Origin of the sequence: Kitasatospora sp. MAP5-34, from assembly GCF_029894335.1 — a bacterium.
Classification (GTDB): domain Bacteria; phylum Actinomycetota; class Actinomycetes; order Streptomycetales; family Streptomycetaceae; genus Kitasatospora.
Window position 1 is genome coordinate 227,946 of the sequence record NZ_JARXZC010000003.1, and the last position, 55,797, is coordinate 283,742.

General features: G+C 72.2%; 55 protein-coding genes (1 of these 55 cut by a window edge). 29 read left to right on the forward strand and 26 right to left on the reverse strand.

The genetic code is table 11. The features are described 5' to 3' along the window. Nucleotides 1-10 precede the first annotated feature (10 nt). A complete protein-coding gene (locus tag P3T29_RS04655) occupies nt 11-382 on the forward strand; it encodes a YbjQ family protein (RefSeq protein WP_280714967.1) in 372 nt (123 codons plus the stop codon). 39 nt (nt 383-421) lie between these two features. Beyond that, the gene (locus tag P3T29_RS04660; protein WP_280714968.1) at nt 422-1,522 is read left to right on the forward strand and encodes an FAD-dependent oxidoreductase; all 1,101 of its coding nucleotides are present in this window, start codon (nt 422-424) and stop codon (nt 1,520-1,522) included. A 14-nt stretch (nt 1,523-1,536) separates the two neighbouring features. On the opposite strand, the gene paaE is transcribed toward P3T29_RS04660, so the two are convergent. From paaE to P3T29_RS04690, 6 genes are all read right to left on the reverse strand, one after another. After that, on the reverse strand, nt 1,537-2,601 hold the full coding sequence (paaE, locus tag P3T29_RS04665) for a 1,2-phenylacetyl-CoA epoxidase subunit PaaE (RefSeq protein WP_280715088.1): 1,065 nt from the start codon (nt 2,599-2,601) through the stop codon (nt 1,537-1,539). A 10-nt stretch (nt 2,602-2,611) separates the two neighbouring features. Continuing rightward, complete coding sequence (paaD, locus tag P3T29_RS04670; RefSeq protein ID WP_280714969.1) at nt 2,612-3,076, reverse strand: 1,2-phenylacetyl-CoA epoxidase subunit PaaD; 465 nt, start codon at nt 3,074-3,076, stop codon at nt 2,612-2,614. A 5-nt stretch (nt 3,077-3,081) separates the two neighbouring features. Beyond that, the gene (gene paaC, locus P3T29_RS04675) at nt 3,082-3,972 is read right to left on the reverse strand and encodes a 1,2-phenylacetyl-CoA epoxidase subunit PaaC (RefSeq protein ID WP_280714970.1); all 891 of its coding nucleotides are present in this window, start codon (nt 3,970-3,972) and stop codon (nt 3,082-3,084) included. 34 nt (nt 3,973-4,006) lie between these two features. Further along, complete coding sequence (paaB, locus tag P3T29_RS04680) at nt 4,007-4,300, reverse strand: 1,2-phenylacetyl-CoA epoxidase subunit PaaB (protein ID WP_280714971.1); 294 nt, start codon at nt 4,298-4,300, stop codon at nt 4,007-4,009. Beyond that, the gene (gene paaA / locus P3T29_RS04685) at nt 4,297-5,307 is read right to left on the reverse strand and encodes a 1,2-phenylacetyl-CoA epoxidase subunit PaaA (protein WP_280714972.1); all 1,011 of its coding nucleotides are present in this window, start codon (nt 5,305-5,307) and stop codon (nt 4,297-4,299) included. The genes paaB and paaA overlap by 4 nt, the downstream gene beginning before the upstream one ends. Before the next feature lie 290 nt (nt 5,308-5,597). Beyond that, the gene (locus P3T29_RS04690) at nt 5,598-6,959 is read right to left on the reverse strand and encodes a M20/M25/M40 family metallo-hydrolase (protein ID WP_280714973.1); all 1,362 of its coding nucleotides are present in this window, start codon (nt 6,957-6,959) and stop codon (nt 5,598-5,600) included. An 819-nt stretch (nt 6,960-7,778) separates the two neighbouring features. On the opposite strand from P3T29_RS04690, the gene P3T29_RS04695 reads away from it, so the two are divergent. From P3T29_RS04695 to P3T29_RS04705, 3 genes are all read left to right on the forward strand, one after another. Next, nucleotides 7,779-8,171 carry a GNAT family N-acetyltransferase gene (locus tag P3T29_RS04695; RefSeq protein ID WP_348532790.1) on the forward strand — a complete coding sequence of 131 codons (393 nt, stop codon included), beginning with the start codon at nt 7,779-7,781 and terminating at the stop codon, nt 8,169-8,171. A 183-nt stretch (nt 8,172-8,354) separates the two neighbouring features. Continuing rightward, complete coding sequence (locus P3T29_RS04700) at nt 8,355-9,362, forward strand: aldo/keto reductase (protein WP_280714975.1); 1,008 nt, start codon at nt 8,355-8,357, stop codon at nt 9,360-9,362. A 54-nt stretch (nt 9,363-9,416) separates the two neighbouring features. Further along, on the forward strand, nt 9,417-10,004 hold the full coding sequence (locus P3T29_RS04705; protein WP_280714976.1) for a TetR family transcriptional regulator: 588 nt from the start codon (nt 9,417-9,419) through the stop codon (nt 10,002-10,004). Nucleotides 10,005-10,086: 82 nt separating this feature from the next. Here P3T29_RS04705 and P3T29_RS04710 read toward each other — a convergent pair whose 3' ends face one another. Beyond that, the gene (locus P3T29_RS04710; RefSeq protein ID WP_280714977.1) at nt 10,087-10,353 is read right to left on the reverse strand and encodes a GlsB/YeaQ/YmgE family stress response membrane protein; all 267 of its coding nucleotides are present in this window, start codon (nt 10,351-10,353) and stop codon (nt 10,087-10,089) included. Between the two features lie 186 nt (nt 10,354-10,539). Between P3T29_RS04710 and P3T29_RS04715 the strand changes: the two genes are divergently transcribed. From P3T29_RS04715 to P3T29_RS04760, 10 genes are all read left to right on the forward strand, one after another. Next, a complete protein-coding gene (locus P3T29_RS04715; RefSeq protein ID WP_280714978.1) occupies nt 10,540-11,301 on the forward strand; it encodes a response regulator transcription factor in 762 nt (253 codons plus the stop codon). Continuing rightward, nucleotides 11,298-12,770 carry a HAMP domain-containing sensor histidine kinase gene (locus P3T29_RS04720; RefSeq protein WP_280714979.1) on the forward strand — a complete coding sequence of 491 codons (1,473 nt, stop codon included), beginning with the start codon at nt 11,298-11,300 and terminating at the stop codon, nt 12,768-12,770. Before P3T29_RS04715 ends, P3T29_RS04720 begins: the two co-directional genes overlap by 4 nt. 136 nt (nt 12,771-12,906) lie before the next feature. Further along, a complete protein-coding gene (locus tag P3T29_RS04725) occupies nt 12,907-13,299 on the forward strand; it encodes a hypothetical protein (RefSeq protein ID WP_280714980.1) in 393 nt (130 codons plus the stop codon). Then, nucleotides 13,296-13,520 (forward strand): hypothetical protein, encoded by a 225-nt coding sequence (locus tag P3T29_RS04730; RefSeq protein WP_280714981.1) that lies wholly within the window; start codon nt 13,296-13,298, stop codon nt 13,518-13,520. The genes P3T29_RS04725 and P3T29_RS04730 overlap by 4 nt, the downstream gene beginning before the upstream one ends. Nucleotides 13,521-13,891: 371 nt before the next feature. After that, complete coding sequence (locus tag P3T29_RS04735; protein ID WP_280714982.1) at nt 13,892-14,413, forward strand: cysteine dioxygenase family protein; 522 nt, start codon at nt 13,892-13,894, stop codon at nt 14,411-14,413. After that, nucleotides 14,407-14,793, forward strand: coding sequence for a rhodanese-like domain-containing protein (locus P3T29_RS04740; RefSeq protein WP_280714983.1), 387 nt, complete (start codon nt 14,407-14,409; stop codon nt 14,791-14,793). Before P3T29_RS04735 ends, P3T29_RS04740 begins: the two co-directional genes overlap by 7 nt. Nucleotides 14,794-15,145: 352 nt before the next feature. Then, nucleotides 15,146-16,201: an ATP-binding cassette domain-containing protein gene (locus tag P3T29_RS04745; protein WP_280714984.1), complete on the forward strand. Its 1,056-nt coding sequence runs from the start codon at nt 15,146-15,148 to the stop codon at nt 16,199-16,201. After that, complete coding sequence (locus tag P3T29_RS04750) at nt 16,191-16,859, forward strand: ABC transporter permease (RefSeq protein ID WP_280714985.1); 669 nt, start codon at nt 16,191-16,193, stop codon at nt 16,857-16,859. Before P3T29_RS04745 ends, P3T29_RS04750 begins: the two co-directional genes overlap by 11 nt. Then, nucleotides 16,856-17,566, forward strand: coding sequence for an ABC transporter permease (locus P3T29_RS04755; RefSeq protein WP_280714986.1), 711 nt, complete (start codon nt 16,856-16,858; stop codon nt 17,564-17,566). The genes P3T29_RS04750 and P3T29_RS04755 overlap by 4 nt, the downstream gene beginning before the upstream one ends. 29 nt (nt 17,567-17,595) lie before the next feature. After that, nucleotides 17,596-18,504 carry an ABC transporter substrate-binding protein gene (locus tag P3T29_RS04760; RefSeq protein WP_280714987.1) on the forward strand — a complete coding sequence of 303 codons (909 nt, stop codon included), beginning with the start codon at nt 17,596-17,598 and terminating at the stop codon, nt 18,502-18,504. 73 nt (nt 18,505-18,577) lie between these two features. Here P3T29_RS04760 and P3T29_RS04765 read toward each other — a convergent pair whose 3' ends face one another. Then, entirely contained in the window at nt 18,578-19,219 is a 642-nt protein-coding gene (locus P3T29_RS04765) for a transglycosylase SLT domain-containing protein (RefSeq protein WP_280714988.1), read from the reverse strand. Nucleotides 19,220-20,201: 982 nt separating this feature from the next. Here P3T29_RS04765 and P3T29_RS04770 point away from each other — a divergent pair. After that, nucleotides 20,202-21,950, forward strand: a complete 1,749-nt coding sequence (locus P3T29_RS04770; protein ID WP_280714989.1) for a chitinase — start codon at nt 20,202-20,204, stop codon at nt 21,948-21,950. Nucleotides 21,951-22,165: 215 nt separating this feature from the next. Here P3T29_RS04770 and P3T29_RS04775 read toward each other — a convergent pair whose 3' ends face one another. Next, nucleotides 22,166-23,347 carry an acyl-CoA dehydrogenase family protein gene (locus tag P3T29_RS04775; protein ID WP_280714990.1) on the reverse strand — a complete coding sequence of 394 codons (1,182 nt, stop codon included), beginning with the start codon at nt 23,345-23,347 and terminating at the stop codon, nt 22,166-22,168. Nucleotides 23,348-23,605: 258 nt separating this feature from the next. On the opposite strand from P3T29_RS04775, the gene P3T29_RS04780 reads away from it, so the two are divergent. After that, nucleotides 23,606-24,619 (forward strand): chitinase, encoded by a 1,014-nt coding sequence (locus P3T29_RS04780; RefSeq protein ID WP_280714991.1) that lies wholly within the window; start codon nt 23,606-23,608, stop codon nt 24,617-24,619. Between the two features lie 117 nt (nt 24,620-24,736). Here the strand turns inward: P3T29_RS04780 and P3T29_RS04785 are convergent, their stop codons facing one another. Continuing rightward, the gene (locus tag P3T29_RS04785; RefSeq protein ID WP_280714992.1) at nt 24,737-25,060 is read right to left on the reverse strand and encodes a hypothetical protein; all 324 of its coding nucleotides are present in this window, start codon (nt 25,058-25,060) and stop codon (nt 24,737-24,739) included. A gap of 167 nt (nt 25,061-25,227) precedes the next feature. Here P3T29_RS04785 and P3T29_RS04790 point away from each other — a divergent pair, with 167 nt between their 5' ends. The 3 genes from P3T29_RS04790 to P3T29_RS04800 all read left to right on the forward strand — a co-directional run bounded on the left by P3T29_RS04790 (nt 25,228) and on the right by P3T29_RS04800 (nt 27,911). After that, nucleotides 25,228-25,977 carry a carbon-nitrogen hydrolase family protein gene (locus tag P3T29_RS04790; protein ID WP_280714993.1) on the forward strand — a complete coding sequence of 250 codons (750 nt, stop codon included), beginning with the start codon at nt 25,228-25,230 and terminating at the stop codon, nt 25,975-25,977. Nucleotides 25,978-26,015: 38 nt separating this feature from the next. Then, nucleotides 26,016-26,381, forward strand: coding sequence for a YrdB family protein (locus P3T29_RS04795; RefSeq protein ID WP_280714994.1), 366 nt, complete (start codon nt 26,016-26,018; stop codon nt 26,379-26,381). 99 nt (nt 26,382-26,480) lie between these two features. Beyond that, nucleotides 26,481-27,911, forward strand: coding sequence for a class II fumarate hydratase (locus P3T29_RS04800; protein ID WP_280714995.1), 1,431 nt, complete (start codon nt 26,481-26,483; stop codon nt 27,909-27,911). A 151-nt stretch (nt 27,912-28,062) separates the two neighbouring features. Here P3T29_RS04800 and P3T29_RS04805 read toward each other — a convergent pair whose 3' ends face one another. Beyond that, entirely contained in the window at nt 28,063-28,533 is a 471-nt protein-coding gene (locus tag P3T29_RS04805; protein ID WP_280714996.1) for an SPW repeat protein, read from the reverse strand. A 226-nt stretch (nt 28,534-28,759) separates the two neighbouring features. Between P3T29_RS04805 and P3T29_RS04810 the strand changes: the two genes are divergently transcribed. The 3 genes from P3T29_RS04810 (at nt 28,760) to P3T29_RS04820 (ending at nt 32,221) form a co-directional block, all read left to right on the forward strand. After that, a complete protein-coding gene (locus P3T29_RS04810) occupies nt 28,760-29,311 on the forward strand; it encodes a PadR family transcriptional regulator (RefSeq protein WP_280714997.1) in 552 nt (183 codons plus the stop codon). Between the two features lie 22 nt (nt 29,312-29,333). Continuing rightward, nucleotides 29,334-31,118, forward strand: coding sequence for an acyl-CoA dehydrogenase (locus tag P3T29_RS04815; RefSeq protein ID WP_280714998.1), 1,785 nt, complete (start codon nt 29,334-29,336; stop codon nt 31,116-31,118). A gap of 149 nt (nt 31,119-31,267) precedes the next feature. Further along, nucleotides 31,268-32,221, forward strand: a complete 954-nt coding sequence (locus P3T29_RS04820) for a multicopper oxidase domain-containing protein (RefSeq protein ID WP_280714999.1) — start codon at nt 31,268-31,270, stop codon at nt 32,219-32,221. A gap of 590 nt (nt 32,222-32,811) precedes the next feature. Here P3T29_RS04820 and P3T29_RS04825 read toward each other — a convergent pair. Continuing rightward, on the reverse strand, nt 32,812-34,878 hold the full coding sequence (locus P3T29_RS04825; RefSeq protein WP_280715000.1) for a GAF domain-containing protein: 2,067 nt from the start codon (nt 34,876-34,878) through the stop codon (nt 32,812-32,814). Nucleotides 34,879-34,989: 111 nt separating this feature from the next. After that, nucleotides 34,990-35,631: a response regulator transcription factor gene (locus P3T29_RS04830; RefSeq protein WP_280715001.1), complete on the reverse strand. Its 642-nt coding sequence runs from the start codon at nt 35,629-35,631 to the stop codon at nt 34,990-34,992. Between the two features lie 119 nt (nt 35,632-35,750). Here P3T29_RS04830 and P3T29_RS04835 point away from each other — a divergent pair, with 119 nt between their 5' ends. After that, on the forward strand, nt 35,751-36,677 hold the full coding sequence (locus tag P3T29_RS04835; RefSeq protein ID WP_280715002.1) for a hypothetical protein: 927 nt from the start codon (nt 35,751-35,753) through the stop codon (nt 36,675-36,677). 107 nt (nt 36,678-36,784) lie between these two features. Here P3T29_RS04835 and P3T29_RS04840 read toward each other — a convergent pair whose 3' ends face one another. From P3T29_RS04840 to P3T29_RS04890, 11 genes are all read right to left on the reverse strand, one after another. Next, nucleotides 36,785-37,945: an NAD(P)-dependent alcohol dehydrogenase gene (locus tag P3T29_RS04840; RefSeq protein WP_280715003.1), complete on the reverse strand. Its 1,161-nt coding sequence runs from the start codon at nt 37,943-37,945 to the stop codon at nt 36,785-36,787. A gap of 2 nt (nt 37,946-37,947) precedes the next feature. Then, nucleotides 37,948-38,514, reverse strand: a complete 567-nt coding sequence (locus P3T29_RS04845; RefSeq protein ID WP_280715004.1) for a VOC family protein — start codon at nt 38,512-38,514, stop codon at nt 37,948-37,950. Next, the gene (locus P3T29_RS04850; RefSeq protein WP_280715005.1) at nt 38,511-39,299 is read right to left on the reverse strand and encodes an SDR family oxidoreductase; all 789 of its coding nucleotides are present in this window, start codon (nt 39,297-39,299) and stop codon (nt 38,511-38,513) included. The genes P3T29_RS04845 and P3T29_RS04850 overlap by 4 nt, the downstream gene beginning before the upstream one ends. Then, complete coding sequence (locus tag P3T29_RS04855; protein WP_280715006.1) at nt 39,299-40,000, reverse strand: cupin domain-containing protein; 702 nt, start codon at nt 39,998-40,000, stop codon at nt 39,299-39,301. Before P3T29_RS04855 ends, P3T29_RS04850 begins: the two co-directional genes overlap by 1 nt. Next, a complete protein-coding gene (locus tag P3T29_RS04860) occupies nt 39,997-41,019 on the reverse strand; it encodes an alcohol dehydrogenase catalytic domain-containing protein (RefSeq protein WP_280715007.1) in 1,023 nt (340 codons plus the stop codon). Before P3T29_RS04860 ends, P3T29_RS04855 begins: the two co-directional genes overlap by 4 nt. Beyond that, nucleotides 41,016-41,414: a hypothetical protein gene (locus tag P3T29_RS04865; RefSeq protein WP_280715008.1), complete on the reverse strand. Its 399-nt coding sequence runs from the start codon at nt 41,412-41,414 to the stop codon at nt 41,016-41,018. The genes P3T29_RS04860 and P3T29_RS04865 overlap by 4 nt, the downstream gene beginning before the upstream one ends. After that, entirely contained in the window at nt 41,411-41,740 is a 330-nt protein-coding gene (locus tag P3T29_RS04870; protein WP_280715009.1) for a hypothetical protein, read from the reverse strand. Before P3T29_RS04870 ends, P3T29_RS04865 begins: the two co-directional genes overlap by 4 nt. A gap of 149 nt (nt 41,741-41,889) precedes the next feature. Beyond that, nucleotides 41,890-43,122 carry a hypothetical protein gene (locus P3T29_RS04875; protein WP_280715010.1) on the reverse strand — a complete coding sequence of 411 codons (1,233 nt, stop codon included), beginning with the start codon at nt 43,120-43,122 and terminating at the stop codon, nt 41,890-41,892. 145 nt (nt 43,123-43,267) lie between these two features. After that, nucleotides 43,268-43,663 carry a hypothetical protein gene (locus P3T29_RS04880; protein WP_280715011.1) on the reverse strand — a complete coding sequence of 132 codons (396 nt, stop codon included), beginning with the start codon at nt 43,661-43,663 and terminating at the stop codon, nt 43,268-43,270. Then, on the reverse strand, nt 43,660-44,421 hold the full coding sequence (locus P3T29_RS04885; RefSeq protein WP_280715012.1) for a cupin domain-containing protein: 762 nt from the start codon (nt 44,419-44,421) through the stop codon (nt 43,660-43,662). The genes P3T29_RS04880 and P3T29_RS04885 overlap by 4 nt, the downstream gene beginning before the upstream one ends. After that, a complete protein-coding gene (locus tag P3T29_RS04890) occupies nt 44,406-45,599 on the reverse strand; it encodes a sedoheptulose 7-phosphate cyclase (RefSeq protein WP_280715013.1) in 1,194 nt (397 codons plus the stop codon). The genes P3T29_RS04885 and P3T29_RS04890 overlap by 16 nt, the downstream gene beginning before the upstream one ends. A 182-nt stretch (nt 45,600-45,781) precedes the next feature. Here P3T29_RS04890 and P3T29_RS04895 point away from each other — a divergent pair, with 182 nt between their 5' ends. From P3T29_RS04895 to fahA, 5 genes are all read left to right on the forward strand, one after another. Continuing rightward, nucleotides 45,782-47,089 (forward strand): phosphoribosyltransferase family protein, encoded by a 1,308-nt coding sequence (locus P3T29_RS04895; RefSeq protein ID WP_280715014.1) that lies wholly within the window; start codon nt 45,782-45,784, stop codon nt 47,087-47,089. Nucleotides 47,090-47,242: 153 nt separating this feature from the next. After that, entirely contained in the window at nt 47,243-48,451 is a 1,209-nt protein-coding gene (hppD, locus tag P3T29_RS04900) for a 4-hydroxyphenylpyruvate dioxygenase (protein WP_280715015.1), read from the forward strand. Nucleotides 48,452-48,473: 22 nt separating this feature from the next. Further along, nucleotides 48,474-49,676 carry a cupin domain-containing protein gene (locus tag P3T29_RS04905; RefSeq protein ID WP_280715016.1) on the forward strand — a complete coding sequence of 401 codons (1,203 nt, stop codon included), beginning with the start codon at nt 48,474-48,476 and terminating at the stop codon, nt 49,674-49,676. Then, nucleotides 49,673-50,476 carry a hypothetical protein gene (locus tag P3T29_RS04910; protein WP_280715017.1) on the forward strand — a complete coding sequence of 268 codons (804 nt, stop codon included), beginning with the start codon at nt 49,673-49,675 and terminating at the stop codon, nt 50,474-50,476. The genes P3T29_RS04905 and P3T29_RS04910 overlap by 4 nt, the downstream gene beginning before the upstream one ends. Next, the gene (gene fahA, locus P3T29_RS04915; RefSeq protein WP_280715018.1) at nt 50,473-51,693 is read left to right on the forward strand and encodes a fumarylacetoacetase; all 1,221 of its coding nucleotides are present in this window, start codon (nt 50,473-50,475) and stop codon (nt 51,691-51,693) included. The genes P3T29_RS04910 and fahA overlap by 4 nt, the downstream gene beginning before the upstream one ends. Nucleotides 51,694-51,799: 106 nt before the next feature. Here fahA and P3T29_RS04920 read toward each other — a convergent pair whose 3' ends face one another. Continuing rightward, nucleotides 51,800-52,255, reverse strand: a complete 456-nt coding sequence (locus P3T29_RS04920; RefSeq protein WP_280715019.1) for a hypothetical protein — start codon at nt 52,253-52,255, stop codon at nt 51,800-51,802. 8 nt (nt 52,256-52,263) lie between these two features. Continuing rightward, nucleotides 52,264-55,797, reverse strand: the end of a protein-coding gene (locus P3T29_RS04925; RefSeq protein WP_280715020.1) for a polymorphic toxin-type HINT domain-containing protein. 5,313 nt of this gene lie beyond the right edge of the window; only the last 3,534 of its 8,847 coding nucleotides appear in the window; its start codon lies off the right edge, out of view; the stop codon is at nt 52,264-52,266.

Genomic DNA, 55,797 nt, shown 5'->3' on the forward strand with positions numbered 1-55,797 from the left:
CGATAGTCCGATGAGCAACCTGGACGAGTACGGCGGCGGGCAGAGCCCGAACGCGGATGTGCTGGTGGTCACCACCAACGATGCACCCGGCTACCGGGTGGAGCGGGTGATCGGGGAGGTCTTCGGCCTGACGGTACGCAGCCGTCACATCGGTACCCAGATCGGCGCCTCGTTCAAGTCGATGCTGGGCGGCGAGCTGCGTGGTCTGACGAAGACGCTGGTGGAGAGCCGGAACCAGGCGATGGCACGGCTGATCGAGCAGACCAAGGCACGGGGTGGCAATGCCGTGCTGACAATGCGATTTGACGTCACGGAGGCTGCCGATTTGGGGACGGAGATCTGCGCCTACGGCACGGCGGCGGTGATCGCTCCGCTGGGCTGAGCCTGGGAACACGCTGTCGATGTCGGATGTTCCATGGGCGTGACTGTTTACCGTGCAACAGAAGTGGAGGTCGTGGTGGTGGGCGCCGGGCAGGCCGGCCTGTCGGCCGCCTACCACCTGCGCAGGCGCGGCTTCGCCCCGTTCGACAGCTTCGTCGTACTGGACGCGGAGAACACGGCCGGCGGCGCCTGGGCCCACCGCTCGCCGTCGCTGCGGATGGCCACCGTGCACGGTTTCCACGACCTCCCCGACTTCGAACTGCCCGCCCCCGACCCGCTGGCCCCGGCCCGCGAGGTGGTCCCGGGGTACTTCGCGGCGTACGAGGCCAAGCACGCGCTGCCGGTGGTCCGGCCCGTCCACGTACGGGCGGTGCGCTCGCTGCCGGACCGGCGGCTGCTGGTCGAAACGGACGCCGGCGACTGGTCGGCCCGGGCCCTGATCAACGCGACCGGGACGTGGACCCGCCCGTTCCTCCCCCACTACCCCGGGCACTTCGGCGGGCGGCAGCTGCACTACGCGGACTACCGGGGGCCCGAGGAGTTCGCCGGGCAGCGGGTGGTCGTGGTGGGCGGCGGGGCGTCCGCGATCCAGGTGCTGTCGGAGGTCGCGGCGGTGGGCGACACGGTCTGGGTGACGCGGACCCCGCCGGTGTTCCGGGACGGCCCGTTCAGCCCGGAGGCCGGGCGGGAGGCGGTGGCGATGGTCGAGGAACGGGTGCGGCAGGGGTTGCCGGTGCGCAGCGTGGTGAGCGTGACCGGACTCGGGCCGTCGGTGGCTTTCCGGCGGGCCCAGGAGTTGGGGGCACTGGAGCGGAGGCCGATGTTCGACCGGCTGACCGAGCACGGCGTGGCCTGGGACTCGGCGGAGCTGGCGGTGGACGCGATCGTCTGGGCGACGGGTTTCCGCCCTGAGATCGGCCACCTCACCCCGCTCGGCCTGCGCGGGCCAGGCGGCGGCATCCGGATGGACGGCACCCGGGCCGCCGCCGACCCGCGCGTCCATCTGGTCGGCTACGGGCCGTCGGCGAGCACCATCGGTGCCAACCGGGCGGGCCGGGCGGCGGTCAACGGGATCGTGAAGCTGATCGGTGAGCCGGCGCACGTCCCGGTCGGCGCGCCTGACCGGGCCTACCGGTCGTAGTCGACCGACCGGGCCTACCGGTCGTAGTCGACCGTGACGCGGTCGGAGACCGGGCGGGCCTGGCAGGTGAGTACGTAGCCGGCCGCGAGTTCCTTCTCCTCCAGGGCGAAGTTGCGCCGCATCTCGACCTCGCCCTCGGTGACCAGTGCGCGGCAGGTGCCGCAGACCCCGCCCTTGCAGGCGAACGGCAGATCGGGCCGGGCCCGCTGGGCGCCGTCCAGGATCGAACGGTCCCGGGGCAGCGGCAGGGTGCCGGCCCGGCCGTCCAGGACGACGGTGACCTCGCTCAGCTCGCCGCTCGGCTCGTCCTCGGCCCGCTCGGCGACGGGCTCGTCCTCGGCGTGGAAGAGCTCCTGGTGCACCCGTTCGCCGGGAACCCCCAGGTCGGCGAGGAGGTCCTTGGTGCCCGTGACCATCCCGTACGGGCCGCAGAGCCACCAGTGGTCGACGGCCGGGACGTCCACCAGGGCCGCGAGCAGCGCCTTCACCCGCTCGGGGTCGAGCCGACCGCTGAGCAGCTCGGCGTCGCGGGTCTCCCGGGAGAGCACGTGCAGGAGCTGGAAACGGCCGAGGAAACGGTCCTTCAGATCGGCCAGCTCGTCGGCGAACATCACCGTGTCGCTGCGGCGGTTGCCGTAGAGCAGGGTGACCTGCGAGCCCTCGTCGGCGGCCAGCACGGAGGCCGCGATCGAGAGCATCGGGGTGATCCCGGACCCGGCGGCGAGCAGCACGTGCTCGGCGGGGAGGCCCAGCTCCGGGCTGAACAGACCGGTGGGCGGCAGCACCTCGACCGGGTCGCCGGCGCCCGCCTCGCGGACCAGCCAGCGGGAGAACAGTCCGCCGGGCACCTCGCGGACGGCGATCCGCAGCGCGCCGCCGACCGGCGCGCAGATCGAGTACGAGCGCCGTTCGTCCGTGCCGTCCACGATCCGGCGCAGGGTGAGGGTCTGGCCGGGACGGAAGGCGTAGTCGGCGGCGAGCGCGGGGGGCACCTCGAAGGTGACCGCGACCGCGTCCTCGCAGAGCGGCTCCACGGCTTCGATCCGCAACTCGTGGAAGGTCGGTCGGGCTGCGGCCATGGCGCTCAACTCAGATCTCCTTGATCCGTTCGAAAGGTTCCCGGCAGTCGCGGCAGCGCCAGAGCGCCTTGCACGCGGTGGAGCCGAACCGGGAGAGCTCCTCGGTGTCCGTGCTCGCGCACTGCGGGCAGCTGACCGTGCGGCGGGTGGGGCCGAGCTGCAGCAGCCCGTGCGAGGGCGGCGCGATGCCCGCCTCCGCCAGCTTGCGGCGGCCCGCTTCGGTGATGCTCTCGCTGCTCCACGGCGGGTCGAGGCGCAGCCGTACCCGGACGTCGTCGAAGCCCGCCGCGCGCAGCCGGGCGTCCACGTCGGCGGCCATCTCGGCGATCGCCGGGCAGCCGGAGTAGGTCGGGGTCAGCCAGGCGGTCACAGTGCCGCCGTCCTCCTCGACCCCGGCCAGCACGCCCAGATCGGCGAGGGTGAGCATCGGGAGTTCGGGGTCGGGGACGGCCGCCGCCACCTCCCACGCGGTCATGGTCGTCACCACGTCGCCCCCGGGTGGGCGCGGGCCACCACCTGGAGTTCGGCCAGCAGCGGGCCGAGCGCCTCGGTGTGCACGCCGTCGCGCCCGGCGCGCCCGCCGACCCGGGCCATCGGGGCGGCCACCGGCACGGTGAGCCCGGCCTCGGTGATCACCTCGGCGAGGCCCTGGAGGACGGATTCGCGCAGCTCGGCGGGGTCGGTGCCGAGCCGGAGCTCCACCGGGTGGGCGGTGAAGAGCTCGTCCAGCAGCGGCCAGACAGCGTCCAGCCCGGCCTGCATCCGCAGCGCGGAGTACGGCGTGCCGTCGCCCAGGCGGAGCGTCCAGGCGATGGCGTACTCACGGTGGTACGCCAGCTCCTTAACTCCGCGCGCGGCGACGGCGGCGAGCACCGGGTCGGCGAACGAGGCGAGCCGCTCGTAGAGGGCGTGGCGGGCGGTGGAGAAGAGCAGCAGGCGGGCGATCGAGTACGCGAAGTCACCGTTCGGCGCCTCGACCAGCCGGACGTTGCGGAACTCGTGGTCCTCACGCCAGTAAGCGAACTCGTCCTCGCCGCGCCCGGTGCCGTCCGCCTGGCCGGCCCGGGAGAGCAGCTGCCGGGACTGGCCGAGCAGGTCGAGCGCGAGGTTGGCGAGCGCGACCTCCTCCTCCAGCTCGGGGGCGCGGGTGCACCACTCGATCAGCCGCTGGGCCAGGATCAGCGCGTCGTCGCCGAGCATCAGGCAGTACGCGGCCAGGTCGGCGCCGTCGATCCCGGGCGGGAGCGCGGTGTCGACGCCGAGCAGCGGGTCGGCGAAGCCGGTGCCATAGGCCCAGCGGGCCTCGCCCTCGGGCTCGCCGGGTGCCTCGGAGAGGCTCAGGTAGACGTGGTCGTCGGTGTGATCGGTCATGGCGCGGTGCTCGTTCATAGCGCGGTGGCCCCCGTCAGATGTGCGGGACATCCTCGGGGATGTCGTAGAAGGTCGGGTGGCGGTAGACCTTGTCCCCGCTGGGGGCGAAGAACGGGTCCTGCTCGTCGGGCGCGGAGGCGGTGATGGCGCTGGAGCGGACCACCCAGAGGCTGACGCCCTCGTTGCGGCGGGTGTAGAGATCCCGCGCGGCGAGCAGCGCCATCCGGTCGTCGGCGGCGTGCAGGGAGCCGACGTGGACGTGGTTCAGCCCGCGCCGGGGGCGCACGAACACCTCGTACAGCGGCCAGTCGGCCTTGGTCGCGCTCACTTTCGGTTCTCCTGCTTCTGCTGCTGCTGCATTTGTTGCTGTTGTGCCTGCTGGGCCTGCTGGTGCTTCTGTTGCTGCTTGTGCGCGTAGGCCAGGGCGGCTTCGCGCACCCAGGCACCGTCCTCGTGGGCGGCCCGGCGGCGGTCGACGCGCTCGGTGTTGCACGGGCCCTGGCCCTTGATCACCTGCTTCAGCTCCGACCAGTCGGGCTCGCCGAAGTCCCAGCCGCCGCGCTCCTCGTTCCAGCTCAGCGCCGGGTCGGGGAGGGTGACGCCGAGATGCTCCGCCTGCGGCACGGACATGTCGACAAATCGCTGACGCAGCTCGTCGTTGGTGTGCCGCTTGATCCGCCAGGCCATCGACTGGGCGGTGTTCGGCGAGTCGCCGTCCGGCGGGCCGAACATCATCAGCGACGGCCACCACCAGCGGTCCACCGCGTCCTGCACCATCCGGCGCTGGCCCTCGGTGCCGCGCATCAGCGTCATCAGCAGCTCGTAGCCCTGGCGCTGGTGGAACGACTCCTCCTTGCAGATCCGCACCATCGCGCGGGCGTACGGCCCGTACGAGCAGCGGCAGAGCGGGACCTGGTTGCAGATCGCCGCACCGTCCACCAGCCACCCGATCACGCCGACGTCGGCGTAGGTGAGGGTGGGGTAGTTGAAGATCGAGGAGTACTTCTGGCGCCCGGAGATCAGCTTCTCGGTGAGCTCGGCGCGATCGACGCCGAGCGTCTCGGCGGCGGCGTAGAGGTAGAGGCCGTGGCCCGCCTCGTCCTGCGACTTGGCCAGCAGGATCGCCTTGCGGCGCAGCGAGGGCGCCCGGGTGAGCCAGTTGCCCTCCGGCTGCATGCCGATGATCTCCGAGTGGGCGTGCTGGGCGATCTGCCGGACCAGCGTGGCCCGGTAGGCGTCGGGCATCCAGTCACGCGGCTCGATCCGCTGCTCGGCGCCGACGACCGCGTCGAAGTGCGCCTCCAGGTCGCCCAGGTCTCTGTCTCCCTGCGCCACCGACCCCGCACCTGCCGCGTTCACTGCATTCGCTGCATCCACTGCGCCCGCCTCCCGACTGACCGTTCGGTCGGGTCCATTGTGTCTGGTGTGGGGCTCGAATGACAAGGGACCTGGCCGGAAGGCCGGGCGTGGAGGCTCCACTTTGGGCAACCGAGCCAGCACACGAGGGGCGCGTGGGGGCACCTCCCGGCCGAAGGTTGGGGGAGAACTGCGCGAAACCGGAGGTACAGCGCCGCACCTACCGCCTCGCGCAGTTCTCCGCGCCCCGTTCATCGCTGAGGTCCGGCCTACGGGCGGTCTCGCAGGCGGGGCAGCGGGACGGCCAGCAGGGCGGCCAGCAGGGCGATCCGGGGGGCCAGCTGGGCGATTTCGATGCGCTCGCCCCGCGCGTGCGAGCCCGCACCGACCGCGCCGAGCCCGTCGAGGGTGGGCAGACCACGGGCGCCGGCCAGGTTGGTGTCCCCCGCGCCGCCCGCCGGAGCGCCGTCCAGCTGCTGTCCGAGCACCGCCGCGAGCGAACGTACGTGCCGCAGCAGCGGATCACCCGTCCGCTCGGGCCAGGCCGGACGGCTGGACAGCACCTCGGTCCGGACCCGGGCTCCCGGACGCAACGCGGTCAGCTGGGCGAGGGTGTCGAGCGTGCGGCTCTGCGCCTCCGCCGTGGCGAACCGCAGGCCGAGTTCGGCCTCCGCCCGTCCGGCCACCACGTTCGCCCGGCTTCCGCCGCTGATCCGCCCGGCGTTGAGTTCCGTCCCCGGCTGGCCCACCAGCCCGCGCACCGCGACCAGCTGGTCCACCAGCTCGTCCACCGCCGAGGTGCCCTGACCTGCGTCGTTGCCGGCGTGCGCCTCCCGGCCGGTGACGGTCAGCAGGACCCGCGTACTGCCCCGGCGGGCGGTCTTCACCCGCCCGTCCGGATGCGGCGGCTCCAGCCCCAGAACGGCGGCAGCGCCCGGGAGTTGACGCTCCACCAGGCGACGCCCGTCCGGGCTGCCGACCTCCTCGTCGGCGACCACCACCAGCCGCACCGGCCGGTGCGGACGCTGGCCCAGGTCGGCCAGCAGGGCGAACGCCCCTTCGAGCAGGGCGAGCCCGGCCTTCATGTCCAGGATGCCCGGACCACTCAGCAACCCGTCGGCCTCCTGCACCGGCCAGTCGGCCAGCGTACCGACGGGCCAGACGGTGTCGTGATGGCCGACCACCAGGACGTGCGGCAGGTTCTCCTCCTGCCCGGCCCACTCCAGCACCAGGTGGTCCCCGGCCACGCCGGACTCGCGCCGGACCTGCGCGCCGGTCGCGCGGAAGCCCGCGGTGAGCTCCTCCGCCAGCAGGTTCAGGCGGGGCACGTCCCCCGTCGGCGACTCCATCGCGACCAGCTCGGCGCAGCGGCGCTGGACCGCGCCGGCGAGCGTACGAGCGCGCGAGTTCAGCGTCGAGGGCAGACCGGGCAGTGCGGCCGGGCTGTTCTGCCCACCGCTCTCCGCCGTACCGGCCTCGGCGGCCCTGCCGGGCCCGGCGGTGCCAGCCGGCCCGGTGGTGCCCGTGGGTCCGGCGGTGAGTGTGGGTCCGGCGGTGGCAGCGGGCTGCGTTCCCGTCTCCGCCGGGCCGCCGGGCTTCACGCCGGACGGCTTCGCGGCGACGGCTTTCACGCCGGACAGCTTCGGAGCCAGTGCTTTCGGCCCGGACGGCATGGGTGCGACCGGTTTCGGAGCGGGCTGCTTCGAACCTGGCTGCTTCGAACCGGGCGCGGGCTCTGCGGCAGCGGGCGGCACCACGCCCGAGGACGGAGTCGACGACGGTCGGGCGACCGCAGGGCCCGAGACTGTATGAGGGCTCAACGGACACCTCCCCGCACGCCGCCGGTACTCAGCGGATCACCGAAGGACGTACCTGGGAACGCCTCGGGCGTCCTGGTCACCGGCAGGCCGGACCGGACGGCGGCGTGGCCGACGGCTTCGACGCGGCGACGCCGCACTCCGTCGGGCAACGTCAGGTGGTGCGACCTCGGGCTGGGCAACACTGGGTCCTCCTCGCTCGGTCCGGCGACCCCGGCTCGGCCCGGGGCCTGTGGACGACGGCCTCCGTACGGCGTCGCCGAGGGCAACGATGCAGAGAGGCCGAGGCGAGCCTAGAAGATTCGTTCGTTCTCCTGCGAGGTGGCCTGGGTACTACGTCGCGTTCACGACCTCCCGGGTCGGCCGCCCACCGGGGCCCGGCCCGTACGCCCTCAGCCTTCCGGCCTGCTGCGGAACGTGGGCGCGACCGCTGCGGCAGGGCCTGACTCCACGATGAACCTCGGCCGGTTCTCCGGCCTCCCGAATCGTCTCGGCGACGCCGATCCACGCCCGACGGGTGACGGGTGACGGCCGATCAGCCTTCGGCGCGGGCGTGGCGTGAGCGCGGCGTCGGGGACTCCGCTCGATGATGGGATCGCGGCCTCCGATCCGGTGCGGACGGACACGGGAGGCGTGACGACGCAGTGCGCGCGGCCCGCGCGCGACCGGCACGACGGTTTCGCGAGTGCGCGGGACCGGACCTCACGGAGCTGGGGACCAGACGTGGACATCACGATTCAGGACGCGACCACGGCCAACCGCTTCGAGGCGTGGATCGGCGGGGAAGTGGCCGGCTTCGCCGAGTACCTGCGCGGCGAGGAGCTGGTGGTCTACCCGCACACCGCGGTCGAGCCGGCCTTCGAGGGCCGGGGGATCGGTGGCGCGCTGGCGCGAGCCGCGCTGGACGACGCCCGGGCGCGCGACCTGCCGGTGCTGGTGACCTGTCCGTTCATCAAGGCCTGGATGCTCCGGCATCCCGAGTACACCGAGCTCGCCTACGAAAACCGCAGCGAGGTCGGCGACTGATCCGGTCGGGGTGAGGGGCGGGGCGGAGGCGACGGTCGGGTGACGGTCTGGACGCGAGGTCGGATGACGAAATCGCGATGACGGATGACAGATATTGAAATCTGTCATCCCACATGTCATAGTCGATATGCGTCAGCCCGGCAGCACCCACCCGCACCCGCCCGCCCGCCCAGGAGCAGCACCATGACCACTCGCCCCGCCCGCACCAAGCTCGGCACCATCGGCCCCACCACGTCCGCCCTCGGCCTAGGCTGCATGGGCATGTCAGACCTCTACGGCCCGGCCGACGAGACCGAGAGCATCGCCACCCTCCGCGCCGCCCTCGACGCAGGGGTCACCCTGCTCGACACCGGCGACTTCTACGGCATGGGCCACAACGAGCTGCTGATCCACGACGCACTGCGCGGCCGCGACCGCGCGGACGTCCAGATCAGCGTCAAGTTCGGCGCCCAGCGCGGCCCGGACAGCAGCTGGCTCGGCTACGACGCGAGCCCCGCCGCCACCAAGACCGCCCTCGCCTACACCCTGCGCCGCCTGCGCACCGACTACATCGACATCTACCGCCCGGCCCGCCTCGACCCGAACGTCCCGATCGAGGAGACCGTCGGCGCCATCGCGGACCTGGTCAAGGCCGGCTACGTCCGCCACATCGGCCTCTCCGAGGTCGGCGCCGACACCCTGCGCCGCGCCGCCGCCGCCCACCCGATCAGCGACCTGCAGATCGAGTACTCGCTGATCTCCCGCAGCCTGGAGCACGAGGTCCTGCCCACCGCCCGCGAGCTGGGCATCGGCATCACCGCGTACGGCGTACTCTCGCGCGGCCTGCTCAGCGGCCACTGGACCAACGACCGCGCGATCGGCGCGACGGACTTCCGCGGCTTCAGCCCGCGCTTCCAGGGCGACAACCTCACCCACAACCTGAACCTCGTGGAGGCGCTGCGGACGATCGCCGAGGCCAAGGGCGTCAGCGTCGCCCAGGTCGCCATCGCGTGGGTCGCCTCGCGCGGCGAGGACATCGTGCCGCTGGTCGGCGCGCGCCGCCGGGACCGCCTCGCCGAGGCGCTCGGCGCCCTCGACGTCACCCTCACCCAGGCCGACCTGGACGCCATCGAAGCCGCCGTCCCCGCAGGCGCGGCCGCCGGCGACAGGTACGCTGCCGCACAGATGGCCCACCTCGACAGCGAGCACTGAGCCGCTACGAACCCACCCGGCCGGCCCGCCGCTCAGTTAAGGACGTACCTCCCCGTGACCACGGACAGCACCCTCACCCCCGAGCAGATCCTGAGCGCGGCGGAGGACGTCCTGCGGCGGTTCGGCCCGGCCAAAGCCACCGTCGTGGACATCGCCCGCAGCCTCGGCGTCAGCCACGGCAGCGTCTACCGGCACTTCCCGAGCAAGGCCGCGCTCCGCGAGGCCGTGACCCAGCGCTGGCTCGACCAGGCGCACCACACGCTCGCCCCGATCACCATGGAGCGCGGCCCCGCGCCCGAGCGGCTGCACCGCTGGCTGGCGACGCTGTTCGCCGCCAAGCGCCGGAAGGCGCTGGACGACCCCGAGATGTTCGCCACTTACCTGGCGCTGGTGAACGAGACCAGCAACACCGTGGAGGCGCACCTCGAAACCCTCACCGCCCAGATCGGCACGATCATCCAGGACGGCATCCACCAGGGCGAGTTCCGGCCGACCCACGTGGGCACCGCCGCCCGCGCGGTCTTCCAGGCGACGGCGCACTTCCACGACCCGGCGCACTCGGCCGAGTGGTCCTCGCCGCGCGCGGAGAGCGACTTCGAGGCCCTCTGGACCCTGCTGCTGACCGGTCTGCGCGCGTCCTGAGCAGGCCCTGACGACAGCAGGCCCCGGCGCCAAGCAGACCCTGACGACAAGCGATGACAAGCAGGGTCCGGGCTCCGCGGCGTCAGCGGCGCGAGTTGCCGAAGAAGATGCGGTAGATGATCAGCAGCACCAGCGCTCCGGCGATCGCCGACCCCCAGGTCGCCAGGTCGAAGAAGTGCTTGGCGACCGGCCGGTGCAGGAAGTGCGAGGAGAGCCAGCCCCCGACGAACGAGCCGGCTATGCCGATCAGCGTGGTGACGACCAGGCCGCCCGGATCCCGTCCGGGCAGCAGGATCTTGGCGATGCCCCCCGCGAGGAGGCCGAGAATGATCCAGCTGACAATGCCCATACCGTCGCTCCTGCCCTCCACCGGGCCGTCCGTCACGGGCAGCCGTACCGGTAGGGACGTCGGCGCGGCCCACCCGGTTGCGCCGGCCTCCGTGTGACGACCCGGCCGCCCGGAACCCCGCCTGCCGTCGGGTCCGGGAATCGTGAGATGGTCGGGCCGCACCGAGGGGGCAGGAGAGAGGGCACTATGACCGGCAGCACGACGACCGGCACTCCGACCGCCACCGGACGAGTCCTGGTGGCGGACGACGACGACGCCATCCGCCGGTCGCTCGAGCGCGGCCTGCGGCTGAGCGGCTTCACCGTGCTGCTCGCCGAGGACGGGCCCGGCACGCTGGAGCTGGCCACCCGGGAGGCGCCCGACGTCCTGGTGCTGGACGTGTCAATGCCGGGTCTCACCGGGACGGAGGTCTGCCGCAGCCTGCGCGCCAGGGGGGACGAGACTCCGGTGCTGATGCTGTCGGCGCTGGACGAGCTCGCCGACCGGGTCGCCGGGCTGCAGGCCGGCGCGGACGACTACCTGGTCAAGCCGTTCGCCCTGGAGGAGCTGGTACTCCGCTTGCAGGCGCTGCTCCGCCGCCGCCCGGCCCCCGACCAGACCAATACCCGGCAGGCCGACGTGCTGCGGGCCGGACCGCTGGTGATCGACCCGGCGACCCGGCAGGCGCACCAGGACGGCATCGAACTCCACCTCACCCGGCGGGAGTTCGAGCTGCTCGTGCAACTCGTCCGGAACGCCGGGATCGTCCTCACCCGGGACCAGCTGCTGGACCGCGTCTGGGGCTACGACTTCGAGGTCCGCACCGATGCCGTCGACACCTTCATCAGCTACCTCCGCCGCAAGCTGGAGGAGCGCGGGCAGCCGCGTCTGATCCACACCGTGCGCGGCGTCGGCTTCGTGCTGCGCCTGCCCGAGACGCCACGGTTCCACCCCCGGAGCGGCTCATGAAACTCGCGACCCGCATCGCCCTGTCGGTGACCGTGGTGGTGCCGCTGCTGGTACTCGCCGCCGGGCTGCTGCTGCTCGGGCTGGTCAACCGCGATCTGCACAACCAGCAGGACACCCGGCTGCAGGACCAGGCCTCGGCGACCCTCCCGGACGTGCGGACGCTGCTGGCGGCCACCCGCAACGACCGGCTGAAGGTCGAGCAGAACCAGCACCGCCTGATCGTCGGCGAGTTGCTCGACGCGGGCATCCGGGTCCAGGCGGCGGACGGCACGATCGTCCTGGAGGGCGGCCCCCAGCCCGCCGACACCGCGCAATTGCCGAAGGCGACGCCGGGCGGGCCCGTCACCCTGCGGGCCAAGGGCCGCGCCTGGCGGGTGCTGACCGTCCCGGTGAACGGGCCCGCGCCGGGCGCGCTCTGGCTGTTCGCCCCCGCCTCCGCCACCGAGCCGCAGATCGCCGCCGTGCGCGGCCGGGTGGTGCTGGTCGCGCTGCTGGCGGCGCCGGTGGCCGGCCTGCTCGGGTACGCGCTCGCGGGGCGGGCCACCGCCTCGGTCCGCCGACTGAGCCGCCGGGCGGCCGAACTCGACCCGGGAGCGGGTGCGGCCGCCTTCCCCACCGCGCCGGTGCACATCACCGAGGTGGACGAACTCTCCTCCGCCATCGGCCAGTTGCTGGCCCGGTACGACCAACAGGCGCACCGGACGGCACAGGCGCTGGACACCGCGAGGTCGTTCTCCTCCGCCGCCTCGCACGAGCTGCGTACGCCGCTGATGAGCATGCGCACCGACCTGGACGTCCTCGCCGCCCACCCCGACCTCCCGGCCGAGGAACGGGCCGAGGTGGTTGGGGACTTGCAGCGCGACCACGCCCGCTTGCTGGAACTGCTCACCGCGCTGCGGATGTTGGCCCAGGGCGACCTGGTGGAGGTCTCCGCGTTCGGTCCGCTCGACCTGTCCGAGCTGGTGGACACCGTCGTCGGCGAGACCCTACGCCGCCACCCCGAGGTGCAGTTGAGTGCCGAACTGCCTTCGGAGCTGCGGGTCTTCGGTTGGGACGCCGGGCTGCGGATCCTGCTCGCCAACCTGCTCGGCAACGCCGTGGTGCACGGCCATCTGCCGGACCGACCTGCCCGGATCACCGTACGGCTGCGCGCCGAGAATGGGGTGCAGCCGTCCGGTGATCCGGGCGGGCAGGCGGTGCTGACCGTGGACGACGCGGGCCCCGGCATCCCACCCGGCGAGCGGGAGGCGGTCTTCCGCCGGTTCCACCACCGACCCGGCAGCCCCGGGTCCGGGCTCGGGCTGACGCTGGTCGCCCAGCAGGCGGCGCTGCACCGGGGCACGGTCACCGTCGGCACGCCGCCGACCGGCACCGGCACGCGGTTCGAACTGCGGCTGCCACTACTGGCCGTGGACGCCCCGACCCTCGAACTGCCCACCCGCCGCGACTGGATCTCCCGGGGCAACTGACGGATCCCGCCGACGCGCGTCCGCGCGAGCCGGCTCGGTGGGAAACCCACAAGGAATCCACAAGAACCCTCACTACCGTCGTGCTCGGCCGGTCCGCCAGTGGACCGTCCCACCCGGCATCGAAGGGGATTCACCCATGCTCGCGAACCGTAAGTCCGCCGCCGTGCTCGGCGCCCTCGCCCTGGCCGGCGCCCTGTTCGCCGCCGCCCCCGCGCAGGCCGCGACGACGACCGCCAAGGCCGCCCCGAAGGGCGACGGCGCCAAGGTCATCTGCAACCGCCTGCCGAAGACCGAGGCCCGGGTCGACGCCGCGATCACCCGGCTGAACGGCGCCGTGACCGTGCCCGGCTCGATCGCCCGGCTGGAGCAGCGCGTCGCCGACGCCAAGACCGCCGGCCACACCGAGATCTACAACTACCTCAACGACCGGCTGACCTTCCGCAAGAGCCTGCTGCCCACCCTGGAGACCCGGCAGGCCGACCTGAAGGCCGTCAACACCTGGTGCACCGCCCAGGACAACGCCAAGTGACCGTGACGCGCCGCATCGCCACGGGGTTCGCGGCCCTGGCCGGGGCCGCACTGCTGCTCACCGGCTGCGGGCACGGCTCCACGGCGACCGCCGGCCCACCGAGCAGTAGCAGCAGTTCCGGCAGCACCGACGACGCGAAGCTCAAGGACATGCAGCAGAAGGTGGACTCCGCCGAGAGCGCCGCCGCCCAGGCCGACTCGGACGCCACCCGGAACAACTGATCAACAAACGGAAACACCGTACGGCCTGCCCCGTCTCCCCCGGGGCAGGCCGTACTCGTCCGTGGGGAGCGCCCAGCGAGCCCCAGCCGCACCACGAGGGTGACACCGCTCCTCTCGCCTGCTGGACCGCGCTTGACGCGCCGCCATCCCTCCGTCACGATCAGCGCATGAACACCGGCACCACTCTGGTCTGCCGCCTGCACGTCGATCTGCGACGCCAGGCGAGCGACATGTGTGCCTGCTGACGGATCACTCCGCCCTGTGACCTCTTCCAGGGTCTGATCCGCACTCCCCCGAGCTCTCTCCTCCCTGCCGCCGTGCGCGCCCCGACCGCGCCCGGCCGCCCCCTTCGGCCTCCCCGAGGACTCCCCATGAGCCTGGACCTGGCACCTGCCCACACCCGGACGAACCCCGGCACCCGCTCACGGACCGGGCCCATCGCGCTCTCACCCAACGCGCTGCGCAAGATCGTCCAGGACGTCGCCGACCAGCCCGACGAGTGGCTGCCCCGGGTCCGGCTCGCGTCCGGCGAACGCTGGTACGAGCGGCTCAGGCTCGCCGACGACCACGAGGTGTGGCTGATCAGCTGGCTGCCCGGGCAGTCCACCGGGTTCCACGACCACGGCGGGTCGCGCGGCGCGTTCCTGGTGGCGCTGGGAGAACTGGAGGAGCTCTCGCTCGCCGGCCCCGCGCAGGGGCTGCTGATGCGCCGGGTCGGCTCCGGCACGGCGCGCGCCTTCGGGCCGGACTACCTGCACGACGTGCGCAACACGACCGCCGGAGCGGCGGTCACCATCCACGCGTACTCGCCGCCGTTGAGCGAGATGTCACGCTACGAACTGCGGGCCGGCGGCCTGGTCCGCACCGCGACGGAAGGACCGGAACAGTGGTGACCACGATCGACGAGCTGGTGGCGCGAGCGCGGGACGGGGTGCACCGGCCGGGCCCGGCGCAGGCGTACCGGGAGGCTGCGGCGGGCGCGCTGCTGGTCGACATCCGGCCGGTGGCGCAGCGGGCGCGCGAGGGTTCGATCCCGGGTGCGCTGGTCATCGAGCGCAACGTGCTGGAGTGGCGGCTCGATCCGACCGGGAGTCACCGGATCCCCGAGGCGACCGGCCACGAGCTGCGGGTGATCGTGGTCTGCTCGGAGGGTTACGCGTCGAGTCTCGCCGCCGCGAGCCTGCGCGAACTGGGCCTGGACCGGGCCACCGACCTGGACGGCGGGTTCGTCGCCTGGGCCGCGGCCGGGCTGCCGACCCTTACGGAGGGCTGACGACCGACCCGTCAGGCCCTCGAACACCGTCAACCTCTGACAGAGTCAGACTTGCTTACTGTCAGACTGCAAGCCACGACCGGCACCGGGCGCCAAAGAGCGACCGGCAAATGGTGGGCGGATGAAGGAGCGCCCGCCGCGCCAGCGGCAGGTGTCTGGGTCGGGCCGAGTCTGGGCGGTGCCGACGATGGGGGCACCTCCCGGCCGAAGGCTGGGGGAGAGTCCATGCGGAGCATCGGCGACTGAGGAGAAGCCGTCCGTGGGGGTCCCCCCGGCCGAAGGCTGGGGGAGAGAGTCCGGGCGTCGCGACGCCGCCCACCATTTGCCGGTCGCTCAAAGCTAGGATCGTTCAGTGATCAGATTCGACGGTGCCGCCAAGCGCCACCCAGACGGCACGGTCGCCGTGGCGGGACTCGACCTGGAAGTACCGGCCGGCCGAATAACGGTGCTGGTCGGTCCGTCAGGATGCGGGAAGACCACCATTCTGCGGATGGTCAACCGGATGGTCGAGCCGACCTCGGGCCGGGTCCTGCTGGACGACACCGATGTCACCCGGTTGCCGGCCGCCAAGCTCCGCCGGGGTATCGGCTACGTGATCCAGCAGGCCGGGCTCTTCCCGCACCGGCGGGTGATCGACAACATCGCCACCGTGCCCTACCTGCTCGGCTGGGAGCGGAAGAAGGCCCGGGCCCGCGCCGCCGAACTGCTCGAACTCGTCGGTCTGGCACCGGAGACCGCGAAGCGGTACCCCTTCCAGCTGTCCGGCGGGCAGCAGCAGCGGGTCGGCGTGGCCCGCGCGCTCGCCGCCGATCCGCCGGTGCTGCTGATGGACGAGCCGTTCAGCGCGGTCGACCCAGTCGTCCGGGCCGGGTTGCAGGAAGAACTGCTGCGACTCCAGGGTGAGTTGAACAAGACCGTGCTGTTCGTCACGCACGACATCGAGGAGGCCGTCCGGCTCGGCGACCAGGTCGTCGTGCTGCGCGAACACGGCCTGATCGCCCAACTGGCCGATCCGCACACGCTGCTGACGGCTCCGGCCGACGAGAGCGTGGCCGCCTTCCTCGGCCGGGACCGGGGGCTGCGCGGCCTCGGCCTGCGCTCCGCCGCCGGAGTGGCCGTGCGGCCACTCACCGACACTTCGCAGTACGGCAGTTGGGACCTGACCCGGGAAGCCGAGGGCCGCCCGGCCAACTGGCTTGCCCCGGACGGCTCCACGCACCCCGCTCCCGCGTTCCACCCCGGCACCGACACCCTGCGCACCGCGCTCGACGCCGCCGTACTCTCCGTCGCCGGCCTCGCGGTCGCCGTCGGCCCGGACGGCCGGGCGGTCGGTACCGCCGACCGGGCGGCCGTACTGGCGGCCCTCGCCGACGATCGGGACCGGCCGGTGAGCACCCATGGACGGTGAACCGCTGGTCCGCTGGTACTGGATCGGCGACCACCTGGCGTACCTGCGCGACCTCGCGCTCGACCACGCGGTGATCGCCCTCGTCCCGGTACTGATCGGCCTCCTGATCGCGGTGCCGCTCGGCCTGACCTGCGCCCGCTTCCCCCGGCTGTACCAACCGCTGTCGGCCGTCTTCAACGTGGTGTACGCGCTGCCGTCGCTCGCGGTCTTCGTCGTGCTGATCCCGTACACCGGCCTCGCCACCCGCGCGACCGTGATGGTGCCGCTCACCTGCTACGCGGTCGCGGTACTGCTGCCGACCACGGTGGACGGGCTGCGCGCGGTACCCGAGTCGGTGCGGCAGGCGGCCACCGCGATGGGCTACGGCCCGTGGCACCGGCTGACGGCCGTCGAGCTCCCGGCTTCCGTCCCGTACCTGGTCTCCGGCCTGCGGGTCGCGGCGGTGTCCAGCATCTCGCTGGCGGCCGTCGGCGCGCTGGTCGGGCGGGGCGGGCTGGGCTATCTGTTCATCGACGGCTTCCAGCGCAGCTTCCCGACCCCGATCGTGGCCGGGATCGTGCTGGTGGCGGCGCTCGCGCTGGTCACCGACCTGTTGCTGGTGCTGGCCCGGCGGCTGCTCGCGCCGTGGGCCGTCCGGGAGAAGGGTGCCGCCCGGTGAACTGGACCAACTGGACCGGCTGGATCAGCACCTTCTTCACCGACCCCGCCCGGCGCAGCGGCCCGGACTCGATCGCCAACCGCGTCGGCGAACACCTCACCCTCTGCGGCGAGGCGCTGTTCTGGTCCGCGTTGCTGGCGATCCCGCTCGGCCTGTTGATCGGCTACACCGGGCGCGGCGCCGTCGCCGTCACGGCCCTGACCGGCGTCGCCCGTGCGCTGCCCACCCTCGGGCTGGTCACGCTGGCGGTGCTGCTGGCGGGCGTCGGCGACACCGCCGTCCTGGTACCGCTGATCGCGCTGGCCGCGCCACCCCTGCTGGTGGCCACCGTGGAGGGCATCCGGGGCACCGATCCGGACCTGCGCGACGCGGCCCGGGGAATCGGTCTGACGCACCGTCAGGTACTGTGCCAGGTCTGCCTGCCGGCCGCGCTGCCCACCCTGATCGCGGGGCTCCGCACCGCGACCGTCCAGGTGATCGCGACCGCCACGGTCGCCGCCTACGTGGGCCTCGGCGGACTCGGCCGGTACGTCATCGACGGGCTGGCCACCCGCAACTTCCCGTCGACGGTCGGCGGCGCGCTGCTCGTGGTGCTGCTCGCCGTCGCCGCCCAGCTGTTCTTCTCCCTGCTGCTCCGGTACGGGCTGCCGCCGGGCCTGCGCGCCCAGCGGGCGGCGAGCCGCCGGAGCGGCGGCACCCGACGATGAACCCCCTTTCCACCTCCCGAAGGAGACCCATGTCCTCCCGCGTGATCCGGTCCGTCACCGCCGCCGCAGTACTGCTCGGCGCGGCGGCCTGCAGCTCGTCCGGCAGCGGCGGCGACCCGCTCGCCGGGCCCTCGGCCTCGGGCGGCTCGGGCAAGACCGTGGTGGTCGGTTCGGCCAACTTCCCCGAGAACGTGCTGCTGGCCTCGATCTACTCGCAGGCGCTGAAGGCCAAGGGCGTCAAGGTCCAGGAGAAGTTCAACATCGGCAGCCGCGAGGTGCTCTACGGGCAGCTGGAGAGCGGCAGCCTCACCGTGCTGCCCGAGTACAACGGCGCGCTGCTCGGCTACCTGGACGCCAAGAACACGGCGTCCGGCACGGCGGCGGTCAACGCCGCGCTGCAGGCGAAGCTGCCCGCCTCGCTGGAGATCCTCGACTCGGCCGCCGCCGAGGACAAGGACTCGCTCACCGTCAGCCAGGACAGCGCGACCAAGTTCAATCTGAAGAGCATCGGCGACCTGTCCGCCAAGGCGGCGGACTTCACCATCGGCGGGATGCCGGAGTTCAAGAGCCGCCGTGAGCAGCAGTTCAAGGACGCCTACGGCCTCACCTTCAAGGAGTGGAAGCCGACCGGGGACGCCACCGCCGACGCGCTGAAGGGCGGCACGGTCCAGGTGGGCGACGTGTTCACCACCGACCCGAAGATCCTGCTGCTGAAGCTCGTCACGCTCACCGATCCGAAGAACGTGTTCAGCTCGCAGAACGTCACCCCGCTGGCCAACAAGGCCGGCCTGGACGCGACGGCGACCGGCGCGCTGAACGCGGTCTCCGCCAAGCTGGACACCGCCGGGCTGACGGCCCTGATGAAGCGCGTCAGCGTCGACAAGGAGGACCCGTCGGCGGTGGCTGCGGACTGGCTCAAGACCAACGGCCTCGGCTGAGCCCCTGAACTGCCGCAGCCCCGCACCCGTTCGACGGGTGCGGGGCTGCGCTGCGTACTGTGCCGGGTTCGGCTCAGTACCAGTGGTGGTTCTGCCAGAAGGACCAGGCGGCGTTCGGGCTGCCGTAGCGGTCGTTCATGTAGCCGAGCGTCCACTTGATCTGGGTCTCGGGGTTGGTGCGCCAGTCGGAGCCGGCCGAGGCCATCTTGGAGGCGGGCAGCGCCTGGCCCAGGCCGTAGGAGCCGGACGACGGGTTGGTCGCCGTGATGTTCCAGCTGCTCTCGTGGCTGATGATGTTGGCGAACGAGGCGTACTGGTCGGCCGGGACGATGCTCCTGGCCAGCGCCTGGACGCCGCTCGGGCTGGTGTCGGTGACGACCAGCGCCGGGCGCTCCTCCGAGCGGGAGGCGGCCTGCGGCTGCGCGGGGGCGGGCGCGGCCGGAGCTGCGGGGGCCGCAGGCGCGGCGGCGTGGGTGGCCGGAGCGGCGGGGGCCGCAGGCGCGGCGGCGTGGGTGGCCGGAGCGGCGGGGGCCGCAGGCGCGGCGGCGTGGGTGGCCGGAGCGGCGGGGGCGACCGCCGTCACGACTGCGGCGGAAGCGTTGTCCTCAGGAAGTGCCACCGCGACGACGGAGGCGGCACAGGCAGTCGCCAGACCGGCGGCGGCCACCACGAGGGTGGAGCGTCGGCGCATGGCGGCAAGGAGGGAACTACGCATGAAGTGTGGCCTTCCTGGATCGAGTGAGCCTCGATCGGTTGGACCGGCCTCGGGCGTGCGGCAGCGTGGCGGCATCGAACCGCCCGTTGCGTGTAGTGCGCCGTTGGCCGTGTGGGCACCCCGGTGTCGGGAACCCTCCGGCCCGTGACGGGCGGAGGATGCGTGCCGGAACGAATGGCGCTCCCCTGGACCGGCCCGGGCCGCTGGGGGCGGCCGGTGCGACAGGGCGGAGCGCCTTGCGACTCGTCCAGTTCTAGCCCGGCCGGGCCCGGGGGTTCAAGCACGCCTGCTACGACGCGGCGTAGTAGCGAGCGGGCCGCCTTCGGTTTCACGGACGCCCGCCGAACGCGCCTCCGGCCCGCCCGACCAGCCGGATCGCACCCCATGGCGGCGTCTACGATCGGGCGTCGTTGATTGGAAAGCCTTGTGGCTGGTGTCACGAGCCGGGGCGCCAGATGTCACCCACCGCGACCGCGCGGACACCGGATTCCGCCCGCGCTCCTCCGGCCGGCCCGACTCTGCTCCGGCCCACTCGCCGACAGACCGCGCCAGGCTCTCGCGAGGCCCTCGGGAGCCCCCCGGGGGGCTCGAGCTCGACCGAACCCCGGGCGGGACGCCCCCCGGCGCCCCGCCCGGGACTCTGGGCGGCCGCCTTCCCCGTCGCAGTCGCACGTGTGGTCGATCATGTCCGATCACCTCGCACGGCGGCAACTGATAAACCGTCACCGAAATCACGTCTCAGCAGGCGGACGGCACCGTTGACGAACTGTCAGGGCACTTGACAGACGAGTGGTCCAGACCAACCATAGGCGTTGTCCTTCCGACCGGGCTGCACTGTGGGGGTGTGAACACCGGCCGGCTGTGCTGTCGTGCACTGCCGTACCACCCCAGCAGTACCTGCGTCAGGCGCCGTCATGCCCAAATCCGGGCCAACGGCTTTCACATTCACATCTCTTTCACATTCACATCTGTTGGAGCACCGATGCGCCTTCACAGATCCATCCAGGCCCTGCTGACCAGCGGCGTCACACTGGCCGCCACCGTGGGCCTGGCCGTTGTCGGCGGGAGTGCCGCCCACGCCGCCACCCCGCTGCCGTCGCACGTCTTCGCCCCGTACTTCGAGGCGTGGACCGGCACCGGCCCAGCCGCACTGGCCGCCCAGTCCGGCGACAAGTACCTGACCATGGCGTTCATCCAGACCGCGACCAAGGGCACCTGCACCCCGTACTGGAACGGTGACACCGGCCTGCCGATCGCCGGGTCCAGCTTCGGCTCCGACATCGCCAAGATCCGGGCGGGCGGCGGCGACGTCATACCGTCCTTCGGCGGCTACACGGCCGACAACACCGGCACCGAGGTCGCCGACGGCTGTACCGACGTCAACGCGGTCGCCGCCGCCTACGAGTCCGTCATCACCACGTACGACGCCAGTCGGATCGACCTCGACGTCGAGGACAACTCGCTGACCGACACCGCCGGTATCGACCGCCGCAACAAGGCGATCAAGCTGGTCGAGGACTGGGCCGCCGCCAACGGCCGTTCCGTCCAGTTCTCCTACACGCTGCCGACCACCACCAGCGGGCTGGCGGCCAGTGGGCTCGACGTGCTGAAGAACGCGGTGTCGAACAACGCGCGGATCGACGTCGTGAACCAGATGACGTTCGACTACTACGACGGCGCCACGCACAACATGGCGACGGACGCCGAGAGCGCCTCCACCGGCCTCTACGGCCAGTTGGCCAAGCTGTACCCGGCCAAGAGCGCCGCCCAGCTGTGGGGCTCGATCGGTATCACCGAGATGGTCGGCATCGACGACTACGGCGCCGCCGAGACCTTCAGTACCGCCGACGCCACCGCGATCACCAACTGGGCCACCGGCAAGGGCGTCAACACGCTCTCGTTCTGGGCGCTCCAGCGTGACAACGGCGGCTGTGTCGGCACGGCGGGTTCGGACAGCTGCTCCGGCATCAGCCAGGGCGCCTGGGACTTCAGCCACATCATGGCACCGTTCAGCAACGGCGGCGGGCCGGTCGGCAACGACTTCTCGCTGAGCGACTCCCCGGCCGCCGGCTCGGTGAGCCCGGGTGCCGGGGCCACCGCGACCGTCGGTACGGCCGTCACGGCGGGCACCGCGCAGAACGTGAGCCTGACCGTCAGCGGAGCGCCCGCAGGCGTCACCGCCACCGTCAGCCCCGCCTCGGTCACGGCCGGTGGCAGCGCCACCCTCAGCATCAGCACCACCGCCGCGACAGCGCCCGGCAGTTACCCGCTCACCGTCACCGGCAGCGCCGCCTCCGGCACCCACTCGGCCACCTACACCCTGACCGTCACCGGCAGTGGCGGCGGCGGTTCGGGCCTGGTCAACGGCGGCCTGGAGACGGGCAGCCTCAGCCCGTGGACCTGCCAGAGCGGCGGCGCCGTGGTCAGCACCCCGGTCCACTCGGGCGCGTACGCGATGCAGGCCGCCGCGACCGCCGCGCAGACCGGCGAGTGCGACCAGACCGTCACCCTGAAGCCCAACACCGCCTACACGCTGACCGGTTGGGTGCAGGGCAGCTACGCCTTCCTGGGCGTCAGCGGCGGCGCCAGCGCCTCCACCTGGACCTCGGCGAGCAGTTGGACCAAGCTGAGCGTGCCGTTCACCACCGACGCCACCGGCTCCGTCAGCGTCTACCTGCACGGCTGGTACAGCCAGGGCAACGTCTACGGCGACGACTTCTCGATCGCCTGACGCGGGCATCCGCCCAGGGGCGCGGGTGCGCGGAGAACTGCGCGAGATCGGAAGGCAACGGTCCAGACCCTTCCGATCTCGCGCACGCGGTGAATCACACGCAGTGAATCGCACGCAGTGAATCGCACGCAGTGAATCGCACGCGGTGAATCGCACGCAGTGAATCCAGCAGGGCCTCGCGCCTCCGCTGCTACCGGCTCTCCGGGCGGAACCCGTCAGCGGTAGGCCGACTCGCCGGTGATCGCCTCGCCGAGGACGAGGGTGTGGATCTCGGCGGTGCCTTCGTAAGTGAGCACCGACTCCAGGTTGTTGGCGTGCCGCAGGACCGGGTACTCGGTGGTGATGCCGTTGGCGCCGAGGATGGTCCGGGCACTGCGGGCGATCTCCAGTGCGGCGCGGACGTTGTTGAGCTTGCCGAAGCTGATGTGAGCCGGACGGCACCGGCCCTCGTCCTTGAGGCGGCCGATCCGGACGGCCACCAGATACGCCTTCTCGACCTCGAGCATCATCTCGACCAGCTTCTGCTGGGTCAGTTGGAAGCCGGCGATCGGGCGGTCGAACTGGATCCGGCTCTTCGCGTAGTCCAGCGCCGTGGTGTAGCAGTCGCGGGCGGCGCCGACCGTGCCCCACAGGATGCCGTACCGGGCCTCGCCCAGCGAGGAGAGCGGTCCGCGCAGCCCCTCGACCCCGGGCAGCACCGCGTCGGCGGGCAGTACGACCTCGTCGAAGGCCAACTCGCTGGTCACCGAGGCGCGCAGGGAGAGCTTGCCGTGCACATCGGTGGCGGTCAGGCCCGGCGTTCCGTGCGGCACCAGGAAGCCCCGGACGCCGGTCTCGGTCTGCGCCCAGACCACCGCGACATCGGAGATGCTGCCGTTGGTGATCCACATCTTGCTGCCGGAGAGCACCCAGTCACTGCCCTTGCGCCGCGCCCTGGTCCGCATGTTGGCCGGGTCGGAGCCGAAGTCCGGCTCGGTCAGGGCGAAACAGCCGATCGCCCGGCCGGCCGCCAGGTCCGGCAGCCACTGCTGCTTCTGCTCCTCGGAGCCGTACGCGTGGATGGACCGCATCGCGAGCGAGCCCTGGACGGAGACGAAGCTGCGCAACCCCGAGTCCGCGGCCTCCAGTTCCATACAGGCGACGCCGTACGCGACCGCCGACGAACCGGTGCAGCCGTACCCGTCGAGGTGCATCCCCAGCACCCCGAGCTTGCCCAGTTCGGGCGCGAGTTCGCGGGCCGGGAAGACCCCCTGCTCGAACCACTCGCCGACGTACGGCCGGATCCGCTCGTCGGCGAACTTCCGTACGGTGTCGCGGATCAACCGTTCCTCGTCGGTGAGCAGCTCACCGACGGCGAGCAGGTCGGCGGGGTCGAGGCGGGCAGGGGTGGTTGCCATGTCGGAACTCCTCGGAGCGGATGGGCGGCGCGGCAGGGTGAGCCACGGCGACGAGTATCGCGTACGGGGAGCGCGGCAGGGTACGAGACGCTGCCCACACGGATCATGCCGATCCTCTTGACGCGGTCACGGCGGGCTGGTTCGCTTCCGACAGTGCATTGCATGTTAGGAAACTTTCCTAACATGCAATCAGCCTTTGCCGACCTTGCCCCGCGCTGTCCCCCTCCGTCCTCCCAATGCCCAACGGAACGGTGACCCATGCACCCGCGTACCCTGCTCCGCCCGATCCTCACCCTCGCCACCACCGCCGCCCTCGCGGCCGGCTCCCTGGCACTCGCCCCGGCCGCACCGGCTGTCGCGGCCCCGCCCGCCGTCCACGCCGATCCGGTCGGCCTCAACGCCCCGTACGAGTACCTGGGTTGGGGCAGCCCGCAGAAGCCGACCGACGTGATGGCGGCGACCGGGATCAAGCAGTTCACACTCGCCTTCATGCTCAGCGACGGCGGCTGCAACCCCGCATGGGACGGCAGCCGGGCACTCGCCGGCGGCGGCGACCAGTCCGCGATCAACAGCATCCGGGCGGCCGGCGGGGACGTGGTGGTCTCGTTCGGCGGCTGGAGCGGCGCCAAGCTCGGCGAGAACTGCAGCTCGGCGGGCGCGCTCGCCGGCGCCTACCAGAAGGTGATCAACGCCTACAAGCTCAAGGCGATCGACATCGACATCGAGAACACCGAGGTCTCCAACGCGACTGTCCGGCAGCGGGTGATCAGCGCACTCAAGACCGTGAAGACCACCAACCCCGGCATCAAGGAGTACGTCACCTTCGGCACCACGACCACCGGGCCGGACTCCGACGGGACCGATCTGATCAGGAAGGGCGCGGCGGCCGGCCTCGCCGTCGACGGCTGGACCATCATGCCGTTCGACTTCGGCGGCCACAGCGGCTCGATGGGCTCCGCCACCACCAAGGCAGCCGACGGGCTGAAGAACGCCGTCGCGAGCGCGTACGGCTACGACGCGGCGACCGCGTACCGCCACATCGGCATATCCTCGATGAACGGCGTGACCGACGAGAGCGACGAGTCCGTCTCCACCGCCGACTTCACCACCGTCCTGAACTACGCCACCACCCACCACCTCGCCCGCTTCACCTTCTGGGCCGTCAACCGCGACCGCGCCTGCTCGGGCGGCGCGTCCGCCGGGGACTCGTGCAGCGGCATCGGCCAGTCCTCGTACGCCTTCACCAAGCTCATCGCCAAGTACCACGGCTGAGTGCCACACCCATGGTCACCCCTGGCCGCCCCGGAGAGATCCGGGGCGGCCAGGTTCGCACCACGCCGACTCGCGCGCACAGCGCCCTGGTGCCCCCTGGCGGGTACCGGATCCGGCTCAGCGCTTCGCGGTCAGTGCGGCTTCGGCGAGGTTGTCCCAGTGGGCGGCCGAGGTCGGCGGGACGCAGACCCAGTCCTTCATCGGGCGGCCGTCCGCCGGGTCGAAGAGGTGGGCCCCCGGGAGCTGGAGGGCCTCGGCGTGGGCCGGGGTGTCGCGGCCGAGCCGGCAGACCAACTCGCCACTGTGGAGGCCCGCGAAAGCCTTGCCGTTGACGTCCTTGAGGCAGGGCATGCCGAACATCTGGGAGCGCTTCGCCCCACGCGGCGCCAGCTCGTCGGCGATCTGCTCGTACCGGGCCGCAGGATCGGTGTTCTCTGGCACAGGGGGCATAGGGGTCATAGGGCCATGTTCCCCCCGCGACCGGGCCGCCGCCGCCTGCCATACCCGCTTGCCGCGTCCGGGAGGCCGCCGATAGGTTGTCGATCAAGCCCGTACGCACCGCCGGAGGCGCCACCCGCGCCCCGGCACCGAACCATGGAGTCGTACCCGTGCCCGTGCCCGTACCTGGACCTGGACCTGGACCTGGACAGCTGACCGTCGCCGTCGCCCAGCCCGCCTGCGCCGGTCTCGACGTGGCCGCGAACTCCGCCGTCCACGCCGAGGTCGTCCGGGCCGCCGGGGCCCGCCTGGTGGTGTTCCCCGAACTCTCGCTCACCGGCTACGACCTGACCGCCCCCGCGATCGCCCCGGACGACGCCCGGCTCGCGCCGATCACCGCCGCCTGCCGCGAGACCGGCAGCACCGCCCTGATCTGCGCCGCCGTCACCGAGCCGGGCGGCAGCGAGCCGGGCGGGACCGAATCGATCGCCCTGCTCGCCCTCACCGGCGAGGGCACAACGGTGGTGCACCGGAAGATGTACCTGCACGGCCAGGAGATCGAGCGCTTCACCCCCGGTGCGGAGCACAGCGTGCTGGAGCTGGACGGCGTCCGGATCGGCCTGGCGATCTGCGCCGACGTCTCGGTGCCGCAACACGCCGCCGACACCGCCGCGCTGGGCATCGACGCCTACCTCGGCAGCACCCTCTACGGCGACAGCCCGACCGCGCTCGCCCGCCGCGACAGCCACCTGCGCGACGCCGCCGCGACCCACGGCGTCTGGGCCGTCCTCGCCACCAGCGCGGGCCCCAGCGGCGACTACCCGGCGACCTCCGGCGGCTCGGGCTTCTGGGCCCCCGGCGGCGCACTGTTCACCCAGGCCGGCCCGGAGACCGGCGCGGTGATCAGCGCGACGATCTGACGAACCGTCAAATCCATGCACGGGAAGGCGGGTCCACGGTGATCCCACAGCCGCTGCACGTCGTCAACGAGGGGCTGGCCTTCCTCATCGAGGTCGCCGCGCTCGCCGCACTCTGCTGGTGGGGCTTCAGCACCGGCAGCGGCGTCGTCACCCACCTGGTGCTGGGCCTCGGGGCTCCGCTGCTCGCCGCCGTGCTCTGGGGGATGTTCGCCGCGCCCAAGGCACGGTTCCAGGTCTCGCTGCCCGGTGTGCTGCTGGTCAAGTTCCTGGTGTTCGCCGCCGCCATCGTCGCCCTGTGGGCCATCGGCTGGCACGCCCTCGCCACCGTCCTCGGCGTGGTCGCGGCGGTCAACACGGTCGTCGCGACGGTCGACCGGCACGCCCTGATGCACCGGCGACGGTAGGGGCCGCGCGGGCGGGGCAGCCGAACGGGGGAAGAAGGGGAGCGGCGGAAATACCTGGGGCTCGGGCGCGGCTCTGCTCACCAGGAGGTGTATCTCGCCATGGGTGACGAGCAGGCCAGGACGAACGATCAGAGCAGGTCAAGCGATCAGAGCCACCGCGTCGAGCACGACTCGATGGGTGAGGTGCGGGTGCCGGCGGCGGCCAAGTGGCAGGCGCAGACACAGCGGGCGGTGGAGAACTTCCCGGTGTCGGGCCAGCGGCTGGAGCGGGCGCACATCGCGGCGCTGGCCCGGATCAAGGCGGCGGCCGCCAAGGTGAACGCCGAGCTCGGGGTGCTGGACGGGGAGACGGCGGCGGCCGTCCGGGCGGCGGCCGAGGAGGTCGCGGCGGGCCGCTGGGACGACGAGTTCCCGGTGGACGTGTTCCAGACCGGGTCGGGGACGTCCTCGAACATGAACGCCAACGAGGTGATCGCCACGCTGGCGGGCGAGCGGCTGGGCCGTCCGGTGCACCCGAACGACCAGGTCAACGCCAGCCAGTCGTCCAACGACGTCTTCCCGTCCTCGATCCACATCGCGGCGACGGCGGCGGTCACGAACGACCTGGTCCCGGCGCTGGACCAGCTCGCGGTGGCGCTGGAGGGCAAGGCCTCCGAGTTCGCCGAGGTGGTGAAGTCGGGGCGGACCCACCTGATGGACGCCACCCCCGTCACGCTGGGCCAGGAGTTCGGCGGGTACGCGGCGCAGGTCCGCTACGGCATCGAGCGGCTGCGCGCGGTGCTCCCCCGGGTCGCCGAGCTGCCGCTCGGCGGCACCGCCGTGGGCACCGGCATCAACACCCCGCCGGGGTTCGCGGCCGCCGTGATCGCCGAGGTCGCGCGCTCGACCGGGCTGCCGCTCACCGAGGCGCGGAACCACTTCGAGGCACAGGGCGCGCGGGACGCCCTGGTGGAGCTGAGCGGCCAGCTGCGTACGGTCGCCGTCGGCTTCACGAAGATCGCCAACGATCTGCGCTGGATGGGCTCGGGGCCGCGCACCGGGCTCGGTGAGATCAACCTGCCGGATCTCCAGCCGGGCTCGTCGATCATGCCCGGCAAGGTCAACCCGGTGCTGCCCGAGGTCGTCCTGATGGTCGCGGCGCAGGTGATCGGCAACGACACGACCGTCGCGGTCGCGGGCGCGAGCGGCAACTTCGAGCTCAACGTGATGCTGCCGGTGATCGCCCGCAACGTACTGGAGTCCGTGCGCCTGCTGGCGAACAGCGCCCGGCTGCTGGCCGACCGCACGGTCGACGGCATCACGGCCAACGTCGAACGGGCCCGCGAGTACGCCGAGTCGTCCCCCTCGGTGGTGACGCCGCTGAACAAGTACATCGGGTACGAGGAGGCCGCGAAGACCGCGAAGCAGGCGCTGGCCGAGCGCAAGACCATCCGGCAGGTGGTGCTGGAGCGCGGTTACCTGGAGCAGGGCAAGCTGACGGAGGCGCAGCTCGACGCGGCGCTGGACGTCCTGCGGATGACGCACCCCTGAGGCACCGGCTGAGGCACCAGCCACAGCCAGGTGGCGCGGGGAACTGGGCCGGTCGGGAGGCTGCGGACCGTCGCCTTCCGAACTTGCGCAGTTCCCCGCGCCCCTTTCCGTGGCTGATTGAGCTGTGGTTTATCGAGTGCCTACGCAGTTGTCATCCGCCGCTCGGGGCGGAGCCACGCCGCCGCAGCATGCCGCTGCCCAGCGTGACGGTCATGGCGACTGCTGCCATACCCAGGCAGAGCATCACGCCGCCGGTGATCGTGTTGGTGAGGATCGTACGGCGCACATGCGCGCCACCGTTGATCGCCCAGGGCGCGACCACGGTCCAGATACCCAGCAGGGACGCGGCCCAGGCCCGCGCGTGCGTGCGCTCGTAGGCGGAGCCGAAGCCCGCCATCAGCACTGTGTAGGCCAGTCCGACGATCAGGTTGGTGATGGCCAGGGTGGAGAACGCCGTGTTGTAGCCGACAACCCATGGAGAAGCTGCCAGGAACAGACCGGCAAGGATCGCCAGAGCCTCGACGGCTTGCGCCCGGGGGGTTGCCACCACCCGTTCGGCACGGTCACGCAATTCCAGGATGTCCGGATGGGTCTCCATGCTCATCGGAAGCTGGGTCGACACCTGGACCACCTCCTCAATTAGGGACATGACAGCCGCATAGCCACTACCCATTCTGTGCCATAAATAACGGTTCGTCCCGATTTACCCACTGCAACTACCCGCCTACTTGTTCGCCCTGTGCGGCGCCAGCCACGGCGCCGACGGCAACGCCCTTCTCGCGTGATCCGCGTCTCAACCCACGCGGGTCGCATTGCCTATGCAACTCGTTGCATAGCAGGATGCTGGCATGGCCCTTGAGCACGCGATCCTCGTCTCCCTGCTGGAACAGCCCGGCTCCGGGTACGAGCTGGCGCGCCGCTTCGACCGGTCCATCGGCCGCTTCTGGACCGCCACCCACCAGCAGATCTACCGGGTGCTGCGCCGGATGGAGACGGACGGCTGGATCGTCGCCGAGGAGGTCGCCCAGGACGGCCGCCCCGACAAGAAGGTCTACGCGCCGGCCGCGCCGGGCCGCGCGGCCCTGGCCGCCTGGCTCCGCGAGCCGGTCGAACCGGAGACCGTCCGGCACGAACTCGCCGTCAAGATCCGCGCCGCCGCCTTCGACGACTCCGCCGCCCTGACCTCGCTGATCTCCGAGGTCGAACGGCACCGGGAGAGCCACTCGGCACTGCTGGCCCGCTATCTCACCGGCGAGCAGCGCGACTTCCCCGACCTGACGGCACTCGATACCCGCCAGGAGTTGCAGCACGTGGTGCTGCGCGGCGGGATCGAGTACGAGCGGATGACCCTCGCCTGGCTGGACGACGTGCTCGCCACCCTTCACCGACTCGCCAACTGACCCTCACTACCTGGGAGTTATCATGCTCTTCAACCCGCGCACCTACGACCCCGTGCAGTTCGACGAGCCGACCCGCCGCCTGCTGCGCGCCACCGTCGACTGGTTCGAGTCACGCGGCAAGAAGGCCCTGATCGACACCTACGTCGACCGCGCCTGGTACGGCGACTTCCTCGAATTCGCCGCCAAGGAGGGCCTGTTCGCGGAGTTCCTGACCCCGGCCTCGGCCGCCGACACCGCGCCCCGAGGCGAAGCGAGTGCCGGAGCGAGGAGTGTCGGCGCCGGGTCAGAGCGCCCGGAGGCGAGCGGGCGAGTCACAGCCAAGCGCTGGGACACCGCGCGGATCGCCGAGCTGAACGAGATCCTCGGCTTCTACGGTCTGGGCTACTGGTACACCTGGCAGGTCACCATCCTGGGCCTCGGCCCGGTCTGGCAGAGCGAGAACGAGGCCGTCCGGGCCCGCGCCGCCAAGCTTCTGACGGAGGGTCACGTGATGGCCTTCGGTCTCTCCGAGCGCTCCCACGGCGCGGACATCTACTCGACCGACATGATCCTCACCCCGGACGGCGAGGGCGGCTTCACCGCGTCCGGCTCCAAGTACTACATCGGCAACGGCAACGTCGCCGGCCTGGTCTCGGTCTTCGGCCGCCGCTCGGACGTCGACGGCCCGGAGGGCTACGTCTTCTTCGCCGCCGACAGCCGGCACGAGGCGTACCACCTGGTGAAGAACGTGGTGAACTCGCAGATGTACGTCAGCGAGTTCCGCCTCGACGAGTACCCCGTCCGGGCCGAGGACGTGCTGCACACCGGCAAGCCCGCCTTCGACGCCGCGCTGAACACCGTCAACGTCGGCAAGTTCAACCTCTGCACGGCCTCCGTCGGCATCTGCGAGCACGCGATGTACGAGGCCGTCACGCACGCCCACAACCGGGTGCTGTACGGCAAGAAGGTCACCGACTTCCCGCACGTGCGCCGCGAGTTGACCGACGCGTACACCCGCCTGAACGCGATGAAGCTGTTCAGCGACCGGGCCGTCGACTACTTCCGCTCCGCCTCGCCGGACGACCGTCGTTACCTGCTCTTCAACCCGATGACCAAGATGAAGGTCACCACCGAGGGCGAGAAGGTCATCGACCTGATGTGGGACGTCATCGCGGCCAAGGGCTTCGAGGCGGACACCTACTTCGACAAGGCCGCCCGCGACATCCGCGGCCTGCCGAAGCTCGAGGGCACGGTGCACGTCAACCTCGCGCTGATCCTCAAGTTCATGGCGAACTACCTGTTCAACCCGGCCGAGTACCCGGCCGTGCCGAGCCGCCTGGACCCGGCCGACGACGCCTTCCTGTTCCAGCAGGGCCCGGCGCGCGGCCTCGGCGCGATCCGCTTCCACGACTGGCGGACCGCGTACGACACGCACGCCCACCTGCCGAACGTGGCCCGGTTCCGCGAGCAGGCCGACGGCCTCTGCGCGCTGCTGCTCGCCCACGCGCCGAGCGCCGAGCAGCAGCAGGACCTGGACTTCCTGCTGGAGATCGGCCAGCTCTTCGCCCTCGTGGTCTACGGCCAGCTGGTGCTGGAGCAGGCCGAGTTGACCGGCGTGGACGCCGACCTGCTGGACAGCGTCTTCGACGTCCTGGTGCGCGACTTCTCCGCCCACGCCACCGAGCTGCACGGCAAGAGCTCGACCACCGACGAGCAGGCCGCCTGGGCGCTGGCGCACGTCCGCCGCCCGGTCTCGGACACCGAGCGCGCGGCCCGGGTCTGGGCACAGGTCGAGGCCCTCTCGGGCGCGTACGAGATGCAGCCGTAACAAGCCCGTCGAAGGGGGTGCCACGCGGCGGCGTGGCACCCCCTTCGACGTACCCGTGTCCCGGGCCCGGCCGGGACCACTGCCTCATGCACTCGGGACAACCGGCCGATGACCCTGGGGGAGCCAGTAGCGACCCCTGGGAGCCCCTTATGACTCAGTCCGTGCAGTCCTTGCCTGCTGTCCAGACCGCCCAACCCACCGACCTCACCAAGTTCGCGGACCCGCTCCGCATCCCGCCGACCATCAGCCCCGGCCCCGAACTCACCGTCCAGCTCACCTCCGCCGATGTCCAGCTGCACTCCGAGCTGCCCCCCACCCCGATGTGGACGTACGAGGGCGGCTTCCCCGGTCCGGTGATCGAGGTGCGGCGCGGGCAACGGCTCCGGGTCGCCTGGGAGAACCGGATCTCCACCCCCTACCCGGCGCAGGTCGGCAACCTCCCGGCCATCACCATGCCGCCCGCCGAGAACGTGCCGGGCATCGACCCCGCCCTGCTGAACCAGCCGGCGGCGGCGGTCCCGCCCTGGGCGGTCGTCCACCTGCACGGCGCGGTGACCGGCGGGGGGCACGACGGCTGGACGGACAACGCCATGCTGCCGGGCGGGTCCCAGCTCTCCGAGTACCCGAACGACCAGCAGGCGACGGCTCTCTGGTACCACGACCACGCGATGGGCATCACCCGGCTCAACGTCAACGCCGGCTTGGCCGGACTCTACCTGGTCCGGGACGACGAGGAGGACGGACTCGGGCTGCCGGACGGCGAGTTCGAGGTCCCGCTGGTGCTCTGCGACCGTAACCTGGTCACCGCGCCGGACGGTTCGCTGACCGGGCAGCTGCTGTACAAGACCGTCGGCCCGCTGCCGTTCTCAGGCCGCTACACCCTCGTCAACGGCGGGATCTGGCCGCACTTCGACGTCCGCCCGCGCTGGTATCGCCGGTCACCTGGGACGCCGCGTCGCCGATCGAACCGTCCGACCAGGGCTGGAAGGACGTCGTCAAGATCGCGCCGGGCCAACTCGTCCGGATCGCCGGTCAGTTCACCGGAGCGACGGGCAAGTTCATGTACCACTGCCACCTGCTGGACCACGAGGACGACGGCATGATGCGCCCGTTCACCGTGACGCCGGGCGCGGTCATGGACCTCGACCCCGGGATGTCCATGGACATGGGCGGCGCTCCCGACCACACCTCCTGAGCCTCAGCTGGATCCGGCCCCACCGCTTGTGCGGTGGGGCCGGATCCAGCTGGGTCGGGATGATCACTAGCACCGGGGCTGACCGGGGCCTCCGCAGTCGGAGCCGCCGTCCTGCCGGGCCGGGCCCGCGTAACCGAGTCCGGCCAGTCGGGTCAGGAGCCTGGTCCGCACCCCAGGGGGGCAGGCGCTCTGGCCGGGACCTCCACAGTCGCCGCCGGTGTCAGCCGACGTCACCGACCGAATTGCCTTCGGAAGTGCCAGGGTGACTCCGGCCACGGCCGCTGCGGCGAGCACTTTGGCCGCCGTGCTTCCGGGTATGCATGTCATCTTGTGTACTCCTTGGCTCAGTGCCGTCCCGTCGTCTGATGCGGGCGACCGGACCCGATCGGGTCTCCGGTTAAGACTGTCCGCCCGGTGGCGTCCCGGATGCATGAGCCCGTGGTCCCCATTCAGTGTGGGACCACGGGCTCGGGACGCACGACCTGGGACGGACTGGTCTCAGCCGGCCTGTTCGGCGGCGCCGGCTCTGGGGAAGACGGCCCGGACCACCGCGCCACGGGCGTCGTTGGCGGCGGAGAAGCGGCCGCCCAGCTCCTCCGCGCGCTCGGCCATCGAGCGCAGCCCGACCCCGGCGCCGTTGGCGTGTGCGGGGAAGCCGGCGCCGTCGTCATGGGCTTCGACGGTGATCTCGTCCGACCCGACGCGCAGGGCGAGCCGGACGCTGGTGGCACCGGAGTGGCGGACCACGTTGTTGAGCGCCTCACCGCTGATCCGGTAGACGGCGACCTCGACGGCCGCCGGGAGCCTGGGCAGCGGATCGGGGTCGAGATCGAGGGTGACCTGCAGCGCCCGGCCACCGAAGCCGTCCGCGAGCCGGCGCAACGCGACGGCCAGCCCGTCGCTCCCCAGGGCCGCCGGGGCCAGGCCGTCGGTGATCCGGCGCAGCTCGGTGATCGCCTGGCCGATGCCGCGCGAAGCGGTGGCGAGCGAGCGGGCCGCCTCGCAGTCCTCCGCGATACCGCTGCGCGCCGCGTCCACCTGGAGGCGCAGCCCGGACAGCGCCGGACCGAGCCCGTCGTGCAGGTCGTGCCGCAGGCGCCGGCGTTCCTCCTCGCGGGCCAGCACGATCTGCTTCCGGCTCGCCTGCAGCTCCTCGTACAGCCGCAGCGAGGCGATGGCGGGAGAGGCCTGGCCGGCGAGCATCCTGAGCACCTCGCGGTCCTGCCGGTCGAGCGTCCGCTGCCCGGAGCGCGGCGGTACGGCGAGGTCTCCGATCACCGCGCCCTCGTACGTCAGCGGGAAGGTCTCGCCGGGCAGCTCGTGCTCGCCCAGGGCCGCCAGCTCGCGCGGCCCGCTGCGGGTGTGCACCCGGACCACGGCGCCGGGGAGCCCGAGAGCCTGCACCGCCGTCGCGCAGAGCAGGGGCGGCACCCCGGCCGGGCTGACCGCGTGGCTCATCCGCTCGGCGAGTTCGCGGACCACCCGGTACGGCTGGGCGCGCTCGCCGTAGTAGGCCCGGTCGACGGCGTGCAGGACGCCGCGCGTGGCCGGGCGCAGCAACGCGCCCAGCACGGCGACCACGAACAGCATCCACCACTCCCCGCCGCCCGTACGAGCGTGGACACCCAGCAGGCTGTGCGTCAGGTAGACGGCACCGAGCACGGCGATGAACACGAACGTGCAGAAGGTGTAGGCGGAGAGGTAGAAGCGGGTGGAGCGGTCGAGGGAGAGCGACCTGTCCCGCCGGAACGCGACGGCCAGGCCCAGCAGCCAGGCGCCCTGGCCGATCAGGATCTGCGCGTACCCCAGCCCGGACCAGGTGAGGTCGGCGTACTCCGGGACGATGATCAGCAACATCCAGACCAGGTAGGGCACCACGACTTCGACCAGCCGAGGAGTCCGCCCGGGCGAGCGCCACCAGCGGACGGCGGCCACCACCAGGGTGAAGCCCACGGTCGCCGTGAAGGCGTTCCAGGCGGCCGGATCCAGGACGCTGCCGAGGTCCCGGCCGAAGTCTCGCCAGACCCCGTGCCTGAGCGGGTTGGCGACGCCGTCCCAGTTCCTGGCGCGGGCCTCCCAGTAGAAGGCGAGCACCAGACTCCACAGGCCCAGCAGGACTGTGACGACCCGCCATCGGCCGGTGGGGAGCCGCCCGTCCGGGAGCCAGAGCGGGAAGGCGAAGATCAGGAAGTAGTAGGCGGCGAGGGAGGCGATCGGCAGCACGACCACGAAGTCCGCCGCCACCGGCCCGGCCCCGGCCAGCCCGGCCCCGAGCACCACGAACATCCGCAGCGTCTCCAGCAGACCGGTGGCCAGCAGCAGCGCTCCGAGTCCGGTCGCGCGGCGGTTCACCAGGATGAACAGGCCGGAGAGCGAGAACGTCAGGTAGAGCGCGACGTTGACACCGTCGTAGAAGTAGGACGAGCTGAGGTTCTTGTCACCCAGATGGGTCAGCGCCAGCCCGGACCAGCCCAGCGCGCAGAGCAGGGTCGCCCCGCAGGCCGCCAGGGCCAGGGCGAGCCCGGCGGGTGGGGCACCGTCACGGATGCTCTCGTTATCGCTCATGCAGCCCTCCTCGGCCCCTGCGCACCATGGTCGGCCGCCCGGTGTCCCAGATGCACGGGCCGCCGGTCCCGTCCGGGTCCCTGAGAGGTGGGCCGGTCGTCGGGCGGTGGGTCAGTCGTCGCCCAGGCCCATGTCCCTGGCGCGGGCCACCGCCTCGGCGCGGGTGGCGACGTGGAGCTTCTCGAAGATGTGGGTGACGTGGTTGCGGACGGTCTTCTCGGCGACCACCAGCTCGCGGGCGATCCGGTGGTTGTCCAGCCCCCGGGCGACCAGCCCGAGGACCTCGGCCTCCCGCGCGGTGAGGGAGGGGAAGAGCTGCCCGGCCTCGCGCAGCCGGGTGCCCGCCAGCAGGGCGGTGATCCGGGTCGCGATCTCAGCGCCGAACACCGCGCCGCCCGCCGCGACCGTACGGACGGCGTGCAGCACCTCGTCCCGGCCGGCGCCCTTGACCAGGTAACCCCGGGCGCCCGCCTGGAGGGCAGCGAGCAGGCTGCCGTCGTCGTCCGCCATGGTGAGCATCAGGACGGGGGCGGTCGGGGTCTGCCCGGCCAGGCGGCGGGTGGCGTCCAGGCCGGAACCGTCGGGCAGCGACAGATCCATCACGATCACGTCCGGGAGGCACTGCGCGACGGCATCGGCCACGGCGGCCACCGTCTCGGCCTCACCCACCACCTCGACGCCCTCGGCGCTCTGCAGGGCGGCCTTGAGGCCCTCCCGGAAGAGCGGGTGGTCGTCGACGATCAGTACACGCACCGGCGAAGCGTCCCTCTGCAGGTCATCCACCTGGCCGACACTACTAGTGATCGATTTATGACTTAGTGTGACATGCTGATGAATGGGGGCTAAACGGGACGAAGCGAGAGGCCTCCGGCATGGCGCACGCGAGCCGACACTGTCCTGCTCCGCTGCGCAGCCTGGTGGTGCTGGCGCTCGCGGGCCTCACCGCCGCCATACTGCCGGGCCCCGGGGCCGCCCTCGCGGACGACTCCTCCTGCAGGACGGGCGGGCCACGACCCCGCACCTCGTACGGCACGGCCGAGCCGCTGGGCTCGGGGACGGTGCGGACGTACGCCGAGCTGGACGGCAAGCGGCCGGTCGCGGTGGGCGTGGTGCTCACCCGTAGCGCGCTCGACAACCTGCCCACCGAGATGACGGACCGCAAGCGCTGCTTCGACGTGAACGGCGACGGGGTGATCGAGGAGGCGACCGAGTGCGCGGGCGGGCACGAGCACATCCTCGACCTGCCGCCCGCCCTGCTGGCCCTGCCCGGGATGCCGCTGGAGTGGTCGCTGCTCAACTGGCAGCCGATGGGGCACGGGCCGGTGGGGGTGTACGACAAGCCCCACCTGGACGTGCACTTCTACCTGCAGCCGAAAGCGGAGCGGGATGCCATCCGGCCCGGCCCGTGCGGCATCGTGATCAACTGCGAGGACTTCGCCACCGCGACCAAGCCGGTGCCGCCTGAGTACCTGCCGGCCGACCACGGCGACAAGGGCCTCGCCGAGGTCGGGATGGGCAACCACCTGCCGGACCTGACCGCCGGGGAGTGGCACGGCGTACCGTTCGACCGGACCTTCATCTACGGCGCCTACGACGCCCGCATCACCTTCCTGGAGCCGATGATCACCGTCGCCGATCTGCAGCGGACGGAGGCGGGGACGGCGTCCGGCAAGTGCGCCGACATCAAGCAGCCGCAGGCGTGGCAGCAGCCGGGGTGGTACCCGCGCCAGTACTGCGTGCGGTACCGGGGGGATCGGCAGCAGTTCACCATCTCGCTGGAGGACTTCTCGCGGCGGTAGGGGGCCGAATCGCGGCCCCTGGCTCCTGAGGGGCGATAACCGATGACAGATGACAGATTTCAAAATCTGTCATCGGTTATCGGTTATCGGTTGTTGGGAACCAGCCGTCAGGGCATCACCAGCACCGGCTTGACCACCTCCCCCGACCGGGCCGCCGCAGCCGCCCGCTCCACCTCGGTGAACGGGAAGGTCCGCACCAGCCGGTCGACCGGCAGCCGTCCCGACCGGTAGAGCCGGACCAGCGCGGGCAGGAACCGCTCCGGTACGGCCGCGCCCTGGTTCACCCCGACGATCCGGGGCGCCCGGCCCAGCAGCGCCGGCACGTCGAACGCCACCTCGCTGCCGACGGGCGGGGCGCCGGCCACCCCGCACATCCCGCCGACCGCCAGCGCGTCCACCGCCTGCCGCAGGGCGCGGAGGTTGCCGCTGGCCTCCAGCGACCGTTCGGCGCCACGCCCCCCGGTCAGGGCGGCGATCGCGGTGATCGGGTCCTCGGTGCGGGCATCCACCACCGCCGTCGCACCGAGTTCCAGCGCGAGCGCGAGGCGGGCGGGCTGGACGTCCACCACGACGATCCCGGTGGCGGCGGTGAGCCGGGCCGCCAGGACGGCGGCCAGCCCGACCGCACCGGCGCCGAACACCGCGAGAGTGTGGCCGGGTTCTGGGCGCAGCACGTTGAGCACCGCGCCCGTCCCGGTCTGCACCCCGCAGCCGAGCACCGCGAGCACCTCGGGCAGCACCTCCTCCGCCACCTCCTCCGGTACGGGTATCGCGTTGCGCTCGCTGGCGAGCGCGAGCGTGGCGAAGGAGGACTGTCCGAAGAAGTGCCCGTGCAGCGGCGTGCCGTCGGCGGCCCGCAGGGTGGCGCTGCCGTCCAGCCGGCTGCCGCCGAACAGGTTGAGTTCGGGCCAGTGTTCGCACTGGACGGGCTGCCCGGCCCGGCAGGGCGGGCAGCTGCCGCAGGAGTCGAAGGTAAGTATCACCGTCTGCCCCGGGCGGACCCTGGTGACCGCGCTGCCGACGGCCTCGACCGTGCCGGCCGCCTCGTGGCCGAGGACGGCCGGCAACGGGCCGGGGGTGCGCCCCGCCCGGACGCTCAGGTCGGTGTGGCAGATCCCGGCCGCCCGGATCCGGACCAGCACCTCGTCCGGACGCGGATCGTCCAGCCGGACGGGCTCCAGGACGAACGGCGCGTCCTGCTCGCGGACCACGGCGGCGGTCGCGCCGTGCGTCAGGGCTCCGGTGGGCACGGCGGCTGTGGCAGGCATCGTCAACTCCAGGGCGTGGTGGGCGAGTAGAGCCGGGCGTCGGTCCCGCGCTCGTACGGCATGCCCGGGGGCATGTTCAGCACCTCCAGTTGCAGGCCCCACGGGGTGCGGAAGTACACCCAGCGGTCGCCGTCGATCGGGCCGCGGTCGGTGATGGTCTGCGGCTCGCCCAGCACCTCGACGCCGGGCTGCGCCCGCAGGTAGGCCACGGCCGCGTCGACGTCCGCGACCGCGATGGCGAGGTGGTGGCCGCCCCAGTCGCTGTTGCGGGGCAGCACGCGGCGCTGGTCGGGGGCGGCGTACTGGAACAGCTCCAGGTTGGTCACCGGGCCCAGGCGCAGCATGGCGATGTGGGTGGAGGCGTCGCGGTGGACGCCGAGTTGGCGGGTCATCCAGTCGCCCTCCCGGTCCGCCACCGGGCCTGTCCGGTAGAGGAGTCGGGCGCCGAGGACGTCGGTGAAGAAGTCGACCGCCTGGTCCAGATCGGGCACGGTGTAGGCCACGTGATGGACGGCGAGGGCACCAGGGATACCGGGGATGCCGGGGATGCCGGCAGGAGTACCGGTCATGAGACAGCTCCGTTCTCGTAGGCGTACTGCTCGGCGGCGTACCGCTGGTTGGCGATGGCGCTCATCAGGCTGAGCCCGCCGTCGACGGTCAGGGTGATCCCGGTGGTGTAGGCCGCCTCGGGGGCGGCGAGGTGGGCGATGGCGGCGGCGACCTCGACCGCCCGGCCGGGGCGGCCGACGGGGATCGCCGGGCGGGCGAGGCCGGCGGCGTCCTGGTCGTCCGGTACGCCGTTCATCGGGGTGGCCGTCTCGCCGGGGCTGACGGCGTTGACGGTGATCCCGTACGGCGCCAGTTCCAGCGCCAGCACCTTGGTCAACTCGCCGAGTCCGCCCTTGGCGGCGCAGTACGAGGCGCCGCCCAGGATCGGGAGGAACTCGTGCACGGACGTGACGTTGACGATCCGGCCGCCCCGCCCCTGCGCGACCATCCGACGGGCGGCGGCCTGCGCGCAGGCGAACGGGCCGGTCAGGTCGATGGTGAGGATGCGCTGCCAGTCGAGCAGTGTCTCCTCCAGCGCAGGTGAACGCCGGTTGACCCCGGCGCAGTTGACCAGGACGTCGAGTCCGCCGAGCTGCTCGGCGGCCCGGTCGACCGCCAGGGCGGCGGCCTCGGGGTCGGCCAGGTCGAGCGGGAAGACCAACCCCTGCCCGGCGAGTCGGGCCGTCCGCTCCGCGCCCGCCCGGTCGGTGCGGTAGCCGACGGCGACGGCGTGCCCGGCGCGGGCGAGCGCGACGGCGGTGGCCCGGCCGATGCCCGAGCTGGCGCCGGTGACGACTGCGGTCATCAGGCCGCCTCCTTGATCCGGTAGCCGGCCTGTTCCAGACCGGCCGCGCCGAGGTACCCGTACAGGGCGACGGTGGTGACGTCACGCCTGGTCCGGAAGCCGTGCCACTCCCCCGCCGGCACGTAGGCCAGATCGCCCTGGGCGAGCCGCACCCGGCCGCCTTCCGTGAGGTGGTCACCACCACCGGCCAGCACGAGGAAGAACTCGTCCGCGTCCGGGTGGCAGTGCAGGTCGTGACTGCCACTCGGAGTGAACGTCGAGGTGGCGAGGGCGAGTTGGCGCGAGCCGACGGTCGCTGCGGTGGCCAGCCAGTGCACGCCCATCCCGGCGAAGCCGCCCGCCCGGGTGAGCACACCGCCCTCGCGCTGCCGGGCCAGCGGGACGGAGTCGCCGCCCGCCGCCGGGCCGGGCAGGGCGTGCACGGTCAGGACCACCGCCGGGGTGGCACCGGCGCTGAGGCCGTACCGGCTGCCGGACGGATGGTAGAGCCCGGCCCCCGGCCCAATCGTCCCGCCGGCCCAACTCGCCCGCCCCGCAAGCAGTACCGTCACCGCCTCGGACCCCGTCGCCTCCTCGGCGCGGGCCCCGGCAGCAATCGCCTCGACGGTCAGGCCGCCCCGGGCCTGCGGGAAGATCTGCGGGTCGACCAGGCGCCGGAAGGCCGGGGCCCGCTCGGGAATGGCCGCTGGTACGAGGATCATGACGAGCCTCCGAAGTCGATCAGAATCTTGGGCGGCCCGGTCCGGCCGCTCTGCAGCAGCTCGAACGCGCCCGGGCCGTCGGATGGTTGGAGCACGGTGGCGATCAGCGGCTCGGCATCGAGTACGCCGTCCTGGAAGAGGCGCAGCGTACGGTCGTAGTGGTCCAGGCCGTGCCGCACGCCGATCACCTCCAGCCCGCGCAGCGCCAGTTCACCCGGCACGAAGCCCTCCGCCGGTGCGCCCGCGACGCCGATCACGGCGAGTCTGCCGCCCGGCTCCAGCAGGTCCAGCCCGCGCCGGAAGGCGGGGGCCGCGCCGGAGGCCTCGACCACGAGTGAGTACCCGCCGTCCTCGGCCTGTTCGGGAGTGAGGGCGCGGTGGGCACCGCAGCGCAGGGCGAGTTCGAGCCCGGCCGGGTCGATGCCGACCGCGTCCACCGATCCGGCGAGCCGGGCGGCGAGTTGGACGGCCAGCAGGCCGATGGTGCCGGTGCCGATCACGGCCACCCGGTCCGCCAGCCGGCAGCGGGCCTGTTCCAGGCCGCCGACCACGGTGACGGCGGGTTCGACCAGCGCGGCCGCCCGGTCCGGCACCGCGTCGGGCACCCTGGTGAGCGAACCTCCGGGCATCGCCACGTACTCGGCGGCGGCGCCCTGGTGGCCGTACAGGCCGACCTCGCGGAGGCGTTCGCAGAGCGCGCGGCGCCCGCGCAGGCACATCCGACAGAGGCCGCAGTGCAGCATGGTGTGGCCCACCACCCTTTCACCCGGGGCGAATTCGGCGTTCCCCCGGACGACGGTGCCGGTCCACTCGTGGCCGATCACCACCGGGTAGCAGGTGCGCCCGTCGAGCAGGTAGGAGGCGGTGCCGTGCAGCATCTCCAGGTCGGTGCCGCAGAGTCCGACCAGTGCGGTGCGCACCAGGACTCCGTCGGGACCGGGTTCGGGCACGGGCACCCGGGCGAGGGCGGCCCGGTGGGGCGCCTCGATCCGCAGGGCCGTCATGGTGGAGATGGTCATGGGCGGGTGGTCCTTCGGGTGCGGGGCCGCTTCGGGGTGGCGACGGCGGCCTCGGCGTGCAGGGTGAGGCAGAGCAGCTCCGCGCCGAGCGGGCCGGCCTGCAGATCGAGGTCCTGGCCGCGCGGGACGAGCAGCAGGTCACCGTTGTCGGCCAGGTGCTGGGCCCGGTCGGGCCACTGGTCGGCGACCACAGGTCCGCGCAGGACGTACCAGGCGGCTTCGGTGTCCGGGCGGCCGGAGCGCGAGTGGTGGGCGCCGGGGCTGAGGCGGACGTGCTCGAACGCCTCGCAGTCGCTGCGCATCAGGTCTCGGCGGGACAGGCAGAGCACTCGGGTGCGCTCACTGCCCTGACCGACGACGACCATGGCGGACGCGCCGACGGTGGTGACGATCATGATGCGCCTTCTTGCGGTACGGCCGGGACGGCGAGGACGGCGTGGAAGTACTCCAGCCCCGCCTCCCCGGCGAAGAGAGTGGCCCGGCCGCCGAGTGGCAGGGTGACGGCGGTTCCCTCGGCCAGCGGGACGTCGATGTCGTCCGTCCCGGCGAGGCCGGCTCCGGCCGTTACGTAGACGGTGTGCTCGACGCCGTCGGCGGCCAGCTCGATGCTGTCGCCGGGTTCGAGCCAGCAGAGGCCGACGCCGCACAGCGGGCCGGTGAGCACCTGACCCGGGTCGACGGCGCGGCCCCGGTGGAGGGCGGTGATCGCGGTGCTGGTCATGGCTGACGCTCCTGGTCCGGTCCGGTTGACTGCTCGGGTCTTCCTTACTGAGTTCATTCGTTGCTTTCGTTGCTGAGTACGACGTTGGCCTGCCCGAGGTCCCGGGTGCACGGGAACGGTGTCCCGTTCCGCTCCCGTCCGGCGCCCGGTCAGCGGTCCGCCTGTGCCAGGACCTGTGCCGGTACGGGCGCCGGGACCGACGCGCCCCGGCTGGCCGGGACACCCCCGGGCCGCAGCGCCTCCGCCCCGGCCCGCAGGGTGTCCTCCCCGACCTGGGTCAGCAGGCTCCCGTCCGCGACGTACGGCCGGCCGAGCCCGGCGAGCAGGACCAACCCCGCCTCCCCGCCGCGTGCGGCGGCGAGGCGGACGGCCGACACGAGTGCCTCGGGGTCCACCCCGGCAGGCAACGCGACGGGTGAGCCGTTGCGTTGCAGCAGCTCCCGGTGGGCGCGCTCGCCCTCCGCGTCCAGCAACCCCAGGTGAGCGGCGATACGGGCGGCCACGAGCATCCCGAGCCCGTCGACGTGGCCCTGGCTCAGGGTGCCGCCGGTGAGCAGCTGGACCGCCCGGCCGATGGTGCTCCCGTACGCCAGCGCGCGGCCCGGGCCGCGCTCCAGGGGGTCGTAGGCGGTGACGGCGGCCCGCGCGTCGGCGCAGAGGGTGATGAACGAGGCCAGCTCGCGCGGGCTGTAGTGGGCGTCGGGGTTCAGGACGGCGGCGAGCTGGTCGTACCAGGCCGGGCAGACCGCCAGGACGCTCCTGATCACCTGGCCGAGGTCGGCGCGCAGCTCGTCGGCGGGACGCTCCCGCAACAAATCCAGCTGGCACCAGACCAGTTCAGGCGCGTGGTGGGTGCCGAGGACCGCCGAGGGGAGGGTATGCCGCAGGGAGAGCGCCGAGCCGCACATCGCCGACAGCGTGGTCGGCACGTGGACCAGACGCAGCCCCTGGAAGAGCAGGCCGGCCAGCAGCCCCGCGACGCCGCCGGTCCGGTCGCCGCCGACGCCGATGACGACGGTCCGGCGGGTCACCCCAGCCAGCAGGATCTGCTCGGCCAGGCGCTCGACGGTCTGCATGGTGCAGGTGCCGGGGATCCGCAGGACCTGGGCCTCGATCCGGGTGAGCAGACCCGCCGGGGTGTCCCCTTCGGTGATGACGACGTACCGGTCGGCGTCCAACGCGCCCAGATCCCGGGCCAGTTCGTCCCAGGACCGGTCGCCGCTGCGCACCTTCACGCGGTAGTGCGCGCTTCCGGTCTGCAGCTCGCGGTCGACGTCCACCGGGCTGTCGGCGTCCACCGGGCTGGTGGAGACGTCCACCTGGTCGGCGAGAACGTCCGCCGGGTCGGTGAAGACGCCTGCCGGGTTGGTGAAGCGGGCCATCGCGGGCCTCCTCTTCCGGGTACTGACCTACCCACCATCGGCGGCCCGGGGCCCCGGACACCTGAGGCCGGGCGCCCATTCCGGCCCCGTCCCGCAGTGGGGCACCGCGCCCCCGAGGGGAGCGCGGTGCCGGGTCGCGGGTGGGTCAGTTGTGGGACAGCAGGTCCGGCCTGCGAGCGGGGAGCCGGCTGCTGACACTCGCCGGAACGACGGTCAGGCAGAGCAGTTCGGCGCCGAGCGGGCCGCCGTGCAGGTGCACGTCCTGGCCATCGGGGGCGAGCAGCAGGTCGCCGTCGTCGAGGGTGCGCTGCGGCTGCTCGGGGCAGTCCAGCAGGGCGACCGGGCCGCGCAGCACGTACCAGGCGGCCTCGGTGCCGGTCCGGCCGCTCAACTCGTAGCAGGCGCCTGGGCTGAGCCGGACGTGCTCGATGGCCTCGCACTCGCTGTGCAGCATCCCCCGGCGGGCCAGGCAGCGGGTACGGATCCGCTGGGTGCCCGGGCCGAGGTGCACGGCGGCGTGCGCGATGTCGGCGACGATCATGTCAGCTCCTCAGGTACCGACTCCGGTACGAACTCCTGCGTCGGCTCCTGCACCGGCTCCTGCGCCAACTCCTGCGCTGGGACGGCGAGTACGGCGTGCACGTACTCCAGCCCGTCGAGCCCTGCGGTCAGCGCCGCCCCCGTGCCCAGCGGCAGGGTCAGCGCCCGGCCCGGCATCAGCGGCACCCGGACGTCGCCGGTGGCGGCGCGGCCGGAGCCGCTGGTGACGAAGACGGCGTGCTCGATCCCGGCCGTCCGCAGCACGGCCCGTTCCCGGGCGGCGAGGCGGGTGACCTGGAGGGTGCGCAGCGGGCCGGTGAAGACCGCGCCGGGGTCGACCGGGCCGACCCGGCGCAGGTTGGTGATCACGGCGTGGCGGACGATCGGATTCGGTTGGGCCGTACGGGCGGGCATCTCGATCACCAGCCATTCCAACGGTTCGGTACCGGTGTTGCGGAGGCCGTGGGTGGTCCCGAGGCCGGTGAGGATCGCGTCACCGGCCCGGACAGCGGACGGGCGGCCGTCGAGGGTGACCTCGCCCTGGCCGGCGAGGAGGACGTACACCTCCTCGGTACGGGTGTGCAGGTGCTCACCGCTGACACCGCCGACCGGGACGCAGGCCCATTCGACCGCCTCCCAGCCGCCCCCGAGCCCGGCCCGGCGGGCCAGGCAGGCCCACTGGGTCAGGCCGCGGGTGCCGTGCACTCCGTGCACGTCGGCGGGCCGGCGGTTGTCGGCGACGATCACTGCGTGACGCATGCCAGCTCCCGCAACTCGTCGGCGGAACGGGCGAGTTCGTCCGCCGTCAGGTCGTCGGCGAAGCAGCCGTCGCCGATCCCGACCGGCAGCGGGAGCCGCTGCCTGCCGTCCCGGTGCCGGATGGTGTCGGTGAGCGCGTCGCTCAGCGTCTCCGGCTCCATCAGCGGGTGCCAGAGCGGGAGTCGCAGGCGGCGCATCAGCGCGAGGATCCTGTCCCGCTGGCCGGGTTCGACCAGTCCCCTCCGCTGGGCGAGCACCGTGGTCAGCGCCATGTCGACGCAGACCGCCTCACCGTGCAGCAGCTCGGGCAGCGCCCGCATCTCCACGGTCGGGCTGAACGAGTGGCCGTAGTCCATCGAGCGCTCCAACCGGTGTTCCCAGAGGTTGGGTTGCAGCTCCTGGAGCATCCCGTGGACGGCCCGGACGAGCACCTCGCCACCCGGGGTCGGCCCCTGGAAGCGCTGGGCGATCAGCGCCGCTCCACTGCGCTCCAGCAGCTCGAAGAGCCGCCGGTCCTTGATCAGGGCGATCTTGAGGATCTCGGCCATCCCGTTACTGAGGTGTCTCGGGTCCAGGGTGGCCAGGAAGGACGGGTCGAGCAGGGTCGCGGTGGCCGGATGGTAGGTGCCCAGCCGGTTCTTGTGCGGGCCGAAGTTCACGCCGGTCTTCGCCCCGACACCCGCGTCCACCAGCCCGATCAGCGTGGTGGGGACCCGGACGAACGGGGTGGACCGCCGGTACAGGCTGCAGGCCAGCCCGACCACGTCCATCAGCACCCCGCCGCCCATCGCGATCACCGGCTCACCGCGCCGCGAGATCCCGAACCGGTCCATCTGCTCGGCGACCCGGAACACCGAGTCCATGGTCTTGACCTGCTCGTGCGCCGGCAGCACGCAGATCCGGTGGTCCAGCCCCCGGCCCTCGAAGTACGCCCGGATCCGGTCCCCGTACAGCTCGTGCACGGTGGCGTCCACCACCACCAGCCGCCGGCCGGGGTGGCCGCCCGCCCGCGCGAGCGCGGGGTTGGCCGGGGAGAGGACCTGGGGGGTGAAGCTGACCTCGTACGTGACGGGAAGCGCGGTGCTGACCGTCCACGCGGTGACCGGCTCCCCCAGGGTGAACAGGCCGTGGTCGGCCCCGTGCGCGGCACGGGGGTTGGCAACTCGATTGGCAGGCACGTCGGGCTCCTTCGGGCTGGTACTGCTGTGCCCTGCCAACACTCACGATCCCGACGTCCCGAACACACGGGCGCCAGGTCCGCTCCCGGTCCCTGGTGCGTCCCAGCTCCCGCCCCGAGGCTCCCGTCCCGGGCCGGGGACGTACGGTGGAACGGGGAAGCCCAGCTCCCGGAGACCGTGCCATGTACTACAGCGACCGAACGGATGCGGGCCGCCGGCTGGCGGCCGAGCTCACCCACCTGCGCGGGGCAGATCCGGTGGTGGTGGGGCTGCCGCGTGGGGGTGTGCCGGTGGCGGCGGAGGTGGCGGGGGTGCTCGGGGCGCCGTTGGACATCTGTGTGATCCGCAAGCTGGGGGTACCGGTCCAGCCGGAGCTGGGGATGGGGGCGATCGGCGAGGGCGGCGCGCGGGTGCTGAACGAGCGGGTGATCCGGGGGGCCGGGGTGACGTCGGAGCAGCTCGCCCGGGTGGAGCAGGACGAGCGGGCGGAGCTGGAGCGGCGGGCCAAGCGGTACCGGCGCGGGCGAGACGCCGTCGACCTGCGCGGCCGGACGGTCGTGGTGGTGGACGACGGCATCGCCACCGGTTCGTCCGCCCGCGCGGCCTGCCAGATCGTCCGGGCCCGGGGTGCCGCGCGGGTGGTGCTCGCGGTGCCGGTCGCGCCCTCGGACTGGGAGACCACGATGGCGGGCGCCGCCGACGAGCTGGTCTGCCCGTACACCCCGTCGCGGTTCTGGGCCATCGGCGAGTTCTACACGGACTTCGGGCAGACCGACGATGCCGAGGTGCTCGCCTGTCTGGAGCAGGCGGGCTCCGAGCCGCCCCGGGTGCGGGAGCTGGAGATCCGGGCACCCGGCGCGCACCTCAGCGGCGAGCTGACGCTCCCTCAGAATCCTTCCGGGGTGGTCCTGTTCGCGCACGGCAGCGGCAGCAGCCGGTTCAGCCCGCGCAACCGCCTGGTCGCCGGGTCGCTCAACCGCGCGGGGCTCGGGACGCTGCTGTTCGACCTGCTGACGGTGGACGAGGAGCCGGACCGGCACAAGGTCTTCGACCCCGAGCTGCTCGGCGACCGGCTGAGTGCCGCGACCCGCCGCCTGGCCGACGAGCCGGGCGCGGACGGGCTCCCGTTCGGCTACTTCGGCGCGAGCACCGGCGCCGCCGCCGCGCTCGTGGCGGCGGCCGAACCGGGCTCCCGGGTGGCCGCGATCGTGTCCAGGGGCGGGCGTCCCGATCTGGCGGGCGCCCGGCTGGCCGAGGTCCGCGCGCCGACGCTGCTCATCGTCGGCGGGGCCGACCGGGCCGTCCTGGAGCTGAACCGGCAGGCCAGGGCCCTGCTGCACTGCGAGAGCAGCCTGGCGGTCGTACCCGGCGCCACCCACCTCTTCGAGGAGCCCCGCGCCCTGGAGGCCGTCGCCGAACTGGCCGCCGACTGGTTCACCCGGTGGTTCAGCCGTTTCGCGCAGGCCGAGGACGATCACTGGACAATCTGAGCAGCTGGATCGGCACCTGCCTGCTCACCTTGTACACATTGATCAGTCAGAGCCCGACCTGTTGCCCAACCAGCCCGACAGGAGCAAGCTCCCCATCAACCGCGTTCACCCACTCCTGTGCAGCGCGGACGCCTCAACGTGGAGGAACCACCGATGACCGCGAACGCCATTGAACTCACCCCCGAGGAGCTGGAGGCCGGTCTCGACGCCGACCAGCTGCGCCGCCTGGTGGGCCTGGTCGAGCACGACGCGGCCGCTGACCCCTTCCCGGTGATCGCCCAGGACGCGATCGTCTTCGTCGTCGGCAACGCCACCCAGACGGCCCACCACTACCAGTCGGTCTTCGGCATGGAGCTGGTCGCCTACTCGGGCCCGGAGACCGGCCGCCGCGACCGCAAGGCGTTCGTGCTGCGCTCCGGCTCCTGCCGCTTCGTGATCAAGGGCGGCGTCGCCCCGGACAGCGAGCTGCTGGACCACCACCGCCGGCACGGCGACGGCGTGGTCGACCTGGCCCTCGAGGTGCCGGACGTGGACAAGTGCATCGAGCACGCCCGCGCCACCGGCGCCACGGTGCTGGAGGAGCCGAACGACGTCTCGGACGAGCACGGCACCATCCGCCGCGCCGCAATCGCGACCTACGGCGAGACCCGCCACACGCTGGTCGACCGCTCCCGCTACCACGGCCCCTACCTGCCGGGCTACGTCGCCGCCGAGACCAAGGTGCAGCGCCCCGAGGGCCACCCGAAGCGGCTGTTCCAGGCGCTGGACCACGCGGTCGGCAACGTCGAGCTCGGCAAGATGGACGAGTGGGTCGGCTTCTACAACCGCGTCATGGGCTTCGAGAACCTGGCCGAGTTCGTCGGTGACGACATCGCGACCGACTACTCCGCGCTGATGAGCAAGGTGGTCGCCAGCGGCAACCACCGGGTGAAGTTCCCGCTCAACGAGCCGGCCATCGCCAAGAAGAAGTCGCAGATCGACGAGTACCTGGAGTTCTACGGCGGCCCCGGCTGCCAGCACCTGGCGCTCGCCACCAACGACATCCTGACCACCGTGGACATCCTGCGCGCCAACGGCGTGGAATTCCTCTCCACCCCCGACTCGTACTACGACGACCCGGAGCTGCGCGCCCGGATCGGCAAGGTCCGGGTCGAGGTCGAGGAGCTCAAGAAGCGCGGCGTCCTGGTCGACCGGGACGAGGACGGCTACCTGCTGCAGATCTTCACCAAGCCGCAGGGCGACCGGCCGACGGTGTTCTTCGAGTTCATCGAGCGGCATGGTTCACTCGGCTTCGGCAAGGGCAACTTCAAGGCGCTCTTCGAGTCGATCGAGCGTGAGCAGGACAAGCGCGGAAACCTCTGAGCCCCGAGGGAGAATCCAGGTCATGGCGCACTACCGGCAGCTGGGCGACATCCCGCCCAAGCGGCACACACAGCACCGCACACCCGAAGGCGGGCTGTACTACGAGGAGTTGATGGGCGAGGAGGGGTTCACCTCGGACTCCTCGCTGCTCTACCACCGGGGCATCCCGTCCGCGCTGGTGGACGCCCGGGTGTGGGAGCTGCCCGAGCAGGCGACCACCCCGAACCTGCCGCTGCTCCCCCGGCACCTGAAGCTGCACGAGCTGTTCCAGGGCGAGGAGTGGAAGGGCACCGACGCCGTCACGGGCCGCCGCCTGCTGCTCGGCAACGCGGACGTCCGCATCTCGTACGTCGCCGCCGGTGCGCCGAGCGAGCTGTACCGCAACGGGCTCGGCGACGAGTGCGTGTACGTGGAGTCGGGCTCCGGGGTCCTGGAGACGGTCTTCGGCACGCTGGAGGTCGGGCAGGGTGACTACGTCGTCATCCCCCGTGCCACCACGCACCGTTGGGTGCCGGGCGGCGACGAGCCGCTGCGCGCGTACTGCATCGAGGCGAACAGCCACATCACGCCGCCCAAGCGCTACCTCTCGCGCTTCGGGCAGCTGCTGGAGCACGCGCCGTACTGCGAGCGCGACCTGCGCGGGCCGGTCGGGCCGCTGCTGGTCGAGCAGGCGGACGTCGACGTGCTGGTCAAGCACCGGGGGTCGGGCGGCGTGGTCGGCACCCGCTACACCGTGCCGCACCACCCGTTCGACGTGGTCGGCTGGGACGGCTGCCTGTACCCGTACGTGCTCAACATCAGTGACTTCGAGCCGATCACCGGACGGCTCCACCAGCCGCCGCCGGTGCACCAGGTCTTCGAGGGCAACAACTTCGTGATCTGCAACTTCGTGCCGCGCAAGGTGGACTACCACCCGCTGTCGATCCCCGTCCCGTACTACCACTCCAACGTGGACAGCGACGAGGTGATGTTCTACTGCGGCGGCAACTACGAGGCCCGCAAGGGCTCGGGCATCGCCCAGGGCTCGATCTCGCTGCACCCCGGCGGCCACACCCACGGGCCGCAGCCGGGTGCGTACGAGCGCAGCATCGGCGCGGAGTTCTTCGACGAACTCGCCGTCATGGTGGACACCTTCCGCCCGCTGGAGCTCGGCGAGGGCGCCGGGGCCAGCGAGGACCCCGGCTACGCCTGGACCTGGTCCGGCGGACGGGGGCCCGGGCAGTGACCGTACCCGCCCTGTTCCGGGGGCTGTTCGACGACGCGGCCGTGTTCCCCCCGGGGGACCTGCCGCTGGCCGAGGCGGTGCCCGCGCACCTGGCGCACCGCGCGGCCGGGTACGCGGACGCGGTCGGCCCGTTCCTCTGCGGGGCGGGCCGGCTGGGCGAGTTGGCGCGGCTGGCCGAGCCGGGCTTCCGGGTCGGGCTGGTGCTGCCGGGGGGCAGCGACCAGCTCGTCCCGGCGCTGACGGCGGCCGCCGGGCTGGCGGTGACGGGGGTCGAACTCGCCGCCACCGACGTCCGCGCGGCCGCCCTGGCGCTGGCCGAGCACCTGCCCGAGGGCGCCTGGGGCACGGTCGAACTCCCGCGTGGCCCTGGCGTGTTGGACGCCCTGGACGCGCTCGCCGGCACGCCGTACCGGGCCAAGTACCGCACCGGCGGCCTCACCGCCGACGCCTTCCCCGCCGTACCGGAGCTGGCCGCCTTCCTGGTGGGCTGCGCCGAGCGCGGGCTGCCGTACAAGTGCACGGCCGGACTGCACAACGCCGTCCGGCACACGGATCCGGTGACCGGGTTCGAGCACCACGGCTTCCTGAACGTCCTGCTGGCCGCCGCAACGCCGGACCGGGCCGAGGAGGTGCTCGCGGAGCGTTCGGGAGCCGTACTCGCCTCCGCCGTCCGTGATCTGACGGACAGTCAGATCACCTCCGCTCGCACGTCCTTCACCGCCTTCGGCACCTGCAGCGTCATCGAGCCCCTCGCCGATCTGGCCGAACTCGGCCTGCTTCCGCCCCTGGAGAACCTTTGAGCACCCCCAGCAGCTGGCTCGCCTCCGCGCAGGACTCGCCGTTCGGCCTGCACAACCTGCCGTACGGCGTCTTCACCGCGCCGGACCAGCCCAGGCGGCGCCGGATCGGCGTGGCCGTCGGTGACTTCGTGCTCGACGCCGGGGCCGCCGCCCGCGCGGTCGGGGAGCCCTCGGTACTGCTCGACGCGGACTCGCTCAACCCGTTGCTGGCGGCGGGCCGCCCGGTCTGGACCGCCACCCGGGCCGCGCTCACCAGCTGGCTGAGCGACGAGAGTCACCGCTCGGCCGTCAGCCCGTGCCTGCTCGAGCGCGGCGCGGTGGAGCTGCACCTGCCGTTCGAGGTCGCCGACTACGTCGACTTCTACGCCTCCGAGCACCACGCGACCAACCTCGGCAAGATCTTCCGGCCCGGCTCCGAGCCGCTGACGCCCAACTGGAAGCACCTGCCGATCGGTTACCACGGTCGCGCGGGCACGGTGGTGGTCTCCGGCACACCGGTCGTCCGCCCGCACGGGCAGCGCAAGGCGCCCACCGAGCCGCTGCCGTCCTTCGGTCCGACCCGCCGCCTGGACATCGAGGCCGAGGTCGGCTTCGTGGTCGGCGCCGGCTCTCAGCTCGGCACGCCCGTGCCGCTGGCCGACTTCCGCGAGCACGTCTTCGGCGTCCTGCTGCTCAACGACTGGTCGGCGCGGGACATCCAGGCGTGGGAGTACGTGCCGCTGGGCCCGTTCCTCGGCAAGTCCTTCGCCACCTCGGTCTCCCCCTGGGTCGTCCCGCTGGACGCCCTGGAGGCCGCCAGGGTCACCCCGCCGGCCCGGGACGTCGAGCCGCTGCCCTACCTCGACGACCGCGAGGGCGAGGCGTGGGGGCTGGACCTCGCGATGGAGGTCCGGCTGAACGGCCACCCGATCTCGCGGCCGCCGTTCGCCGCGATGTACTGGACGGCGGCGCAGCAGCTCGCCCAGATGACGGCCAACGGCGCGAGCCTGCGCCCGGGCGACCTGTACGCCTCCGGCACGGTCAGCGGGCCGGAGACGGAGAGCCGGGGTGCGCTGATCGAGCTCACCTGGAACGGCGAGAACCCCGTCAAGCTGCCCGACGGCACCACCCGCACGTTCCTGGAGGACGGCGACGAAGTCACCATCACCGCCACCGCACCGGGCCCGGACGGGACGGTCATCGGCTTCGGCGAGGTGACGGGGCGCATCGTCCCCTGACCCCCGCGCGCGGCAACGGCGAAGGCCGCACCCTCGATGAGGGTGCGGCCTTCGCCGTCAGGCGGGTCCGGGTAGGCCGCCGGGGAAGCGGCGACCCACCCGGCCGTCAGAGCCGGAGTTCCGTGAGCACAGGGTTGCCCACGAGCTGCGGGTACTCCCCGCCGAGTTCCGTCAGGACGGCCTGTCTGAAGGCCAGCCAGGCCTCCTTCAGCTCACCGAGCGAGCAGACCGCCTCCGTCGGCGCGTACGTGCACGACACCCGGACCATTCCGTCCTCCGGGACGAACTCGATCAGTTCGGCGTTCTCAGTGAAACCGACCGTCGAGCGCTCGCCCCTCTCCAGGAATCCGATCACGCCCTTCATGGACCACAGGAAGTCGAACACCGGCGTCCAGGACCACGGCGGGGTCAGATCGACCGCCCCGACGGTGAACGAGATGTCCGACAGGAAGTAGTACCACCGCAGGTCACCCCGACCGACCGTGGCGAGGTCCACAGCCGGCCTGTACTCCCGACCGCGCCCGACGTACGGGCCGGTCCGGAGATACTCGATCTTCATCATTGAGACTCCTACGGACGTTCGACCGGAAAGGCGTTCCGGATCATGAGAGTGTCGGGGTCGACGTAGACCCGGATGGTGTACAGGTCCTTCGTCATGTTCGGGTTCGAGTTCCGGGTCTTCCCGACCACCTGGTCGAACTTGTACTCATATGCCTCACCGTCCCGGTTCGGGGTGTCGAAGACCAGCTTGCCCTTCGCGAGGACGGTCCGGATGAAGTCCGCCCGGCTCTCCGGAGTGGTCCCCGCCAGGAACTCGGTCTTGGTGACGTCAACGGCCTGCTGGGAGGCAGCGGCCCCTTCCGGAGTGTGACCCTCGACGATGTGCGCATCATCGATGACCAGCTTGGCGAGGTCGAGACCGCAGTTCGGGTCCTCGACATTATGGACCAGCACCGGCGTGGCGCCCGCAAGCACGAAGTACGTGTGCACCGCGTCGACGGTCAGGTCGTAGGTGGCCATCGAGGAGGTGTAGTTGCGCACCGCCAGAACGGCGACCGGTGCCGTGCCGATGCTCTGCAGCCGGTCGCCGACGGCGAGCGCGGAGGCGGAGACGAACGCCTGACGGGTCAGGTCGTAGTACGGGTGGTTCTGTGTGCCGGTGATCTGCCGCGGCCCGTCGGGCGTGCCCACGGTGAGATCGGTGAAATCGGTGTCGGTGTAGGTGGTGAACGTACGGACCACGGGGTGCTGTTGGACAGCGCCGCCGCCCTCGGCGTTCTCGACCAGGTCACCGATCCGGACATCCTCGATCGGCTTGACTGTGCCGTCCGCCATCTGCACGGGAGTACCGGCCCGGAAGCTGTGCAGCGGCACAGGCAGTGGCACCACACAGGCGAGTGCCTGCTCGGGCAGCTTCCGGATGGCGTTCAGCACGGCGGCCGCCCGCAGCCGGTTCACCGTCACGGCGTCGATCACGGCGGCCTTGGCCGTCTGGGTCAGAACGTTGAGGCCGGCCTCCACGCCGACCATGTCGCCGATGACCATGGCGGCCCGGACGGCGAGAGCGGCCCTCATAAACGCCTTGAGAGCGAGCGGAACGGCGAAGGTGCCGATCGCCCAGTAGCAGTCCGAGCTGGATACATCGAAGTGCTGGGCGAAGTGCCGAGCACATCCGATGTAGTCGCTGACCATGCTGTAGGCCAGCTGCTTGGTGAAAATCTTGTCCTGCTCCCACATGTTGACGTCGAAGACCTTGTGCGTCGTGACGTCGATCGGCAGGGAGCTGAGGGAGTCCTTCTGGTACTGGCCGGTCTGGATGCACTGGGCCGCCGGCGCGTTGGGCAGCGCGCATGTCACCAGATACAACATGGCGGTGCCGGTGATGTGGACATCGGCCGGCAGGCTGCAGTGGGTCGGGTGAGCCAGGTCCCACTTGCACTGGTCAGTGGCATGAGCGTCCGCGCTCATGCCCACGGGCTCGACGACCAGCCCAGGAAACTCGGCGTCCGGCGAGTTGTCCGTCGCCGTCGGCGGGTTCCGGTCCAGTTGGGCGGCGCCCTCCGCGATCTTCGCGGATTCCTGCGCGTCCGCTTGAGCCGTGGACGCGGCCTGGTTGGCCGCGTCGGCCGAACTCTGCGCAGAGGTCGCGGAAGCGGCCGCGTTGTTGGCCGAGGTCCGGGCGTTGCCGGCTGCCGTACGGGCAGCCGCCGCGTCCGTCTCGCCCGCCGTCGCCGCCGCGTTGGCGGCTGCCGCATCGTTGCCTGCGGCGGCCGCCGACAGTCCCGCGTTCCAGGCGTCGGACTGGGCCTGGGCGTCGGTGACGTGGAGCTGGTCCGCGCCGGCCTTCGCGTCCTTGGCGTCGGAGGCCGCCTGGGCCGCCGACTGGAGGGCGTCGGAGGCCGAGCGGGAGGCCTTGGCGGCCGAGGCCGCCGCGTCCGCCGCCGCCTGGGCGGCGAGCTTGGCGTCCCCGGTGGCCCGGTTCGCCGCGTCCTGGGCGGCGGCCGCGAAGGCCGCCGCCTCGGTGGCGCGGACGTCCGCGACGACCGCCTCCTGCTGAGCCAGCGTCTTGGAGGTGTCCGCGACGGCGACCGCGAGGCCGGCGGTCGCGTCGGTGGCCGCGAACGCGATACCGAGCTGGATCGCCTGGTCGGCGGGGGCCGTCACCGCGTTCGCGGTGTCGCGGGCGATCTCGGACTGCTGTGATGCCGCGTACGCCTGACCGGCAGCCGTGGCGCTGTCGGCCGTGGCGCCGTCCGCCTCCTTCTGGGCTCCGTCGGCCGCCGCCTTGGCGTTGGCCGAATCCTGTCCTGCCTGCTTGGCGAGCGCGTTGGCCGCGTTGGAGTTCTGCGCGGCGATCCCGGCCTGGTTGATCGCGTCGGCCGCCAGGGAATCGCCCTGCGCGGCGTTGGCCCGGGTCTGGGCCGCCGCCGATTCCGCCACCCTGGCCGCGGCCAGCGACTTGGCGGCGGCACCGCTGCTGACGGTCGCCGCAGCACGCGCTGCCACAGCGGCAGCGCTCGCGGTACCGGCGTCGGTGTTGGCCTGCTCGGCCGCCACTGCCGCCGAGGCGGCATCGAGGTGGGCCTGCTTGGCGGCAGCAGTCGCGCCGTCGGCCGCACTTGTCCCGACAGCAGCCGCAGCAGCCGCGTCGGCGGCAGCGGCCTTGGCCCGGGACGAGTCCATCGCCGTACGAGCCGCGTCAGCCCGCGACTCGGCATCTGCCGCGTCGCTCTCGGCCTTCTGCGCCGTGTTGTCGTCGTTCTCCGCCTTGGTGGCGTCGCCGGCGGCAGCGGCATCACTGGTCGCCGCTGCTGCCGCCTGCTGCTGAGCCGCAGCGTTCGCGGTGGCGGCGGCGTTGCGCTGGGTCTCCGCCGTCGCCTTGGCGGTGGCAGCGTTCTGACGCTCCGTCGCAGCTGTCGCCGCAGCGGCCTTGGCACGCGCCGCAGCGTCGTTCGAGCTGGCCTGGAGCGTGGCGATGGTCGCCTTGTCCTTGGCCGCGACGGCTGCTGCCGCCGCTGCCGCGTCCGCCTTGTCCTGCGCGGCGACGGCGTCGGCCGCCGCCTTCTGCGCGTCGTCCTGCGCGGTGGAGCGCAGGAAGGCGGCGCGGGCGGCGTGCGCCTGGGCGCTGGCGTTGGCCAGCAGGGCGCCGCTGTCCGCCACGGTCGCGTTGGTCGCCGCGACGGCCGTCTGCATGGCCAGCGAGGTCGCCTGGGCGGCGGCTGCGGCAGACTTGATGACCTGGGCCGACTCGGTCGCGTAGCTGAGACCGCGACCCACCGGGACACCACTCGCGGTGGCGGCCTGCCCGGCGGATGCCACGGCGGCGGTGGCCGAGGCGTCAGCTGCCTGGGCGTCGGCCGCGTTCTGGGTGGCCGTCGCCGACAGGGCGTCGACCCGCGACTTGACGGCGGCGAGGTCGTCGGTGACCGACACCGGCTTGCCATCGGACGAGAAGTTGCCCCCCATGGTGGTGGGCCAGTCCTTGATGAAGGTGTTCCAGGCGCTGTGCGGGTTGGCCTGGGCCTGCATCAGGTTGTTCGCGACCCAGGCGTTGCCCAGTGCGTCGTGCATCGCCTCGGCGCTGGACTGCAGCGCGGTCAGCGC

Bases quoted from the DNA above. Each gene is read 5' to 3' on its own strand.
- P3T29_RS04850 (WP_280715005.1), bottom strand. From the start codon at position 39,299: ATGACCGCAGTCGTCACCGGCGCCAGCTCGGGCATCGGCCGGGCCACC.
- P3T29_RS04905 (WP_280715016.1), top strand. From the start codon at position 48,474: ATGGCGCACTACCGGCAGCTGGGCGACATCCCGCCCAAGCGGCACACA.
- P3T29_RS04780 (WP_280714991.1), top strand. From the start codon at position 23,606: ATGCACCCGCGTACCCTGCTCCGCCCGATCCTCACCCTCGCCACCACC.
- hppD (WP_280715015.1), top strand. From the start codon at position 47,243: ATGACCGCGAACGCCATTGAACTCACCCCCGAGGAGCTGGAGGCCGGT.
- P3T29_RS04855 (WP_280715006.1), bottom strand. From the start codon at position 40,000: ATGATCCTCGTACCAGCGGCCATTCCCGAGCGGGCCCCGGCCTTCCGG.
- P3T29_RS04750 (WP_280714985.1), top strand. From the start codon at position 16,191: ATGGACGGTGAACCGCTGGTCCGCTGGTACTGGATCGGCGACCACCTG.
- P3T29_RS04815 (WP_280714998.1), top strand. From the start codon at position 29,334: ATGCTCTTCAACCCGCGCACCTACGACCCCGTGCAGTTCGACGAGCCG.
- P3T29_RS04820 (WP_280714999.1), top strand. From the start codon at position 31,268: ATGACTCAGTCCGTGCAGTCCTTGCCTGCTGTCCAGACCGCCCAACCC.
- P3T29_RS04825 (WP_280715000.1), bottom strand. From the start codon at position 34,878: ATGAGCGATAACGAGAGCATCCGTGACGGTGCCCCACCCGCCGGGCTC.
- P3T29_RS04765 (WP_280714988.1), bottom strand. From the start codon at position 19,219: ATGCGTAGTTCCCTCCTTGCCGCCATGCGCCGACGCTCCACCCTCGTG.
- paaE (WP_280715088.1), bottom strand. From the start codon at position 2,601: ATGGCCGCAGCCCGACCGACCTTCCACGAGTTGCGGATCGAAGCCGTG.
- P3T29_RS04895 (WP_280715014.1), top strand. From the start codon at position 45,782: ATGTACTACAGCGACCGAACGGATGCGGGCCGCCGGCTGGCGGCCGAG.
- P3T29_RS04870 (WP_280715009.1), bottom strand. From the start codon at position 41,740: ATGACCAGCACCGCGATCACCGCCCTCCACCGGGGCCGCGCCGTCGAC.
- P3T29_RS04920 (WP_280715019.1), bottom strand. From the start codon at position 52,255: ATGATGAAGATCGAGTATCTCCGGACCGGCCCGTACGTCGGGCGCGGT.
- P3T29_RS04880 (WP_280715011.1), bottom strand. From the start codon at position 43,663: ATGATCGTCGCCGACATCGCGCACGCCGCCGTGCACCTCGGCCCGGGC.
- P3T29_RS04710 (WP_280714977.1), bottom strand. From the start codon at position 10,353: ATGGGCATTGTCAGCTGGATCATTCTCGGCCTCCTCGCGGGGGGCATC.
- P3T29_RS04865 (WP_280715008.1), bottom strand. From the start codon at position 41,414: ATGATCGTCACCACCGTCGGCGCGTCCGCCATGGTCGTCGTCGGTCAG.
- paaD (WP_280714969.1), bottom strand. From the start codon at position 3,076: ATGACCGCGTGGGAGGTGGCGGCGGCCGTCCCCGACCCCGAACTCCCG.
- P3T29_RS04875 (WP_280715010.1), bottom strand. From the start codon at position 43,122: ATGGCCCGCTTCACCAACCCGGCAGGCGTCTTCACCGACCCGGCGGAC.
- P3T29_RS04725 (WP_280714980.1), top strand. From the start codon at position 12,907: ATGCTCGCGAACCGTAAGTCCGCCGCCGTGCTCGGCGCCCTCGCCCTG.
- P3T29_RS04700 (WP_280714975.1), top strand. From the start codon at position 8,355: ATGACCACTCGCCCCGCCCGCACCAAGCTCGGCACCATCGGCCCCACC.
- P3T29_RS04840 (WP_280715003.1), bottom strand. From the start codon at position 37,945: ATGCCTGCCACAGCCGCCGTGCCCACCGGAGCCCTGACGCACGGCGCG.
- P3T29_RS04835 (WP_280715002.1), top strand. From the start codon at position 35,751: ATGGCGCACGCGAGCCGACACTGTCCTGCTCCGCTGCGCAGCCTGGTG.
- P3T29_RS04770 (WP_280714989.1), top strand. From the start codon at position 20,202: ATGCGCCTTCACAGATCCATCCAGGCCCTGCTGACCAGCGGCGTCACA.
- P3T29_RS04775 (WP_280714990.1), bottom strand. From the start codon at position 23,347: ATGGCAACCACCCCTGCCCGCCTCGACCCCGCCGACCTGCTCGCCGTC.
- P3T29_RS04800 (WP_280714995.1), top strand. From the start codon at position 26,481: ATGGGTGACGAGCAGGCCAGGACGAACGATCAGAGCAGGTCAAGCGAT.
- P3T29_RS04735 (WP_280714982.1), top strand. From the start codon at position 13,892: ATGAGCCTGGACCTGGCACCTGCCCACACCCGGACGAACCCCGGCACC.
- P3T29_RS04760 (WP_280714987.1), top strand. From the start codon at position 17,596: ATGTCCTCCCGCGTGATCCGGTCCGTCACCGCCGCCGCAGTACTGCTC.
- P3T29_RS04715 (WP_280714978.1), top strand. From the start codon at position 10,540: ATGACCGGCAGCACGACGACCGGCACTCCGACCGCCACCGGACGAGTC.
- P3T29_RS04655 (WP_280714967.1), top strand. From the start codon at position 11: ATGAGCAACCTGGACGAGTACGGCGGCGGGCAGAGCCCGAACGCGGAT.
- P3T29_RS04885 (WP_280715012.1), bottom strand. From the start codon at position 44,421: ATGCGTCACGCAGTGATCGTCGCCGACAACCGCCGGCCCGCCGACGTG.
- P3T29_RS04720 (WP_280714979.1), top strand. From the start codon at position 11,298: ATGAAACTCGCGACCCGCATCGCCCTGTCGGTGACCGTGGTGGTGCCG.
- P3T29_RS04810 (WP_280714997.1), top strand. From the start codon at position 28,760: ATGGCCCTTGAGCACGCGATCCTCGTCTCCCTGCTGGAACAGCCCGGC.
- paaC (WP_280714970.1), bottom strand. From the start codon at position 3,972: ATGACCGATCACACCGACGACCACGTCTACCTGAGCCTCTCCGAGGCA.
- P3T29_RS04845 (WP_280715004.1), bottom strand. From the start codon at position 38,514: ATGACCGGTACTCCTGCCGGCATCCCCGGCATCCCCGGTATCCCTGGT.
- P3T29_RS04860 (WP_280715007.1), bottom strand. From the start codon at position 41,019: ATGACCATCTCCACCATGACGGCCCTGCGGATCGAGGCGCCCCACCGG.